The following is a 57671-nucleotide window of genomic DNA, read 5'->3' on the forward strand; positions in this document are numbered from 1 at the left end:
GTCGATACCGACAAACCCGTTTTGACCGCTGCGTGCTTCACGTTCTTGAAGGTTTGCGGGCACATTCATTGTGAGCTTGATGCTGGCGACAGATTGATAACCTTCATGAGTGATGTGGGTCTGGGCTTTGAATTCATCAGAATACAGCAACCATTCTTGGCGAGAAGGTGAGTAATCATATTCATCACCGTCGTCAGAGCCTTCTTCAACACGAAGTGCTTGATCGTATGTCATCAAGGTTTCTTTATCGAAGATGGTTAATGTACCGTTATCGTTGACATTGATTCGGTAATATTCATTTTCAAGTAAGTAATCTTTTTGTACTGCAACCTTGGTTTTGCCTTTTTCATTACCTTGAATATGCAGCGTGGTGTACCCCATCGCTGGCACTGCGTATTTGATCTGAATGTCGTATTCGATAAACGGGTCGTAATTGCCATAATGAACAATTTGACGGTCAATTTTACCCGGGTCAATCACTCGTTGGTCTTGAATGAAGTACTCGACTTGGGTGCCATTTTCATCAAATAGGCTGAATTCGTTGGCACGAATGGTAATCGTGGTATTGATGACTTCTTCACGCTCATAAGGTGACAAGTTAAAAAATGCCAGTTTGTCGCAACCCTCACGGGCTGGCATGTGATCAACAATCTTGCGCTTGTAGAAATGAATAAGGTTTGACGCCATATCGTCAGCGAGGATATAGCGGTTCAAGATCTCAGCGTGAACCTTGTCTGAACAACAACAACCGATGGAATCGTGGGCATGGTTCTTCATGCTTTCCTTCCACATTTTTTCGATCAATCCATGATGATACTCAAACCCTAATGTCCAAGCGATTGACGCGAGTGGTTCTAGAATATTAACAATTTTGTTCTCAACTTGAGCATGAATAAGCTTGATGTCCATGCGTGTCGAAGAAATAGTACGGTGGACGCGCATGTATTTGCCGTCATTGAATTCGCCTTTGATAGTATCAAGTTGGTCGCGTTCTTCCTTAATGCGATCAAATACCTCTTCGAAGCGGCTCATTAGGAACTCACGCTCTGGGTAGATTTCACGAAGCTTATCCATGACCTCAAAAATGTCATTTTGGATTGGCATTTGGTCATGGCCGTTTGGTAACAAAATATCCTTTGTCACTGACGGTTTTTCTAATACAGGGAAGTATTTATCTAGGCGAGCGCGCAGGCCCTCTTCGTCTTGAGGAAGGTATTTACCAATCGCGTACCCGAGAGGGAGTACCTGTGCAGCCACTTCTGAGCCGTCATTGGATTGCCATAAGAACTCAGTTTTGTTGGTGCCATGACGCTCCGAACAGCCACGCCAGAACATCGCGGTATCGATGTCAAAGCCGTTATAGATCATCGGTAGTTGTGAGCTCATTGAGAATGAATCCGGTAGGTAACCAATCTTCATTGGTTCACCGAGTTCAAGGCAATCACGAATACCGTAAAGCATGTTTCGTACAATGGATTCTCCCGCCACTTGCATAGTGTCTGTTTGCGAGTACCAAGGGCCGACAATGAGTTTTCCAGCTTGAACCAGTGCTTTTACGCGCTCTTTGTTCTCTGGTTTAATGGCAAAATAATCTTCCAGTACTGCTGTTTGACCGTCTAAAACGTAGTATTTATAGTCAGGGTCATTTTCTAGACGCTGCATGATTTCATCCATGTTGTTCACCAATAGAATTCGAGATTCTTCTGTAGTGAAATACCATTCACGATCCCAGTGCATGTGTGGAGTGATATGAACGCGTGATGTAGTCATTATTGTGTACCTATAGCCTGTTGAGCAGTAACGAAATTAGTTTTAAATTGGGAGAGCAGATGTTTCGAAAGGGCCACAGCTTTGCTGCGCCCTTCCATTTCCTAATGGTTAGTTCTGGGTCGCTATCTGGGCGTCAAATTTGCCCTTTTTTATAGCATGGGATCTCCATGCTAGCAGCGTGATAGTTGAAATGGCGGTACCGACAAGCGCAGCACCAAACCAGATTGCGGCAGCGGTGAAAGAACCGAGTCCAGCATCGTGGAGTAAGAATATTGAGAAGATACCTGCACCAGGAGTCGATAAGCCTACACCTGCGGCGCCAATCATTGCCCCTGTGACCACAGAGCCAAGTAAGAAGGAACCAATCACACGGATAGGATCTTCTATTGCCATTGGGATGGCACCTTCAGTGATCCCAGCAAGACCTAACAACCAAGTGGACTTGCCGACTTCAATCTCAAAGTCTTTAAATAGGCGAGGCGCAATCATGGTTGAGGCGGTAACCGTAAACGCGGAGACCATTTTCACTGAACCAAAGATGGCGTAAGGGCCGTAAACACCGTTAGCCATCGCCCCAAGACAGAACGCATAAGCTGCTTTGTTGACTGGACCGCCAAGGTCAAAGGAGACAAATAGGCCAATCACAGCACCGAGCAGCAGTGCATTCGTTCCTGACATGCCGTTGAGCCAATCAGTAAGCCCTTGGTTTAACCAAGCGACCGGCTTGCCAATAACGAATAGCATCAATGAGCCGACGACTAACGTGCCAATGACTGGATACAAATAGAATGTTAGGAAGCCGTTGAATGAAGGACTCAAGCGGATGTTTTCTTTCACCCAACGCATGATGTAACCAGCAAGTAAGCCACCGACTACGCCACCAAGGAATCCTGCGCCAATTAAGTTAGCGGCAATACCAGCGGCGAAACCAGGACCCAAGGCCGGTTTGTCAGCAAGCGAATAAGCGGTGTAGGCCGCTAATACCGGCACCATGAGTGTACCAAGTAAGCCACCACCTAGTTTGCGGTACATCCACAGCCACGACCCATCGGTCGCATACAGATCTTGCAAGTCGAAAATTTGGGCAATAAGAACGGCGACTGCGAGAACGGTGCCCCCAGCAACAATCAAGGGTACGGCGTAAGAAATACCAGATAGAAGCGCTTGCTTGAGCTCGGTTTTGAGCGGTAATCGTTTCGGCTTGTCTTCGGTGGCCAATGTACGACCGACCCCGGTGCTGTTTTTTCCCGCGTCGATTGCATCGTTTAGAATGCGTTCTGCATGCTTAATGGGTTCGGCGACCGGCACTTCAATGCGCGGAATACCGTTGAAGCGCTCGACTTCCTTGATGGCCACTTCTGCGGCAAATACGACGGCGGTGGCGTTGTTTAGTTGATCGGCTGTCAGGCGATCCTCAATACCATTCGCCCCTTGTTTTTCAACGTGGACGTTAAAGCCAAGTTTTTTACCGGTTTTTTCTAAGTACTCAGCGGCCATGTAAGTGTGAGCAATACCTGCAGGACAGGCTGTTACACACACAATTGTCGGTGCGTCTGCCGCAATGGTGCTGGTGCTCTCAGGCTTGGTTTCTTCTCGACTAAGCTGCGTGTAAATTTGTTCTATAGTTGTAGCATTGAGTACCGCCTCACGGACATCATCATCCACTAGGGTAGTGGTTAATTCTGTGAGGAGCTGCATGTGAGTAGAGCCGGCTTCGGCATTTGGAATAGCAATAAGGAAGATGAGGTTTACATCCTCGTCTTCGTCTAAACCTTTCCACTTTAGATCCTCTTTCAAAGTAGCCATTGCAAATGCGGCTTCTTTGACAGCATCTGTCTTGCCATGAGGGACGGCAAGTCCTTCTCCAAGAGCCGTTGGTCCTTCATCTTCTCGTGCAAATACAGCACGTAAATATTCGTCTTTATTATGCAGTTTGCCTTGTTGATTTAGTTGTTCGGCAAGTGCTTTTATCGCCTCATCACGACTCGTAAACGTCGTTTGTAGGTTGATTAGCGATGGGTTGGTAAGAGATGTCAAATTCATAATCTTTGTCCCGTTGTCACATTCCAATATTGCTGTGTCATTCAACAATGATTGAATAATACCTTTCAGATACAAATATTCCGTGATCAAGATCGAATTTGAATTAATATATGTATTAATGTTGTATTATTTGTATTGTTTAATTTTAATTTGGTGCAAACAAATACTTGTCATACATAAGACAACTCGTATCATGTAGGTTATGAGGGTACCTTAGTGAGTAAGTGTAGTTCAGCACACAAAGAGACGACCGAGAATCCAGGTGGTTGATTATTTCCTCGGAATTAAAGCCGCGCAGGCTATGCTGCGCTCCTGTGTATTATTTTGAAGAGGTTAAAATGGCTCGTTTGCCAATGTATCGAAAAATAGCCGATGCTATTCGAGAAAAAATTAGTATTGGAGAATACAAAGTTGGTGAAGCTTTGCCAACAGAAGCCCAGTTGCGCGAAGAATTTTCTGTCAGTCGTGTCACCGTTAGGCAAGCATTGAAATTATTGGTAGAAAACGAAGAGTTAGAAAGCGTGCAGGGCAGCGGAACGTACGTGAAAGAAAGCAAAGTGAACTACGATATTTATCAACAAAGCAGTTTTGCAGAGAAATGGGCGCATCTAGAAGGCGTGACACATAGTGATGTATTGGCATTTGAGGTTCAGTCTGCGTCGTTAACGATGGCAGAGCATTTAAATTTGTCTGAGGGTGACCAAGTTTTTTACATTAAACGTGTTCGTTTTCTGGATGAAAACCCTATCACAGTGGAAGAAACCTGGATGCCGACCGAGATGTTCCCAGATCTGACCTACCAAGTGATGCAGGCTTCTAAGTATGATTTCATAGAAAATAAGAAAGGCTTGGTGATTGATCGGAGTGAGCAAGAAATTATTCCAGTTCTTCCACCGAAAGATATTGCTGATTTGTTGGGTATTGAGCTAGGCGAACCTATCATAGAGAAGCGAACGCGTGGTCACCTACATGATGATACGGTCTTTGAATACAGCCGGAATTATTTTAAATCGAGTGATTACAAATTTACACTCGTTGCCAAGCGTCAGAAATCGTAGGTGGTGAGGTTGATTGAACGGTGCTTCCGAGTTATTTAATGTCGCCTGTTGATATGAATATTTGGTTCGAATAATCATTGTTGCGCATCGCTTTCCACCACATCCATTCAAAAAAGGTCTACTCACTATGAGCAGACCTTTTTCATATTAGAAGCACGATTCAATACAGAGTGAGTTACGTGTTTTGTTGCCGTTTTTTATCGTACAAAGTGAGTCCACAATACACTGGCCCAAATGAGTAGGGCGAATCCAATAGCAACAAATACGGCAGCAGAGCCTAGATCTTTGGCTCGACCAGACAACTCATGGCGATCCAAGCCAATTCTGTCCACAACTGCTTCAACCGCTGAATTCATCAACTCCACCGTAATGACAAAGAGTACGCTGCCAATGAGTGCCGCTTTTTCAATGAGAGTGATATCAAGTACAAAGGCTATTGCTACTGCCGCTAAAAGACCGACCATCTCTTGTCGAAACGCTGCTTCGTGTTTCCAAGCCGCCATCAACCCAAACCAAGAGTATTTAGTGGCGAGAAGTATACGTTTGATACCGGTATTTTTTTGCATGTCAGTCATAGCGTTAATTCAACTTCATTGATAATGCGTCATTGCGATTGTTAGTGTGCTTATCATCTTCGACTTTGGCGATGTTAGCGAGCGTTTGAAAATCCTCGAATGTCCATATTTCTTTTGATTTCAAAGCGTCGGGCAGTATATCAAACGATTTGATGTTGTCAGCTTTTACCAATTGAAACTGCCCGAATTCTTCTAAGTGCGCATAAGCACTGAGTGAAGATGGCGTACCGTCACTCACGCCGTTCGGGACTAAATCAAGACTGAAATGATAATCACGTGTTTTCACCACCCATTTGTCAGGTAGGCGTTTGCTACTGTCCCACCAGATACCATCAATCGCCTTAAAGCGGTCAATGGTGGTGTCTTTGTCTTGAGCATCAAGTCGTTTCAAATGTTTACGAAAGTACTGAGGAAAAAGAATGACAAATTTCTTCTGTGTGATGTTCGGATTGATTTTTATCATCTCTAAAGCAATATGCGCGCCCAGCATGTTGGAGTACAAATCTTCTGGGGAAAACGCAGAGGGATATTCTTTGAAACCCCCAACTGAAACGAGCCCGTACCATTGAGCAATCTCGTGCCATTGCGCTAAACGAAAGGCCAATACTGCGGCCAGTTTGGCTTCTTCGTGGTTTTTGGAATCTAATTGGCCCAAGTTGGTCAGTTCAATACGACGCTCGCGAAGCTCTTCGGTTAATTCAATAGACAGTGTATCGCTATCGCGGTTTTTTATTGAATGATAGAGATAGAAGGTGAAGTCAGCAGTGTCACGAACGTGTGCGGTATCGATAAATCCGCCCTTGTTAGAAAAAATCAGACCGTTCGATTCTTTTGATGCGCCGAATAAACTGCCGACGACACTCGAGGAGCCGTCATTAAACTCGTGGGCATCGATATCTTCGATATCAAGCACGTTGTTGATCGAGAAAAAAGGCACTGGGACGCTGCCGAGTTCTGCTTTTAGGCCTGTTCCAAAGGCGCAACATGGTCTTAGCCCTACCGGTACGGTGTCGGTTGAGGCAAAACTGGGTTGCAGTGAAGCAAACAGTAAACTAAAGAACAAAAAAGCAAATTTCATAGAAAACCAAAATGTGAAGGGTAAAAAATAGAGCCAAGCAATATGGAGTTTGCTTCGACTCGTCTTGTCAGGGTGGCGATAAAATATCGCGGCGGCGATCATGCCATTAAATAACGGTCATGTTTACCATTTCACGCCACTTGCCAATAAATGTTTACAAAAAAGCGCATTTTTATTGATCAATTGAAATCTGAATGAAAGGATTTACAGGGTTATTGTTGAGGTCGATGCCTTTAAAGTCGATTTCCGCCCATCGCTTCTCATATAAATCGGTATACAAAGCTGAGGGTTCATCTATCAAATTAAAGAGAGTGAATCTTGTGCGCTGTGGCCACTCAACGCCATTTTTGTGATGATGTATCTTAATGAGTGCTAGCCCAAGGGCGGTAAAATCACCGCCGCCCAATACCGCTATTTGACCTTCTTTTAGCTGACTGAGCACTTTTTCAGAGGTATTGATGGTGCTGATTAACACATCATCTCGACCGGCGATTGTTTCTTCTCTCTCATCTAATGCTCGCTGGATGCCAAAAGCCATCTGATCATTCGCTGTCCATGCATAGCGAATATTAGGGTGCAACGATAAGAGTCGTTTTGCTTCGCCATAAGCGGTGTTTTCGTCCCATTTAGCGTAAGTGTGCTGGACAACGTTTAGGCCATCAACTTGTGTGAAAAAAGAGACCGCCCCAGCTTCTCTCATCGTTGAGGCAGGCGTGGTGTCGCTAGAAAATAGCAATACATCACCACCGCGTTGCTCCCCCTTGTCGTAAAGGGCTTTAGCGGTGAGGTAGCCAATACGAAAATTATTTGCAAACACACCGGGTAACAAGTGTTGTTGCCAGTGAGGCTCCAACTGCACCTCAACTAAATCGGTTGGATTAAGATTGTTGACGACAAACAAAGCGTGTGAAGAAACATCAGTCAACGATTCAAGTAGCTTCCTTCCCGTTTGAGCTTCATTGACTAAGATTATGTAGTCCGGCGTGGCCCCTTGAGATATTTTTTGACTCAGGCGTTGTTGAGCAAGGAGTGGGCTACGGTTTCCATGAACGACCTCAAGATTGATATTGAGGTCCGTCGCTGCCGCTTGTGCGTAATTGATCACGTTATACCAAAAACTGTCGTCTTCGTATCCGGGGTTAACAAACAGGACATAGGGTGTCGAGTTCGACGCTGGGTTCACATCTGCATCCACTGTCGCGGTCCATAGCAAGCAATATATGAAGAATTGTTGCGTCCATTTCATGCTGCTCTCCTTATGCTTTCTTGCAGTATGGGAGCTGTTCGCAATAGTGTCTATGCAAGCAGTTAAGTATCCTTTGTGGTTCACGGCTTGTCTCAGTTCTAACACGTAATCTCTATTGTAAGAGTACTGAAACCGGAGAGATCCGGCTCAAATGTAAGACAGGACACCGGAGACAGCGGTTAAGCAAACAAACAAAGGGACAGTGGACGACTTAGAATGAATATAGTCATGGGTACATGAAGTAATGAAGGAGGCGTTAGGCTTTCGCCTCCTTATTTGAGAGTAAATGGAGCCTGATTTAAATGATAATTGGTGACTCGTTATCCAAACAAAGGTCGTGATTTTTTTATTCGACGAATCCAGGTTCGACTTGGGTGCATGCCGGATAACAAATCAACCGGGAGCGGAAGTGGATCGCCACAGATCTGTGAGATCAACATCTCGGCGACAAGAGGTGCAGAGCTTAAACCGCGAGAGCCTAGTCCTAACATGCAAAACAAATTGTGATGTTCAGGTACGGCTTTTATTGTCTTGGGTGAGTGACCGTGTAGTGTTTCAAGGGCCTCAAAATCCGTGACTTGCCCGACGAATGGTAAGTGGTCACGACTGACGCTTCTTACGCCTTGGCGTGCTTGATTGCCTGAGGTATCAATGTCGTTAACCCAAGCCGTATCGGGAAGGCAGCGTTTTATTTTATCTTGGTTGTCAAACTGAGCACTGGCATCAAAATCGTGATTGACGTTATCTTTATCGTAACTCGCACCAATGCAGTGGGTATTGGTTGCAGGATTACTGGGTGTTAAATAGCCGTCATAGCACAATACGGTTTTCAGTTGTGACAGTGAACTCGTAGTGGGAATATGACTGACTTGTCCTTTTACAGCTGACAGATGTAAGTGCTGAGTTTGCTCTAATTGCGCAAACTCATGGCCATTAGCAATGATAACAAGGTCAAACACGGCATGATTTTGTTCTTGGTGACTGACGGATTTCGAATGCGCTTCTGCCGACGCTGTTGGGGCGGTTTCAATTGACCATTGATGATTGGCTAATGGTTTAACCGCAGTCACATTGGTGGAGAAGTGACAATTGAGTAATTGATTTTCTTCTGCTTGGTTTATGAGACCTTGTGTGAGCTGCGCGGGACATAACCATCCTCCTAGCGGGTAGCTAACGCTCGAAAATGGAGACGCCAAGCCTAATGTCTGGCTGGTTTCGTGCGCACATAACCCATGAACAAGTGGCCTAGGAAACTGCCCTTTGAGCATTTTGTTGAGTTTGATGTCAGATTTCTCATCCCACATCAGTTGCGTGACGCCGCACCAATCATGATCAAATGGAAATAATGCGCTGGCTTGTTCCGCAAATTGCCTTGCATACAAGAAAGAAGGCGCGAAGACTCTCGATACCCCTTTGTGTTCACCATTGAGGAGCGGATACACTGCGCCTTGACGGTTTCCTGATGCACCTTCAGCCGCTTGAGCGTCTTTACAAAATAGGGTTGAGGCGATACCGCGTCTTGAGAGGGCCGTGATTAGGCTGGCGCTGGCAATACCTCCGCCGATAATAGCAATGTTGCCAATTTTTTCTGGTGTCGTGCGTTGATAAAATGGGTCAAAGTTGCTGTAAGGCTGTTTGTGTTCAAGTTTACCTGCAATCATTTCTCGCTTGGTGCCAAACCCTTTTACCTTCTTCATGCTGAAACCAGCCTCATTGAGACCACGACGTACAAACCCTGCAGCAGTAAACGTTGCGCAGGTTGCGTCTTGCTTCGCGAGTTTGACCATGCCGTTAAACAGGGTTTGGTTCCACATTTCTGGATTTTTGCTTGGCGCGAAGCCGTCTAAAAACCAGCAATCGACCACACCTTGTTCCGGTGTTGGCACTAATGGCATGCAATCTTTGATGTCACCAAACCAAAGGTCCAAGGTAATCATACCGTCAGCGAGGACTATTCGATGACATTCAGGCACGGCTATGGGATAGTGCGCTTGCAGCTGTTTGGCAAATGTCTCTAGTTCAGGCCAAGCTTTGTGTGCTTTCGCGAGATCTACTTTGGTGAGCGGGTATTTTTCAAAGCTAATAAAATGCAGTTCTTTTAGTTCGGCATCGGGATGTTGTAGGCGAAATGCCTCAAACTGTTGCCAAGCAGCAAGAAAGTTCAACCCAGTACCAAAACCTGTTTCGGCAATGACAAAGCGTCGATCTTCTATGTCGTGCCAGCGTTGAGGAAGGCCGTTTTTTTCCAAAAAAACATAGCGTGTTTCTTCGAGTCCGTTTACGTTAGAGAAGTAAACGTCGTCAAATTGGTCAGAAACGGGTGTACCAGCTTCGTTCCAATCGAGTTGAGCGTGAGTGATAGAAGTCATAATATTGACACTTAACTTGTGTTATACCCATTGTATAGTCGTTATCACAACTACAGTTATGAGGCATCAGTTGCAGTAATTGATGTGAATTGTACGAATTTATGGGAAAGCTGACCACTTTTATCCCGTAACTTCGTTATTATTTAGCAGTTTTGAAATTTATAGGAATGTCACATGAAACGAGTCGTAATTACCGGTATGGGTATTGTTTCGAGCATCGGTAACAACGTTGAAGAAGTTTTAGCGTCTCTAAAAGCAGGCCGTTCTGGTATTAACGCCTCTGAGCAGTTTAAAGAAATGGGCCTGCGTTCTCAAGTTTGGGGCGATCTGAAAATTAAACCTGCTGAGCACATTGACCGTAAGAAAATGCGTTTTATGGGTGATGCGGCGGCGTACGCGTATCTTTCAATGGAGCAGGCTATTGCCGATTCTGGATTGTCAGACGAACAGGTTTCAAATGATCGCACTGGTATAGTTGCGGGTTCTGGTGGTGCTTCTGCACTTAACCAAACGATCGCAGTTGATACGATTCGTGAGAAAGGCGTTAAGCGCGTTGGCCCTTACATGGTACCTCGTACGATGTCTTCAACGGTTTCAGCTTGTCTGGCTACGCCATTCAAGATTCGTGGCGTTAACTACACCATGAGTTCAGCATGTGCGACATCAGCACACTGTATTGGCCATGCGATGGAGCTGATTCAACTTGGTAAACAAGATATTGTTTTTGCTGGTGGCGGTGAAGAGCTGGATTGGACACAAACGATGATGTTTGACGCCATGGGCGCTTTGTCTACTAAGTACAACGATGACCCAACGAAGGCATCACGTACCTACGATGCAAACCGTGATGGTTTTGTTATCTCTGGTGGCGGCGGTATGGTTGTTGTTGAGGAGCTTGAGCATGCATTGGCTCGCGGCGCAACGATCTACGGTGAAGTCGTCGGTTACGGTGCAACATCGGATGGCTACGACATGGTCGCTCCATCAGGTGAAGGCGCAGTGCGTTGTATGAAGATGGCGATGCAAGACGTCGATGGTGTTGATTACGTGAATACTCACGGTACGTCTACACCGGTCGGTGATGTTAAAGAGCTTGGCGCGATTCAAGAAGTGTTTGCCGGTAACAGCCCTGCGATTTCAGCAACAAAAGCCATGACGGGTCATGCGCTTGGCGCTGCTGGTGTGCACGAAGCGATTTATTCAATGCTGATGCTTAACCATAGCTTTATTGCCCCAAGCATCAACGTCGATACTCTCGATGACGCTGCTGAAGGCCTAGACATTGTGACTGAAACTCGCGAACAAGAGTTGAATACAGTGATGTCAAACAGCTTTGGTTTTGGCGGCACGAATGCAACCTTAGTGATTAAAAAATACCAAGCTTAGTTTCTAGTTTCTAGTTTCTAGTTTCTAGTTTCTAGCTTCGGTATCTGGATGCTCAGTTTAGAAGTTTCCAGAGCTGACTGACTAACCTCAGTCGCAGACGCAAGTTTTGACTCCCTGGAGAGCGGGTCGAAATCCTTTTGTTCTGGATATTGCCCGGCCTTTTTAGGACGGGCATTTTTCTTTGTACAAAAGAAAACTATCCAGAAGTCCACTCAGCAGGTACTTCTCTAGCAACATAAGTAAGGTGTAGATAGTCGCATCACCGAATGCTGTTTGTACCTAATAGGTGAGCCGCACGTTTTCTTCGGTGAAACCTTTCTCGACACCTTGACGTTTATCTTGCACAATTCACCCCTATTAGAAAAGGTACCCATCAGGAACTAAGTAATGAAGATTATTGTCGATGAGGCGATGCCTTATGCTGTTGAATTATTTCAACAGCTTGGTGACGTTGTAGCGATGCCTGGGCGTGAGCTCACAGCGGACGATTTGATTGATGTTGACGCACTAATGATCCGCTCGATCACCAAAGTGAATGCGACGTTGCTTGAAAAAGCGAATCGACTGAAGTTTGTTGGCACCGCAACAGCGGGTATGGACCATGTCGACCAAGCCCTGCTAAGCGAAAAGAATATCTTTTTCACGGCGGCTCCTGGCTGCAACAAAGTTGGGGTGGCGGAATACGTCATGAGCAGCTTAATGGTGATTGGCCAGCAACAAGGTTTCTCTATCTTTGATAAGACGGTGGGTATTGTTGGTTGTGGCCAAGTAGGCAGTTATCTTCAACAATGTCTCGAAGGTATCGGCGTACGTGTATTAATTAATGACCCTATCAAGCAACAAGAAGGGGACACTCGCACTTTTACTGACCTAGATACTTTGCTTGAGCAGGCTGATGTGGTGACAACACACACGCCCATTACGAGAGATGGATCCTTTCCGACGCATCACCTGATTAATGAACAGCGGCTCAATCAGTTTCGCAGTGATCAAATACTGATCAATGCGGCGCGTGGACCGGTGGTCGATAATCAAGCGCTCAAACGTCGTTTGCAAAAAAATGATGGGTTTACCGCAGTTCTCGATGTCTTTGAATTCGAGCCAAAGGTTGATTTTGAGTTACTACCTTTGCTAACGTTTGCGACCCCTCATATCGCAGGCTATGGTCTAGAAGGGAAAGCACGCGGAACGACGATGATTTTTAATCGTTTTTGTGAGTTTATGAAATTAGATGCTCGCGCCAATCCAGATGCATTATTACCAGTAGCGCCGATTCCAGAAGTCTCCCTCAGTAGAGAGTGGAATGAAGCGGTGCTTCATAACTTAACGCAGATTATCTACGACGTTCGTAAGGATGACGCCGTTTTTCGTCGTGAGATCCACAACGACAACGGTTTTGATAATATGCGTAAACATTATTGGGACAGACGCGAATATGGCGCTGTCCGAGTCAAGGGTGATGCTAATTGTAATTTGGCACCTTTGGCACAGTTAGGATTTCAAATAGAGGTAAACCAATGAGCCAACAATTTAATATCGCTGTATTCGGAGCAACAGGTGCTGTAGGTGAAACTATGGTCGAAGTGCTGCAAGAGCGTAAGTTTCCTATGGGCGATGTTTACCTTTTAGCGAGTGAGCGCAGTGAAGGCAAAATCTACCGTATTAACGGTAAAAGCGTTCAAGTTCAAAATGTGGAAGAGTTTGATTGGTCACAGGTTCATATCGCACTCTTTTCTGCAGGTGGCGAACAATCCGAAAAATGGGCACCGATTGCAGCAGAAGAAGGTGTTGTTGTTATCGATAATTCTTCACATTTCCGTTATGACTTTGATGTGCCGCTTGTCGTTCCTGAGGTGAACCCTGAGGCGATTGCTGAATTCCGTAACCGTAATATTATTGCTAACCCTAATTGCTCAACAATTCAAATGTTGGTTGCGTTAAAGCCGATTCACGATGCGGTGGGTATTGAGCGTATTAATGTGTCGACCTATCAATCCGTGTCGGGCGCAGGTAAAGCCGGTATTGACGAGTTAGCGGGTCAAACGGCGGCATTATTAAATGGCCGACCAGCAGAAAACAGTGCTTTCAATCAACAGATTGCTTTTAACTGTATTCCACAAATTGACCAGTTTATGGATAACGGCTACACCAAAGAAGAAATGAAAATGGTGTGGGAAACGCAAAAAATATTCAATGACCCAAGCATTATGGTCAATGCCACATGTGTGCGAGTCCCAGTATTTTATGGTCATGCGGAGTCGCTACATATTGAGACTAGCACGCCGATCGACGCAGAAGAGGCGTCGCGTTTACTTGAACAAACCGACGGTATTGAGGTTTTCCATGGCCAAGAAATGCCGACACCGGTTCGAGATGCGGGTGGAAAAGATCATGTAATGGTCGGTCGTATTCGTAACGATATTAGTCACCACAGTGGTCTTAACATGTGGGTAGTCGCTGATAACGTCCGTAAAGGAGCCGCAACGAACGCGGTTCAAATTGCCGAAGTACTGATTCGAGATTACTTCTAAAACTTGTGTTGTTTTTAATCAAAGGCCTCCTAGTGAGGCCTTTGTTGTATCTTATGGTGTGAACTTGATGCGATTATCATGCTTGATTCGTGTTTTTTCCCAGAGAACCTATAGTTTTGAGAGAAATATCCGATATAGTACAGAGATAAGTTTTGTATTTACAATCGCAGACAGCTGAGCCTTCCATGCATCATTTTTTAAAGCGTCTACTAGTGGCCTTAGCACTAGTTGGAGCGACAACGCCTTCATCTTTCAGCGCTGATACTATTCGCCTTTCTGGCCCGAATGGTGAATTGTTGGACGCCCCACAATATTCAGAACCAGTGCGCCCAGCGGTGGTTCAATTGAACGAGCAGCCTTCTCGCTATTACGGCCCAACAGCCAAGTCCGAAACCTTGTGGTCTATTGCATCAAAGTTTAAACCTGCTGGCGCAACGGTACAGCAAACTATTTATGCTTTTTATGAGCTTAATCCGGGTGTTTTCGAAGATAAGAATATCCATAAGCTGATGCCAGGCAACCGCCTACGTGTTCCGTCGCCAGTACAGATAAATCAGGTTGATCGTCAAGAAGCGTTGTCGGTGTTAGCGGCGCATCAACAAAGGCTCAATTCTGCGGTAACGGCGAAGCCACAAGTTGCTAAGCCAGAAGCTACTAAGCCAGAAGTTGCGAAGCCAGTTAAGGTCACACCTTCATCTACCCCTCCGCAGGTAACCAAACCAGAGAAAAAAGAGTTGAAGCCGGTTTCAGAAGCGTCCCCTTCGACCAGCGAATCAATTATCGATAATAAGGAGGCCGACAAACCGGCATCAACCGATACCGTCGAAGCCAACCTGACGAGTACGCTACAAAAAGAGTTAACACGTTCTGAAGGTGAGCTGGTTTCGTTGGAAGCACGCAACCACCAGTTGCGATTGATGCTTTCTGAAGTTCAGCAGCAGGTGGATACGCTGAAAGATGAGGTCAATAATGAAGGGCGTATTCGTAGTGAAGTAGAACGTCAGTTATTGGAAGAAAAACGCAAACAAGACGAAATGCAACGTTTGGCCCCAACCACAATGGACACATGGCTTGCGAACCCGTGGATTGTTGGTTTACTGGCTATTTTGCCGGCGGCGCTCGTTGGTTTATTAGTGATGTTCTTCATGCGCTCACGAAAGCGAAAAGACCCTGAGGAAGAGGTTCAAACTCAGTCGACGAACGATATGCCTGATATCGCAATGGCCGATGCAGCCGTGTCAGGTGCGGCTGTCGCGGAATCACAAGACGACGATTTATTCTCTGATGAATTGTTTGGTGATTTTGAAAGTAATAACGATGTGGACGACACTGCGCCAGAAAGCAGTGATCCAGTCGAAGACGATATTTTTGGCGACTTAAATGAAGGTGACTTGGACTTCAACCTTGACGATGAGGAAGATCCGTTCGCCAGTATTGGTGATGATGGTGAACTTGATATCGGCTTTGTCGACCTAGATAGCAGTAATAACGGTATCAGTGTTAAAGATGGCGAGAAGGCTCTAGGGCTCGAGGAAATGGAACGAGCACTTAATGATGTTGCCGTTCCAGCTGATGATCTTGAGGATCTGAATCTTAACCTAGATGAAGATGACGCAGACCCTGTTTCCCAGCAAGAACTCGATGACTTGTTTGCCGATATTAGTTTCGAAGAACCAAGCTTGGATGAACCCTTGGAGAAAGAGGGGGCCATCAATCAAGCTGAGATGGATGAGCTATTGTCAGAAGCATTTGATCTTGAAGCTTCGGAAGAGGATGTGCCAGATACAGAAAATCTGAGCCGGTCTGAAGAGCAAGCCGCCTCGCCTGAGTTGTCGGATAACGCGGATGACATAGCGGTTGATAATGCAGATATTGATGATTTGTTTGCTCAGTTCTCGCAAATGGATATGCCGTCAGAGGCGTCTGCAGAGTCAGGCGACGCTGATACCTTCGATGCCAATAGCTTCGATGCCAATAACATCGATGATAGTGCAACGAATGACAGTACTGCCTTACTTGATGAGATGCTGGAAGAGGACTTCGACTTATCGGATATCTCTGATACCGATTTGTTGCTAGAGGAAATCGTTGATAGTGAGGCATCGACAGAGACGGATAGCCTTGATGATGCGATGGGGAGTCGTACAAGTGAATCTCATCTGAATGACGATATCAAGCTAGATGAAAACAGCACCGATCTTCTTGACGAGTTCATGTTTGAGCACTCATTTGACGAATCTTCGGAAGCGAACAATGAGTCACTTGCGTTGGACCCGTTTGAATCAGGCCAACTGCTTACTGAAGATGACGGTGACATCGACTCGGCTACGCTATCCACTGAGGCTGAGCAACTGAAAGAAGCCGAACAAGATGCGTTTGCCGATTTGTTCAGCCGCGATGAAGAATCGATTGCTCCAACTCATCATCAAGATGTGAGTCTCACTGACACTGACACTGACACTGACACTGACACTGAGCTTGATAATATCGACGATATCGATGCTCTGTTAGCTGAACATGGAAAAGAAACGAAAGCTGATGATCCGATCAGCGATGATCCGATCAGTGATGATATTGACGCGTTGCTGGCTTTGCATGGTGATGCAAATGAATCACCACAATCCACCGAGTTTCAACAGCCATTAGATTCACAGCCGTCATTAGATACACAACAAGTTGATGAAGATGCTTCTGACCTCGAAGTAGAAGCCGTGGATAAGGCAGGTACCTCGATTGATGAGGCTGAATTTGACATTGATTCAATACTTGAACAGCACTCGATAGCCGAAACATTAGATGGTGCTGCAACCCAAGAAGCAACGTCACCTGGTGTGAGTAACGAGCAATTGGCAACGGATGCGTTGGCACAAGACGTTGCAGACGCTCATGCTAACAACTCGAATGCAGAGGATTTTAGTTTACCCGAGCATCAAATGGTGCAAGAGGATTCAACAGACGCATCGAACAAGCGTGACCTGCAAGCTTCGAACCTAGATTCCAGTGTGTTATCTCAGCCTGATTCCGAGTTTGACTTTTCCCCTCAAATTGAGGGTAGTAGTGATACCCGTGTGGACGACGTGGATCCGCAAAGAGAGCAAGCTGAGCTTGATACGTTGGTCGAAAATGAGTTTGGTATTCCCCAAGATGATGACTGGCTTGTAGAAGATGCGCCTGAAACGCATTTTGACACTGAAAACGAAGCCGAGCCTGATCATAGCCCTAATCTAGACCCGGGCGCTAAGCAGGCGCAAGCCGATCTCGACGCTGCTTCTGTGGAACACGAGTCTATCGATGTTGCACCGGCAGAAACTATCTTCGAAACACCCGAACAGCAAGCATCAGATGATGATTTCTTAGATTCAGCGTTGAGTAGTGAATACAACGAAGCACAAGCACTAGCTGACTCTGAGGATGAATTCCAGTTTACCGCTGATGAGGAGGCCATCGGAGAGGAAGCCAACTATGCGGTTAGTGATACGGATTTGCCGGAATACAGCGAAGAAGATGCGCTAGCTGACGTGCTTGCGATGGGAACCTTTGAAGACGAGTCAGAATCGTTAGGTAACCAGAATAATGCCGCGCTTGGCGATCTGAACCGTGAAGACGTGCCATCAAATGACAGTATACAAACATCGGCAGAAGATGCGCTTGTGCAAGATGACGCCGTTCCCCTTGAACCAGCTGAAGATAATGTGCTGACTGATCGCTCGTCTGACGAGAAAGCGTTGAATCGTTCGCCAGAAGTGACAGAGGTTGTAAAACCTGAACTCGATCTAAACAAAGAAATGATAGGGGAAACATTAGATCACTCGGAAATCGATGCATTAGCCGATGCATTCTCTATGGTAGATACACATGCCTTAGAACAAGAGGGTCAATTAGGTGAACTGCTCACTGACAATCAGCGTACCTTCAGTAACATCAATCCTGTTGACCAGACAACCGCTGACAGTGCTGGGCTGGACCTTGCCGCAATGCTAGAAGAGAGCGGATCGGCGGATGATGGTGAGGACTGGAATGGATTTTCGCTGACCGACGACCAAAAAAATGCGATTGATGAAACCATTCCTGCTGAAGAGCAAGCGATATGGAATCAGGATGCCGGTTCACTGAAAGCGGCCAAGAATGAAGATTGGTCATCTCAAGACCCGCTAGAAAATTTTGCCGACAAGCAAGCGCAGTTCATGACCATTGATGAATTGATGGCACAAGTTAATGAAGAGCCGATGCCAGAAGAAGAGGAAGAATTGCAGCTTGACGTCGGTCTGGATGAATTCCCAGACGTTATCGGTAATGTGACCGAAATTGATGTGGATGACGATTCTGAAGCAGCAGGTAATCTAGATTTAGCGAAGATTTATATTGAGATGAATGATTTTGATGGCGCGAAAAAGCTGCTTGAGAAAGTGTTAGATGATGGATCTGATGTATTGAAGCAAGAAGCCCAAAACGTTCTCGATAAAATGTCAGCGTATTGATAAGAAAAAGCGACGAAGACGTCGCTCTTTCTTGTCAATAAGATATTGCTTTCCCTTCAGTGAGCCAGCTAAAAGGGTTTGTTAGTGTGTCGTTAAACTTGAGTTGACTGGCCGGGTCCAATTGGTAATCTAGGTATTTATGTATATACTTTGCCACCCGGTAAGAATGACGAGTGTTCAGAGATAAGTATGAGAGTTGCATTAGGTATCGAATATAACGGTGCTAATTACTATGGTTGGCAAAGACAGCGTGACGTGAATAGCGTTCAAGCTGAGTTGGAAAAAGCCCTATCTGTTGTGGCCAATCAACCGATCGACGTGATGTGTGCAGGGCGAACAGACGCTGGCGTTCATGGCACAGGGCAAGTCGTACATTTTGATTCGCCAGTGGTACGCAAGTCAGCGGCATGGACAATGGGTGTGAATGCTAATCTGCCTAAAGATATCACGGTCCGTTGGGCGACAGAGGTCTCTGATACATTCCATGCGCGTTTCTCGGCTACCGCTCGTCGTTATCGATATGTGATCTTCAACCACACATTGCGACCTGGTATTTTATCTAATGGTGTTAGCCACTATCATGGCCAGCTAGACGTTGAAAAAATGCAGCAAGCTGGACAGTTTTTGTTGGGCGAAAACGATTTCACCTCGTTTAGAGCGATTCATTGCCAATCACGAAGCCCGTGGCGCAATATTATGCACCTTAATGTTAGTCGCCATGGACCTTATGTGGTTATCGACATTAAAGCGAATGCATTTGTTCACCATATGGTACGAAACATTACCGGTAGCCTCATTGTTGTTGGGCGTGGTGAGCAGTCGCCCGATTGGATTAAATGGCTTTTGGAACAAAAAGATAGAAAGCTTGCCGGGGCAACCGCAAAAGCGGAAGGCTTGTATCTAGTCGACGTAGACTATCCTGATGAGTACGCGCTCCCAAATGTACCCATTGGGCCTTTGTTTTTTCCAGATGATTTGAACTCTGGTTGGTAAATTGACTCAAATGAAAGAGTTAAGCTGGATCCGTCTAGAAGGTACTACCAGTAAGGTACAACCAGTTTTTTATCTACAGTGGCGTTGTAATGTGGTTTAATCCTCATGCATATTTGAATTCAATACTCGCGCTATGACAGCGGGGGTCACAAAAGAAAAGGTCTTCCATGAGTTGGCTTGAAAAGATATTAGAAAAAAGCAACATAGTTACCTCACGTAAAGCATCGATTCCTGAAGGTGTATGGACGAAATGTTCATCTTGTGAGCAAGTCCTGTATCACGCAGAGCTAGAGCGTAACCTCGAAGTCTGTCCTAAGTGCGACCATCATATGCGTATGAAATCACGTCGCCGCTTAGAAACCTTTCTCGACAAAGAGAATCGCGTTGAACTCGCGACTGAGTTTGAGCCGCAAGACAAGCTGAAATTTAAAGATTCAAAGCGTTACAAAGAACGTATTTCTACTGCGCAGAAGAACAGTGGTGAGAAAGACGCACTTGTTGTTATGCAGGGCGAATTACTTGGTATGCCTGTTGTGGCTTGTGCTTTTGAATTCTCCTTTATGGGCGGGTCTATGGGCTCGGTAGTCGGTGCTCGCTTTGTGAAAGCGGTCGATGCAGCGATTGAAAACAACTGTGGTTTAGTTTGTTTCTCAGCAAGTGGCGGTGCGCGTATGCAAGAGGCATTAATGTCTTTGATGCAAATGGCTAAAACCAGTGCTGCGCTTGAACGCCTATCGCAAAAAGGGTTACCGTATATCTCAGTGATGACTGACCCAACAATGGGTGGGGTTTCTGCAAGTTTAGCGATGCTAGGCGATATCAATATCGGTGAGCCTAAAGCGCTGATTGGTTTTGCAGGTCGCCGCGTTATCGAACAAACCGTGCGAGAAGACTTACCTGAAGGCTTCCAGCGCAGTGAGTTCTTGCTCGAGCACGGCGCCATCGATATGATCATCGATCGTCGTGAAATGCGTCAACGTGTCGGTAGCATGTTAGCCAAAATGACACGCACAGCTTCTCCTTTGGTTGTTTCTGTTGAAGATTCTCCAGAAGAAGCAACATATGAAGTACCCGAAGCGGACGAAAAAGGGTAAAGTACTCATTAAGTTATCATTGTAGATATTGACTGCTAAATGAGTTCACAATCCATTCCACAAGCCACATCTTCATTACAGGTGTGGCTTGATTATTTGCAAAGCATTCACACTAGTGCCATTGACCTTGGTCTGGAACGTGTGGCTGTTGTTGCTGAAAAGGGCAAGTTAACTAAACCTGCTCCTGTTGTTATTACTGTCGCTGGAACCAATGGCAAAGGCTCGACCTGTGCATTGATGGAGGCGATTTTACTAGACGCTGGTTATTCTGTTGGCGTTTATAGTTCTCCTCATCTTATTCGCTACAACGAACGTGTTCGTATCAATGGCAATGAACTTCCCGATGCCTCCCATGTTGCCGCTTTTGATTATATTGAGACACTTCGTGGTGATGTGAGCTTGAGCTTTTTTGAGTACGCGACACTAGGCGCCTTAAAGCAATTCAAGGACCAAGGTGTTGAAGTGCTCCTCCTAGAAGTCGGCCTTGGTGGCCGCTTGGACGCCACGAATGTTGTGGACCATGACGTATCGGTGATTACCAGTCTTGCTGTCGACCATGTCGATTGGCTCGGTGATGACATTAATGTTATTGGTTATGAAAAGGCCGGCATTTTCCGCTCAGGTAAGCCTGCTATTTGTGGTCAACCCAAACCGCCTGCAACGGTTCCCGCTCATGCTGATGATATTGGTGCAAATTTTTATCAAACTGGAATTCAGTTTAACTATAAAGAGACGTCTGACACCACCTGGTCTTGGCAACATGGTACGTTCTCACTCGAAGACCTACCAATACCAGCTTTGCCGTTGATGAATGCTAATACCGCTATAATGGCTTTGGGCGCAGCGGAACTTAATATTTCGGATGTTAACATTGTCAATGGGCTTAACTCTGCCACGTTACCTGGACGTATGCAGGTATTAGCAGGCAATCCGACTACGATTTTAGATGTTGCACATAATCCACATTCAGCCGAATACCTCGTTGAGCAATTAACTAAGCAGCACCCATCTCAGACTTTCCGAGTTGTGATTGGTATGCTGCATGACAAAGATGTTCAAGAAACAATGCATGTACTTAAGCCATTAGCTAAAAAATGGTATTTAGCATCATTGTCAGGGCCTCGTGCGGCGAGTGCACAAGAGCTTAGAGACTGCTTGGATGACTCGGTTGTGTCATCACAATTTGAGAACCCTAAAGCGGCATATCGTTGTGCGTTCAATGACGCTAATCCAGATGATATCGTCTTGGTATTAGGTTCTTTCCATACGGTCGGAGAAATCCTTGAGGATTGCGAAAATTTGGACCAAGCGCATCACCGCTAAATCATAAGGAGTAGAGATGGCCAGTAAATTTCAAAGTCGCTTGATTGGAACCATTGTGTTGGTTGCGGTTGGGGTCATTATTTTACCAGATCTGTTAGATGGTAAAAAACTGCATTACAAAGAAGAATTCGCCAGCATTCCATTAAAGCCTGAATTAAACTCAGACGTAGAAAGTTTTGAAATTCTTGAACCTGAGGATGCATCAGCTGTCTTGCCAGACTCACCGGTAATGGCGACAGTAGATGAGGCTTTTGATGAAAAAAATGACACTGAGTCGGTTGTCGATGTGGTCGTCAAAGACATACCAGAGCGTAACGACTATGCGGATAGCGCATGGATTATTCAGTTGATGGCCCTTAAAAATGCGGAAAATGCACGTGGTCTTGTGGCCGATTTACAAAAACGTGGCTACCAAGCGCATGTAAAACAAGAATCGAATTTTACTCGAGTGATCATCGGTCCCGATGTTTCTAAAAGTAAATTGGAGACGCAATTGGTTGAATTGGAGAAAATTACTGGTTCGAAAGGTCAATTGCTTAAATTTAAACCACTAAATCCATAAGAAAACGTTTGCGTCGCGTTTTTTTCTGTTAAAATGCGCGCCAACTTGAGATGAAGAATTCATGAATTGGTTAGATTTTGTCATTTTGGGTGTGATTGGGCTTTCTGCTCTAATCAGCTTAGTTCGCGGTTTCGCTAAAGAAGCCATGTCGTTAGTTATTTGGTTTGGCGCATTTTTTATCGCCAGTCAGTATCACGCTAAACTTGCGGTGTACTTTACCAACATTGAAGACGATATGATTCGGAGCGGTGCCGCAATTGCTGCTCTGTTTGTCGCAACACTGGTTGTTGGGGCGTTAATTAATTATGTACTAGGGCAGTTGGTTCAGAAAACGGGTTTGTCGGGTACAGACCGAGTATTGGGTGTGGTATTTGGTGCGTTGCGAGGCGTGCTAATCGTATCAGCAGTGCTGTTTTTTGTGGATACCTTTACCGCATTGAACAACAGCGAGTGGTGGGAAAGTTCACAACTTGTACCGCACTTTGAACTGGTCATCCAACCGTTTTTTGAACACATCGAAGCAACTTCTAGTTTCCTGTCTGGCGCATAATTGCGCCAGCTAATGTCGCAAATCGAGGATTAGGACATGTGTGGTATTGTTGGAATCGTTGGCTCTACGCCTGTGAATCAGTCTATCTATGACGCTTTGACCGTTTTACAGCATCGTGGCCAAGATGCCGCTGGTATTGTTACCATAGAAAGCAATCGTTTTCGTCTGCGTAAGGCGAATGGTCTCGTAAAAGATGTTTTTGAAGCGAAACACATGCAACGCCTGCAAGGTTGTGTGGGAATCGGTCACGTACGCTACCCAACAGCAGGTAGTTCAAGTGCATCGGAGGCTCAGCCTTTCTACGTAAACTCTCCTTTTGGTATCACTCTGGCGCACAATGGTAACTTGACGAATGCCCATGAGGTACGCGAAAAGTTGTTTGAGAAAGACCGCCGCCATGTCAATACTACCTCTGACTCAGAAGTTCTATTAAACGTGTTGGCACATGAGATCGACACCGTTAAAGGGAATGTAACCTCTGATGATGTATTCCGTGCCGTAACGAACGTTCATCGTTCAATTAAAGGCGCGTATGCGGTAGCGGCAATGATCATCGGCCACGGTATGGTTGCATTTCGTGACCCACATGGCATTCGCCCGCTATGCCTAGGCAAGCGTGAGATTGATGGTAAAACCGAGTATATGGTGGCTTCAGAATCCGTTGCACTTGATGCAGTCGGTTTTGATTTTATTCGTGATGTTGCGCCGGGTGAGGCGATATATGCCACATTTGATGGTGAGTTGCATACTCGTCAATGTGCGGACAGCCCTGCGCTTAATCCTTGTATTTTCGAATTTGTCTACTTTGCACGTCCTGACTCATTCATCGATAAAGTATCGGTTTACAGTGCTCGTGTAGAAATGGGTAAAAAGCTGGGTGAGCGCATTAAACAAGAATATGCCGACCTTGATATCGATGTTGTCATTCCAATCCCAGAAACGTCGTGTGATATTGCACTGCAAATCGCACAGGCGATTGATAAGCCGTATCGCCAAGGGTTTGTTAAAAACCGTTATGTTGGCCGTACCTTTATCATGCCTGGTCAGCAGCAGCGCAAGAAGTCAGTGCGTCGTAAACTCAATGCCATTCGCTCTGAGTTCAAAGGTAAAAACGTGTTGCTTGTCGATGATTCAATTGTTCGTGGGACGACATCTGAGCAGATTATCGAAATGGCCCGCGACTCAGGTGCGAATAAAGTATTTATGGTGTCAGCGGCGCCTGAAGTTCGTTTCCCTAATGTTTATGGTATTGACATGCCGAGTGCCAATGAGTTGATTGCACACGGTCGTGACAATGACGCAATTTGCCAAGCAATTGGTGCTGACGCGCTTATCTTCCAAACGTTACCAGATTTGATAGAAGCGGTTGGCCTAGGTAACCCAGATATTAAGCGATTCGATACCTCAGTATTTAACGGCGAATACGTCACGGGTGATATTGACCAAGAGTACCTAGAATTCTTAGATTCACTGCGTAATGATGACTCTAAGGTGCAAAGAGAGATTCAACAAGACTTAGCGAACTTGGAGCTACATAACGAAGGCGCGTAACGCAACTTCAATATGATAAATCAAAAAAAACCAGAGTTAAACTCTGGTTTTTTTATTTAATGAATTGAGTAATCGATGACAAAGTCGATGAACAATCGCACTTTTTCAGGTAGATGATCTTTGTGGTTATAAAGCATATAGATGTCACGTGGGTTGGCGCTCCAATCTGGTAAGACACGCACCAATTCGCCGTTATCAATATACTCTTGAATCATCACGTCTGGCATTAACGTAATGCCTAGGCCAGCGGAACACGCTCTTCTGACTACATTAAGGCTGTTTGCTTCAAAGCGGCCCTTCGCGTTATTGATCACTGACTCGCCACTGCTGTTTATTAACTGCCACTTAATGAGCGGTGCACCCTTCAAAAGTCGATGAGCGCTCAACTCTTCTGCGTGAGCCGGTTCACCATTTTTTGTCAAATAACCAGGTGTGGCAATCAAGATATCTTTCACTGTGCTAAGTTTGCGTGCAATGAGGCTTGAATCGCGTTGTGGACCGACGCGAAAGATGACATCCCATTCGGTAGGATCAAGTTGGTCGGCATGATTACTTGTTGTTAGTTCTAAGCTGATGTCTGGATACTGCTGCATAAAATCGTTAAACATCGGCATAATCATACGTTTGGTCAAGTTCGACGGCGATGAAATCTTAAGCTTGCCTGACGCTCCCTTACACTCATCGGCAATTTCTTCTGTCGTCGAGGTCAATCGATGTAACAACGGCGAGCATTCATTGTAAAAGCGCTCACCTGCTTCTGTTAATGATAGTTTGCGAGCGTGACGATTGAGTAATCGTAGGTTGAGAGATTCCTCTAATGCTTGAATACGTCGAGTTATAGTCGCAACAGGGATCATGGTTTTTCGTGAAGTTGCAGTATAACTTCCATTTTCAACAACAAGTCGGAATAGGTTTAAATCATCAAGTTTCATATTGTCAACTATTTGTATTAATTAGTTTTATTATTGCTCAGCCTAACAGGCTTAACTTAGAGACAGTCGCACATCAAAGGCTATCAATAGCGCAACGAGCGGCTGAGAATGACGTAATATCAACGAGTTGGTTAATTCACAGACACCTAGCTATTGTATTAGATATTTAGACAAAGGGGTACATTTGTATAAAAGACTATTTTTGCCTACAGTTAAGATACTCAGAAGCCTAAGGGCTTGGAGGGCAGTAATCAACTAAATGCATTATTATAGCGTTTCTTTGCGATATGAAGTTTGGTGCAAACTAATAAAAACTATAACTAACGCTCAATGAAAATTTGTGAGGCGTAATTTTATGTCTAAAACGAACAGTCAAGTGGCAGAAGTCTGCACCCACCAGCAGAGCCATGCGCATATCATGGTGGTCGATGATGATCCTGTCTTTCGTCGTGTGACTCGAAATTATTTGGAAGCCATTGGACATGGAGTCAGTGAGGCGCAAGATGGCTTAGAGGCATTAAAACTTCTCAATTCGTCACGCCCTGATTTAGTGTTATGTGACCTGTCTATGCCATTACTTACGGGGATGGAGTTTGCAGAAGAAGTGCGTATGGAGTATCCGTCTCTTCCAGTAATCGTCATCTCTGCCACGGGAGACATGGCCGACGTAGCGAAAGCATTGCGCTTTGGTGTGAAGGATTTTTTGACTAAACCTATCGTCGACTATCATCACCTCAATGATGCCATTGATAACGTGTTGCAAGATAACTCCACTGTTGATGAGCAGGGCGATTTTTTGAGTCGCTGGTTTCGCTTAGAAGAGGGAGAGAAGCCTAACTCGCAAGATGAGCAAGAGTTACATTGGCATCTACAGTTTTTGCAAGAAAACCCTAACGCAGCCCGTGAATTACTGACGGCTTTGTTACCAGAAAAAGATTGCTCTTTGGGGGCATGGCGCAGTAGCTATAGAATGTTGCAGTCAGCTAACACATTGCCATTGGTGTTTGATTTTTCTTGGCTAATGAGTGGTCAGTTGGCGTTTTACTTGGTGGATGCCTCTTCGAGCGAGGAAGGTGGAATCGCCAGTACTTTGCTTGTTAGAGCATTGTTTGATGACTACATCAGGCGTGTTCAGCATAATAGTGTCGATCTAAAAGACTTAGCGACTAACATTGAAAACGGACTGGAATGCTCAGCAGGGGCTTTTCCGGTGGATGCGCTGTTTGGTGTGATTAGTTTGTCGGAAAGAACCTTGTCAATCTTACCTGCAGGCTTAGATTGTCGATGGCAAAATGAAGAGGCGCATTTTCAAGTGGCGGGTGGACAACGATTAGGTGAAAACTGCGTAAGGAACTTTATGACCAAAGATCTTCCAGTCCATACCTCAAGTAAACTTTCAATGAACCAAGTTGGTACATCAAGCTTTAGTTGGGATATTCGCTTATCTCAAACTGATTGAAATTATTTCTACGAATAACCGTACAGTTAGTCTGTTTTTGAAGGATTGTAATTAATATATAGTGCGTATGTTAATGAAATGGAGGTATTGTCTTCCAGTTTCATTGCTTTTTAAACGCGCGGTGACCGCGTGTTACGCCATATTAAGAACCAATTCATTAAGAGCAAAGTTATGTCTGATACAGAATTCAAAGAGCCTTACAATCTCTACTATTTTTTAGGCTTTATTGCCGTATTGCTTATCCCTACGCTTCCCGCTACTCTAACATGGCTTCGTATCATGAATGGGTATGCCACCTTTTGAAAATAGAATTATTATGACTCTGCGACAACTCTTATGGAGTGTCGCAGGAGTATTGTCGGTCATTCTTGGGGTAATAGGAATTATCCTTCCATTACTACCCACCACGCCCTTTTTACTATTAGCCAGTGCTTGTTTTTTGAAAGGAAGCCCTGAGCTCCATCGTCGATTGCTCGCTCACCCCAAGCTTGGCGCGGTCATATTGATGTGGGAGCATGAGCGCGCGGTGACGCTCGCGACACGTAAAAAAGCCGTTGTTTTCATTTTAATCAGCTTCCTGCTGTCGATTACCTTAGTGCCACTTTTTTGGTTAAAGGTTATGCTCTTTTTCCTTTGTGTGATTGTTTTAGGCTTCTTTTTGCAGATTCCTGTGAAAGAGTCGGTTGCTGATAACAGTGAAAGTCACTAAAATTAGGGGATTGTACGCTCGCTTTTGGCGAGTGTTTGTTTTTAGGCCAACAGCATTAAGGTGTGTTTTGCTGCAAGCAATTGACACTTAAATCATTGGGCACTGATTGACTTCTCCAGAGAACGAATTATGACCACCGACAAAATTTCACAGATCAAATCCAGCATTAAAAGCATCCCAGATTACCCAAAGCCAGGAATCCTTTTTCGTGACGTGACGAGTTTGATGGAAGACCCTGAAGCCTATCGAGCTACCATTGCATTGTTGGTTGAAAAATACCAGGGACAAGGCTTTACAAAGATCGTTGGTACGGAAGCTCGTGGCTTCTTGTTTGGTGCTCCGTTGGCATTAGAGCTTGGTGTTGGGTTTGTGCCCGTGCGTAAGCCAGGGAAATTACCGCGCGAGACGGTGTCACAATCGTACGAGTTGGAGTATGGCACTGACACATTAGAAATCCACACCGATGCGATTACTGAAGGTGATAAGGTCCTAATGGTCGACGATTTACTGGCGACTGGTGGGACAATTGAAGCGACCACTAAATTGATTCGTCGTCTTGGTGGTTCGGTTTCGGATGCGGCGTTTGTGATCAATTTACCTGAAATCGGCGGTGAAAAACGTCTTAAAGCTTTAGATTTAGATGTCTATAGCATTTGTGAATTTGAAGGCCACTAATCGGGATGTTTGAATGAGTTATTTGGCTTTAGCCCGAAAATGGCGCCCTAAGAAATTTTCTGAAGTTGTCGGCCAGCGCCATGTTCTTACCGCACTCGAGAATGCATTGAGCCAAAATCGATTGCACCATGCTTACTTGTTCAGTGGCACACGTGGTGTTGGAAAGACTTCGATAGGACGTCTTTTTGCTAAAGGGTTGAATTGCGAAACTGGTATCACATCCACACCTTGCGGGAAATGCGCAACCTGCGTCGAAATAGACGAAGGGCGAAGTGTTGATCTGCTGGAAATTGATGCGGCATCGCGGACTAAGGTCGAGGATACTCGAGAGCTTCTGGATAACGTCCAATACAAGCCTGCTCGTAATCGCTTCAAGGTTTATTTGATTGATGAAGTTCATATGTTGTCGCGGCACAGCTTTAATGCGTTACTTAAAACGCTAGAAGAGCCACCCGAATATGTGAAGTTTTTGTTGGCGACGACGGATCCTCAAAAACTGCCAGTGACGATTTTATCCCGCTGTTTACAGTTCCATTTGAAGCCGATCACGGTTGATACAATTCAACAGCAACTGGTTGATATATTGGGTCATGAGCAAGTCGATGCAGAGCAGCAGGCCCTTGCTTTAATATCTCATGCCGCGGATGGCAGTATGAGGGATGCACTGAGCCTGACAGACCAAGCTATCGCGCTTGGTAGCGGTCATATCACTAAGCAAACAGTGAGTCTAATGTTAGGGACATTGGATACCTCTCTTGCGGTCAAGATCATCCATGCGATATGCAGTGGCGATGCCGAGCAGGTTATGCAGACCGTCAATCAACTTGCTGAAAATGGCGTAGATTGGGATTCATTACTGTCGGAAATTGCATCTCAGTTACACCGTATTGCTATGTATCAGGCATTGCCTGGAAGCGTTGACACGACAATTCCTGATAACGAAAAAATTGCGACACTTGGTAAAATATTACCCGCCACCGATGTACAACTGTACTACCAAATCGCGCTAAAAGGTCGTCAAGATCTTGTGGCTTCGCCATCTCAACGCGTCGCTGTAGAGATGACGTTATTGAGAATGTTGGCGTTTAGACCCACCGCGCAACTCGGTAGCAATGACATTATTGTAGGAACGTCGGCGCTTAACCCTTTGACACCAGCAGTCAATCAAGGCGTCACATCGGCACAGAATCAGGTAGCAGCAGCGGCGACTTCGCAAGTACAGGCTCAGCCTAGCGGTAACGAGGTACCAGCCTCTCAAGAAATGGCAAGGCCTTATGACTCGGCACCGCCAGCGTATTACGCTGAGCCTATGTCCACCCCTATGCCTGTACCACCAAGTTCAGCTGGATTACCTTATGAAGGCCAACCGGCGGCTCAGCAACCGGTGGTTCAGCAGCCGCCTATGCAACGGCAAGCTGTAGAACCGTTGCCTGCGCATCAAGTTGGCCAATCGTCACATGATGCGACCCAACCTAAGGCTTCTCCTGTTGCTGGCCTGCGTCATCAACTTCGCTCCAAAAGACAAAATGCAGCTTCCACGAGCCCAAAACCTGGAACGTCACCAGCAAAAAAGGTTGACGCGTCACCCGAGCCTAAATCAGTAATGGAGAGGGTCGCTCAGCGAACTGCGGCTCAACCCGCGATGCCTTCTGGTGCTGGTGACGCGAATCGCTCTCATGCTGCTCAACATGTTGATGAAAATGAACCTTACCGATGGCGCGCGACTAAAGAAGTGGTGGTTGATAAGAAAGCATCAACATCGATTAAACCCTCAACGTTAAGAAAAGCGCTTGAGCATGTAAAAACACCAGAAATGGCACAACGACTTACCGTTGAGGCTGCTCAGCAAGATACATGGGCGGCATTGATTGAGACCCTCGATACGAGTAAGTTAGTTCAACAGCTTGCGTTAAATTCGACCTACACGAAAGATGGTGCATCTGTTGTACTTGGTCTTCGCGCAACCCATGCGCACCTAAATACAGATAGGAATCAGTCTGAACTGCTGGCTGGCTTAAATATGGCGTTGGGTGAGCAATGCCACCTTTCTGTCGAAGTCTCAGAGCAGGGTGTGACACCGCTAGAGCGAAGAGAAAGTATCTATCAAAATAAGCTTGCAGAAGCAGCCAAAAGTTTACAATCTGATGCCAACGTGCAGTTTATTGTTACAAGATTTTCTGCAGAGCTAGACGAAGAGAGCATTCGTCCGTTATAACTCTAGAATGCAAAGTATGTTCGGGGGTTGCATTTTTTGCACTTGCCCCCATGTTATTAATAATCTGAATCAACCGAGAGAAAGCTATGTTTGGTAAAGGCGGAATGGGCAATATGATGAAGCAAGCCCAGCAAATGCAAGAGCGTATGCAAAAGCTTCAAGAAGAAATTGCAAACATGGAAGTAACTGGTGAATCTGGTGCGGGTCTTGTTAAAGTCACCATCACTGGCAGCCACAGCACACGTCGTGTTGAGATCGACGAGAGCTTAATGGAAGACGACAAAGAAATGCTAGAAGACTTGATTGCCGCTGCGTTTAACGATGCTGCTCGTCGAGTTGAAGAAACACAGAAAGAAAAAATGGCATCAGTCACTGGCGGTATGCAACTACCACCAGGTATGAAAATGCCGTTCTAATTGTAAAATTAGAGAACAATAAATGCGAACTAGCCAAATGCTGGAGCATTTGATGGAGGCCTTGCGATGTCTACCTGGGGTTGGCCCCAAGTCAGCACAACGCATGGCCTTTCATTTGTTACAGCGAGACAGAAAAGGTGGGCTACAGCTTGCTGAACTTCTGGCTCAAGCCATGACCGATATCGGTCATTGTCAGGAATGTCGGACGTTTACGGAAGAAGAAACCTGCCATATTTGTACCAACCCGAAGCGCAAAGAAAACGGCCAATTGTGTGTTGTGGAAAGCCCTGCAGATATTGCAGCGGTGGAGGCAACAGGGCAGTATTCTGGTCGTTATTTTGTATTAATGGGTCATCTATCACCATTAGACGGTATTGGGCCTAGTGACATTGGCCTTGATACTTTAGATTATCGTTTACGGCGTGGTGATGTTAGTGAAGTGATTCTCGCGACAAACCCAACGGTCGAAGGGGAGGCAACCGCTCACTATATTGCTGAGCTTTGTCATGAGCATGAAGTCACCGCAAGTAGGATCGCCCATGGGGTTCCTGTTGGTGGGGAACTGGAGCTTGTTGATGGTACGACCTTGTCTCATTCATTACTTGGACGACACAAGATATAAAAAAGGCGCGATGCTATCGCGCCTTTTTTGATCCTGAAGAAATTGTCTTAGCTGTCTTAGTGGCTATTACTACCAAGGAGTGAACGGTATATCCAGGCGCCGATCACGGCTCCAACGATAGGCGCTAGCCAAAATAGCCACAGCTGTGAGGTTGCCCAGTCACCGACATATAAAGCGACACCCGTACTTCGAGCCGGATTCACCGATGTATTAGTGACTGGAATACTGACAAGGTGGATAAGTGTCAAACACAGCCCAATTGCAATGGGTGCAAATCCTTGGGGGGCTCTTGAATCGGTGGCGCCCATAATGACGATTAAGAACATCGCTGTCATCACGATCTCGCACACTAGCGCAGAGGTTAGGGAGTATTGGCCAGGAGAATGCTCGCCATATCCGTTGGCTGCAAACCCAGAAGCAACAGCATCAAATCCGGGCTGACCAGAGGCAATAATATAAAGGATGCCGCCGGCAAGGACACCACCGATCACCTGCGCAATAATATAAGGCAATAAATCTTTGGCATCAAAACGACCTCCGGCCCAAAGCCCAATACTGACGGCAGGGTTGAGGTGACAGCCTGAGATATGTCCAATGGCAAATGCCATCGTGAGCACTGTGAGACCAAAGGCAAGAGCTACGCCGAGTAATCCAATTCCAACATCAGGGAATGCGGCAGCAATAACGGCGGATCCACATCCTCCTAGCACTAGCCAAAATGTACCAAATACCTCTGCTAAATAACGATTCATAAGAAATCCCACTCCTATTATTGTGGCTCTTTTGAAACATAGCTGATTTTGCTGAGACTGCCAGTAAGTAATCGAATGTATTGAATAACTAAGTTAGACGATCGAGTTCGAGTAGATTGTTGAGTGCCTGTTGATTGGTGGTACTGCATACGTCTGGGCAGGGTTTAAAATCATGGCAGACTTTAGGGCGCTCTGGTTTGCCAAAGAGCTTGCAAAGATTGTCTTCATTGAGCTGAATACAGCGCACACCCGACGGCTTGCCATCTGGCATACCTGGAATAGCAGAAGAAATACTTGGTGCAATACAGCAGGCGCCGCAGCCTAATCGACAATCCATCTTAATAACCTAAAAGTAATGGGGCGCAGAGTGTACCAAAACATCGTCACTTGTACACAATTGAATCATTAAGGTGATCGAGAATGACTTGATGTTTGTCTTAACTAACGGTATAAAACGCCTCCACAGAACGATAAGGTAGTAAGCATGAGCAAACCATTTTGGGAAACAATACCGCTGGAGAACATGTCCGAAGAGCAATGGGAATCGCTTTGTGACGGATGCGGAAAATGTTGTCTCCATAAGCTCATGGATGAAGACTCTGACGATGTCTATTACACTAACGTGGCGTGCAGTTGGTTAAACAGTGATACCTGTTCTTGCAAAGATTACATGAATCGTTTTGAATCTGGTGAAGAGTGTCTTAAGTTAACTCGCGATAAGATTTCGGAGTTTAACTGGTTACCTGAGACGTGTGCTTATCGCCTTTTATCACAAGGTGACAATCTGCCACAATGGCATCCGCTTATTACGGGTTCCAAAACAGCAATGCACGCTGCAGGCGAAAGTGTGAGAAATAAAGTCGTGTATGAAATTGATGTTATTGATTGGGAAGATCACATTCTCAACCATCCAAATCGTTAATTACTACGCTCGATTCTTAGCACCACAAAGTTGATTTGAATTTAAAAGCCCACAGACTTACTAGCCTGTGGGCTTTACTATTTGGGATTACCCCACTCATAGATGAGATTAGTTAGCGGAGCAGGCTTCGCTAAATTGTACGCGAGCTTCTTGTGCCGATTGAGAAGACTGTGCTTTCAACGAAGTCGCATCAGATAATGCTTTTAGTTTAAGCTCTAGCTCATCGAGAAGCTCTTGAGGGATGGCATGTTCATCGGCGGCATCCGCTGCATGCTCTAATGCGTAGGCTCGAATAGTTTTCTTGACTTTGAATAAGTCTTGCATCGCAACACGTTCCTCATCAGCCGCGTTTTGTGCAAGATCGCGGCATTTCTCAAAATGCGCCAGGGCAACGCCTTCGGTCGACCAAGGATCAAACTCTGGCAGTTCTTCTATGTTGATGGTTGGTTCGACGTAGTCTTCTTGATGACGAATATCCAATGTTGCGGCTTTAACCGCCGACATCATTAGCATTACTGCGATAACCAACAGCGGTAAACCACCAACAATAGCCGCGGTTTGTAGTGTATCCAAGCCACCTAAAAACATGAGTACGGCAGGCATAAAGCTCAGTGTAAATGCCCAAAATAAGCGGTTCCATCGCATTGGCTCCTGGGTGACATCTTTCTGCACGACGGACGCTAGGATATAGGAAATGGAATCAAACGTAGTTGCGGTAAAGATAATGCACAGCAAGGTAAATAATAAGATGATAAACCACGAAAATGGCAGCTCTGAAAGCATTGAGAAGATCGCTTTTGTCGGGCCATAGGTGTTTAAAATGCTGACAATATCAAGCTGTCCAGATAGTTGCAGAGACAATCCGTAATTACCGAGGATAATAAAGAATAAGAAGCAACCGCACGAGCCGAAAAATAAAGCGCCAGCTACCATTTGCTTGATGGTTCGCCCTTTAGAAATCCTCGCGACAAACAGGCCCATACTTGGGGCGAATACTAACCACCATGCCCAATAAAAAATGGTCCAGTCTTGTGGGAAGTGCGTATCGTCGAATGTGCCATATCCACCAAATGGCTCTGCCCATGTTGCCATTACAAAGAAGTTGGACATCATGCGACCGATGGAATCTAACCCCGTTTCGAGTATGAATATCGTCGGGCCTAAAATGAGTACAAGGGCGAGCAGTAGCATGGCACCCCAGAAATTAATATTGCTGAGGATTTTGATGCCTTTTTCCATACCGGCAAAAGAAGAATAGGCGAAAATAGCCGTACACACTGCCAGCACGCCGATCTGAGAGTAGGTATTTTGCGGTAAACCAAAGAGAACATTTAACCCTTCGCTAATCAGCGGGGCGGCCAAACCGAGGGTGGTGGCGGCACCACCAAGTAGTCCAAAGATAAACAAGACGTCTATCAGTTTACCTAATGCACCATCGCTGTGTTTTTCACCGAGAACAGGAATGAGAGCGCTGGATACTTTTAGGGCCGGCTTTTTACGAACATAGAAAAAATACGCAATGGGAATCGCAGGGATAAGGTAAATGGACCACGCTATCGGTCCCCAATGAAATATGCCGTAAGTGGCGGCCCAGCGCACGGCTTCTTCACTGCCTGACTCTAACTGGAAAGGAGGGGATTGGTAGTAATAAGCCCATTCAATACAGCCCCAGTATAAAATACTAGCGCCGATACCACCGCAAAATAACATCGCGGCCCACGACGATGTTTTAAACTCAGGCTGTTCATCAGTATCGCCAAGTTTGATTTGGCCAATATCGCTAAAAATGATGAAAATCATGAAGAAAAGGGCGGCGAGACCAAGTGATAAGTATAAGAACCCAAATTTGTCAGTCATCACAAGTTTGGCTTGCGAAATGATTTCAGCGCCTTGTTGTGGGAAGAGTATTAAAGGAATAATAACGGAGAAAAGCAGTGCAATAGCACCAAAAAAGGTTGGCTTATCAATAAGCCTAAAATAGCGGTCCATAATCAACAGTCATGTAAGTAAATGACTGTTGATTATCTAGTCGAACACACCGTGACGACAAACACGATTGTTTGTCGTGATGATAAGTAGGAGACGTGAAGCTGTTTGCGAGACGTTAGACGTTAGACGTTAGACGTTAGACGATAGCGAGCAGTAATGCGCCAACCGTAACGGCTGCAGAGACGTATTGACCGGCGGAATAAGATTCGTCTTTTTGTTCTTCCAAGTCGTCAGGGTGATCCATGCCTAATGCGCCATGAGCGAATGATTGCATTGTGCTACCCATGGTCTCTTCTTTGTCTTTGCTGGATTTGTTGTCTTCTTCTAAAGCGAGCTTTGCCTGCGAAGAAAAGTGGACGGTTTCCGATTCTGATGTCGGCAAAGGTTTGCCGTTTTCAATAGGACCTGATAGTAATGCCGATTTATTGACGTTGGAGCTTGGAATATGTGTCGTTTGATTCAGATTAGAATTGATGCCTTGCATGCTGGTACTCCCTCACCGCTATCAATTACTGTATCGCCATTGATAGGAAAAACTTTAATCTTTTCCATCAATGGCGTGAATGGTTCATCCTGAATTAAACGCAAGCAAATTTTAAGCCATTTATTCAACCATTTTGACGACCTAACTACTTAACTATAATAGTTATTTAATGGTGTCCGTTTGGCACTGCAAGTCGTCATTTCTTACTTTTAGGTTTTTGTACGCATTCATTCTATTCTCTTTTTTTACATATCTGACGGGAGGAGAAAGGACTAATAGCTGCATATCGGACTTATTGGCATTGGCATCTGCCGTCATTAATTCGGAAGCAGGGCTAATGACAGCGATAGTTAAGTTAGGGTTCAGCTTGCGTATCTGATCGGCGGTACCGAGTCCATTTTCAATGTGAAACTTCCCAGCGATATGCATTACCTGAGAATTTGGATGGCTCTCTAAGTAATCGACAATACTTTCCGCCATAGTCGCATCCCAAGTAAGCTGAGCGGCATACTGTTTATTGGTTTGCTCAGCGCTGCCATGATGCATTGAGCGCATAAACTTATCTTTATATGGCGTATCAGAAGTATCGATGCTTTTTGCAATATAGCTACGCTCGTTAGCATCGAGCTTGTTAAGGTAGTCTAAACCCTCGCGACCGATACAGCGTACCGTGGGTTTTGGTGCGTTGCTTGCGATAATATCCAATTGATTATGCTTAGCTAACTCGACAAGCGGTCGATAATCACTTTCGTAATTAGGCCATGCGTTCGCTTGGGACATTAAGGTTTGTTCACCGATTTCATTGGCCAAATACTCGTTGATGATGGTTTGTGATGGTCTTGAAAATTGCTCCATTGATAACGCTACACTGCGATTGGATTTCGATAACGCACCTAGTAGGTCTGTTTGAAAGCGGTGGATACCTGGGTGCGTGTGCCATTCCCCAACTAATATAACATCAGCATTCGCTAATGCTATTGGGAGCGCGTTTACTGAGATAGGGTCACCATGCTCGGTGTAAAGTTGGTAGTCGTAGAATGTCTCAATTGATGTTGCTTCTACTGGTACGGCTCCCATTGGCGTTGTAGCGATGGTCGACGTCACCGGCGTCTTTGCTGATGTCGCACAACCTGTAAGGAGTGAAGCTATGATAGCAAGAGATAATAGTTTCATAATATTAGCGAATTCCTAAACAAAAATAGCCAACGATATCGCCGGCTATTAGGGAAGAAAGATGATAATCGAGATAGAGACTTGATTCAATCTAATTGATAACTATTTGCATTATGCTTTTTTGAATACCCTGACGATGAAGTCCGCTTGGCATGCAAACTGACTAGTATCTTTTAATGTCGCTCGAAGTTCGTCTGTGGCTTTCCAAGCAAATGGCGTCATTTGGAGTAAATCATAGGCTTGTTCACCGGAAAGGCCCATTACGTAGTTTAGCTTATCTTCGGAAATAAGGTTGAACTGAGAAAGGTCCTCGACTTCTTCATCATGCAGGCGGACATCGGTATAAATCAGTTCTCGTAATTCATACAGGTGATGGGCGCCTGGTGTCACTGTGACCACGATGCCATTATCTTTAAGGCAACGTGCCAGTTCTTCTTGCTTACATGGCGCGTAGATTCGAATAATGGCAGAGAGAGTCTCATCGGCAAACGGTAAACGATGGCTTGAAGCGACAGAAAAGTCCACATTAGAATATCGCTTTGCGGCGTACCGGATTGCTATTTTGGAGATATCTAAGCCGTAGACATTTACTTCAGTGGATTGCTCAGCGATTCCTCGTCCTGTGACTAGATGATCGGTGAGATATTGAGCAAAATAATGGGTGTAATACCCTTCTCCACATCCAATATCGAGGACATTTAATGGACCTGATGGAGTGTGAGTTAGCAAAGATTGCGCGACGGCATCACGCATTGGCGCATAAAAACCATGAGCGAGAAAAGTGCGTCTTGCTTGCATCATCTCTTTGTTGTCACCGGGATCTTTTGATTGCTTGTGCTGAACGGGCATCAAGTTCACGTAACCTTCTTTTGCCATATCAAATTGATGACGGTTTTCACAAGCGAAATAGCGCTCGTGCTGTAACAATGGAAGATGACAAAGAGGGCATTGGTAAGACATACGGTTAGACTCATGAAAAATTTTGCTAAGTCTAACCATATCGTTAATGGTTCGCAATTATGCGTGTGTGATTTTATTGCTTTCCGATCACCGTGGATAGCTGGTAAGTTTCACCGGGAGCAACTTGTTGGCCTTGTTGTAGTGAAGGGGCGTGCAATGTTGACTCAACACATAAGAACGACTGATAACCATCATCATTCATGTCGCCCATCGCTTGAGCTCCTGCCGCCCATGGGTTCCATAGTACGGCTGAATTGTGACCTCGGTTCTCCACTGACAGGCATCGTTTCAATGCGCGATCATTAACCAGTATTTCAGTTTCAGGGCTGGTGTATACACGGTCGATAGTATCAGTAAGCATTAAGGAAGCGCCGCCTTCACAGCGTTTTCCCTCAAGCAGGCTGTCAATATAATCTAGTCCCATACCAGTGACTTCCGTTGCAGTAATATCACCAACGTTCAGGTAAGTATGAAGTGCTCCGGAGAAAACCCATGGCGCATTATCAGTATTTGTCGCGCTGAGTGTTACTCGTAATTCATCGTTAATCTCGACATTTAATACCAACGAGAACTGGTGAGGCCAAATGTTTCGTGTGGCTTCAGAGTCGCTAAGACCTAGGCTAATAATCACACCGTCATCATTTTCACGGTGCTCAAGTAGCGCCCATTCAGTCGTGCGAGCAAAACCATGAGCAGGGGCCGCGATACGTCCAAACCAAGGCCAACATATCGGAATACCACCACGTAATGCGGTTGTATTGTCGTAGATAGCGTCTTTGCTCATCCAGATTAAGTCGTCTTGACCTGTTGGTTGATAAGAAAGAACGTGTCCGCCATGAAGGGAGATAGCAGCCGACGCTTTAGGGTGAATAACGCGAACAATTTTATTGTCGCCGTATTGGGTGATAGTCACGAAATCGGAAAGTACTGTTGATGCGGGTAGGGCATTAAAGTCCATATTTTGACACCTCAGAATAGGAATACACACTTTTTGGGTACAAAAAAGGCGACCCTAAGAGTCGCCTTTTTTAAAGTTGGAGCTAGATGCTTACATTACTTAGAGATGTGAGCTACTAGGTCTAGAACTTTGTTTGAGTAACCGATTTCGTTGTCGTACCAAGATACAACTTTAACGAATTTGTCAGTTAGAGCAACACCAGCTTTAGCATCGAATACTGAAGTTTGAACTTCACCGATGAAATCTTGTGATACTACTTGGTCTTCAGTGTAACCTAGAACACCTTTAAGCTCGCCTTCAGATGCTTCTTTCATCGCAGCACAGATTGCTTCGTAAGATGCAGCAGTCTTAAGGTTAACAGTTAGGTCAACTACAGATACGTTAGCAGTTGGTACACGGAAAGCCATACCAGTTAGAAGGCCGTTTAGTTCTGGAAGAACAACGCCTACTGCTTTAGCTGCACCAGTTGAAGATGGGATGATGTTTTGAGAAGCACCACGGCCACCGCGCCAGTCTTTCGCTGAAGGACCATCTACAGTTTTTTGAGTTGCTGTAGTTGCGTGAACTGTTGTCATAAGACCAGATTCGATACCGAACTTGTCGTTAAGAACTTTAGCAACAGGTGCTAGACAGTTAGTAGTACAAGAAGCGTTAGAAACGATGTCTTGACCAGCGTAAGTTGAATCGTTCACACCCATAACGAACATTGGAGTTGCGTCTTTAGAAGGGCCAGTTAGAACAACTTTCTTAGCACCAGCAGTGATGTGCTTACGTGCAGTCTCATCAGTTAGGAAAAGACCAGTTGCTTCAGCAACTACGTCAACATCGATTGCATCCCATTTAAGATCTTCTGGGTTGCGCTCTGCTGTAACACGTACAGTTTTACCGTTAACGATAAGGTTTCCACCTTCAACTTCAACAGTACCGTTGAAACGGCCGTGTGTTGAATCGTACTTAAGCATGTATGCCATGTACTCAACGTCGATTAGATCGTTAATACCTACTACTTCGATATCGTTGCGCTCTTGCGCTGCACGAAATACGAAACGACCGATACGGCCAAAACCGTTAATACCTACTTTGATAGTCATTATGTTGCTCCACAACTTAATTTCTGTTTTAAGATAACTGGTAGTAAAATTACAGAATCCAGTCACTAACTTCAATAGATAATCGAAATTAATTTGTTTAAAGTCAAAAAAAAGTGTCGGATTTCTTAACGTTTAGTAATAAGTGACTGTTTTTTGAACTTTAGTTGTATTTCTGTAATGTTAAAATTATGTGTTTAACCTTTGTGGTTAGCTGGGTTAACATATTTGAAACAGACGGCGTCATATAGTTAAACAGCGTGCTACAGCAAAGTTTACTCTTTGAACAATCTCAGAGTGAGTAAAATGTAGTCAATAAAAAAGGGAGTGTAAAGGTCATGAGTGATGAAAAAAAAACGGTGACTAAGACTGATGCAGACTGGCGTGATGAGCTGACGGAAGAACAGTATAGAGTCTGTCGACAACAGGGCACTGAAGCACCATTCAGTGGTACCTTGTTACACAATAAAGATAGCGGCCTTTATCGCTGTACTTGTTGTGGTGTTGCACTGTTTGAATCAAACAACAAGTATGACTCTGGCTGTGGTTGGCCGAGTTTTGATGCGCCGCTACGCAGCGATGCTATTCGTTATATTGATGATACGAGTCACGGTATGGTGAGAGTAGAAATACGTTGTAGCACATGTGATAGTCATTTAGGGCATGTATTTGAAGACGGTCCAAAAACAACAGGGGAACGTTATTGCGTTAACTCTGTGTCGTTAATTTTCAACAAAAGTGAAAGTTAAAACAGATTTTAATCGGCCGATTGTATCATTATTACAAATCAGTATTGACTAAGAAAACGCGCAGGCGCGCGTTTTTCGTTTTAGAGGCTAATGATTATAAAGGGTAGTGATCCCTAAGGTGAGTGGATTTAATGTGAAAAAGTAATGAGTGATTGGTTGCGATTAAACGCTCCTGATTCCAGAGACGACACAATCGCCTCAGCTTGTTCATCAAGTTGACGATATTCGTCATGATTTAGAGCAAACAACCGCTTTAATTCATTGTTAGAAACAATAGGGATATTGAATTGCTTGCCGACCATGGTCCAAAGATAGGATTCGCGTGGACGTGATAACGTGTAATTAACACTCGCCAAAGATTTAAGTGCATCAGTATTGATATTTCCATCGGAAGATAGCTCCAATGAATGGACTAATAATTCGTGTGTTTTCAACTTGTCTCGTGAGATGTAGTAAGTGGCTAATGCGTACTGCATTGCTGCTGTTTCCAATGCAGCATCGCCTTCCATTGCAAGAAAGCGCCTCTTTGCCATGGTATTGCCCGTCTCACTCCATAAAAAATATAATGTCTCGGGCTTAGTCGATGACATCAGTTTGGTTTGTATTCGCATTTGCTCATCTATGGCGTAAACAAGAGCATTAAAGCGCTTTTCTTTTAATGCGGCTTGCTCAATAGGCTGTATTTGCGACGCAAGCTCTAAGCATTTCCGATATTCTCGAAGTAAATAAAATTCTTCGATCTGAGAGGGCTCAGTAAAAGTATCTAATGTCTCGTAACGATGCCAGATCAAGTCGGTGCGCGCGATTCGACATTGTCCATCGTTGACATTAAGTGATGAACATTCAAGCCCAGGTTCTGACGAACATACTTGGTCGGTGTTTTTTCTAGATTCAAAGCAACCTGTTAAAAGAGAAGAGGAAGCGAGTAAGAGTACGGCGTAATGTATTTTCATTGATTTACTTGTGATCAGAAACACTGAATGATGGAGCTCAACTTGACTCAGTGTATCATCAGGTTATGGTTCCAGTAAGGAATTAACCTCGCAGAACTCAGTTTTTGCGCCACTGTAATTTTGAGAAAAAGAAGGTTCAGAATGGATGTAGAGCAACTCTTAAACGCAATGACACCTGATGTCTATGACCGCCTTATTTATGCATGTGAGACTGGCAGATGGCCAGAGGGTGCAGCTTTGTCACAAGAACAGAAAGATTCCTGTATGCAGGCAGTGATGTTGTATCAGTCGAAGCATAATGTTGACCCGCAGCACATGTCAGTGGCGGCAGGAGGGGAAATATCCTTCAAATCTAAATCAGAATTGAAAAAACAATTTTCAGCGGATCAAGCTGATATTGTAAGAATGAAGGTTGCGGATAGTTAAGCGCTTGATGGTTTGCTTCCAAAGAATCTAACTATGTAGCCATCAAATAATAAGGGACCTCGTGGTCCCTTATTATTTTTGTATTACACGAGATTCTTAATCCTCGCTAACCGCCGTTCATTAACCTGCAAGAATGTCCGTAGCCACTTTGTAGCTTGGGTCTTCTTTAACGTTAATCTCAACTAGGCTTCCTGCTTTTTGCAACAGCGCACGGCAATCAGGGCTAAGGTGCCTTAGGTGTAAGGTTTTACCTACCGCATTATAACGCTCTGCCAAGGTCTCAATAGCTTCAATAGCTGAGTGGTCAGCGACGCGTGATTGAGCGAAATCAACAATTACATCTTGCGGGTCGTTAGGCGCATCAAACAACTCTAGGAAGTTAGCGGCAGAACCGAAAAAGATAGGGCCATTCACCTTATATTCTTTTGAGCCTTCCTCATTGGTGTGGCTACTTGCATAGATATGCTTCGCGTGTTGCCAAGCAAACATCAACGCAGAGACAACAACGCCAATCGCAACGGCAACAGCGAGGTCTGTTAGAACGGTAACAACCGTGACTAGGACGATGACGAAGAAATCTTGTTTTGGTACACGACGAGCAAGCTTGAACGTCGCCCATTCGAATGTACCGATAACCACCATAAACATGACACCAACCAGTGCAGCTAGAGGGATCATTTCAATCATTGCGGAAGCAAATAAAATGAAGAACAGTAGAGCACCAGCGGCAACAATTCCAGATAAACGACCACGACCACCGGAGTTGACGTTAATCATTGACTGTCCAATCATCGCGCAACCACCCATAGCACCGAATACGGAGCAGGTAACATTCGCAAGACCTTGACCAACACACTCACGGTTTGATTGGCCACGAGTATTAGTCATCTCGTCAAGTACCGTTAGAGTCAGCAATGATTCAATCAAACCGATAGCGGCTAAGATGATGGCGTATGGAAGAATGATGTTAAAGGTTTCAAGCGTGAACGGAACCGCTGGGATGGAGAAAGTCGGCAGCGAGCCTGCTAGCGTGGCTGAGACGTCACCAGACATCGTTCTAAGGAAATCAACGACCGTACGGGTTTCTAACCCTAACAAGTGCACTAGAGCAGTAACACCGACTATTGCAACAAGTGATGAAGGGACGGCAGTGGTAAGTTTTGGTAAGAAATGAATGATAGCCATAGTTAAAGCGACTAGGCCTAACATGATGATCATCTGCCCTTGTGGCAACCAGGTCATAACACCATTGATATCTGGGGCTTTAAATTGTCCCATTTGAGCAAGGAAAATAACAATCGCTAGGCCGTTAACAAAACCAATCATGACGGGGTGTGGCACCATGCGAATGAATTTACCCAGCTTAAATAAACCGGCGGTAATCTGCAAAAAGCCAGCGAACATAACAGCCGCAAATAGATATTGCACCCCATGGGTGGCCACTAAGCTCACCATTACTACCGCCATTGCACCCGTTGCACCAGATATCATTCCCGGGCGACCACCAAAAATAGAGGTGATTAGGCCCACGATAAAGGCCGCATAAAGGCCTACCATCGGGTCAACCCCTGCGACGAAAGCAAAAGCTACCGCTTCGGGTACTAACGCTAAGGCTACGGTTAGCCCTGATAACACATCGTTTTTAACGGAGTGCTTCGAAAATTGTGGAAACTCAAACATAGGATTCAATTCAATAGTTGTGTTGGATAAAAATCCATTCCAAACAGCGCAAGCGACGACATTATTAAAAAGGGGTGTTGCTGCAAAATTTGCGGCAATTCAAAGCTAATTACTGTCATTATCTACTTATCATGTGACAAAGATATGGCGTATTGGTAATGAAAAGGACAAGGTTGCGCATGCTACAGAAATGTGAGGAGAAGTTCAATAATGAAACGAAATGTGTCGAATTAAATTAGCATAAAAAAAGGGCTGCCCAAAGGCAGCCCATCTTACATTGTTAATGACTTAACTTAATTAATAGTTAGGTTTAGTCATTCCTGCACCAGCACTACTTCGTGCAACCTGGCTACCTGCACCTTTTGGTGTGTAGCGTTCGGTTTTAAGAGCTGCAGCTTTAATTTCAATTTGACCTAGCTCAGCTTGACCTGGAGCCTTCGCCATTCCTGCACTTGCGTGCCCTTTGGCTGTGATCTTTGTTGGTTTCGCTTTCGCTACCGCTTTTTTAACCGGCTCAGCTTTCGCTTCTACAGCTGGGGTGACGGTTTCAGCAACTGGCGCTTCAACAGTTGGTTCTTCAACGATGTGCTTTTCAACAACCGGAACGTCAACAACAGGCACTTCAGTTACTGGGGTTTCAACGATAGCGGTTTCAACACTCGGCGCTTCGACAGCTGGTGTTTCGACAACCTGAGCTGTCTCAACTGCTTTCACTTCGACAACTGCCGCTTCTGTAACCTTAGGCTCAACCACAGCGGCTTGTACCGCTGCTGCTTTAGCAACGTTCGCTTCAGCGATAACTGCAGAGCTTAGGATGATCACCTTACCCATTGCCATTTCAGGGCGAGATACACCTGAAGTGATCATTGGAATGGTTACGTCATTCACTTGCTCTTTTTGTGCTTTGGCTTTTGGTGCTGGTTTGATAATACCGTAGCTTGGCATTACTTTACCCATTGCCATCTCAGGAGAGGCAACGCCACCTTTTCTTAGTCTAAACGGATTTGGACGACGGTCACGACCACGACGACGACGTTGTCCGCTTGCTCGCAAATGACGAGGTGAACGGCGGTTTCGGCGCTGTTTGCCTTCCTCTTTTGCAGGTGCATCTGTTTGAGCAGCATCAACAACGGCTTCAACAGCCTGAGTCGTCTGTACTACTTTATCGTCTTGTGCTTTTGCGCTCTCAACGGCTTGAACTGCAGGTTCAACTTCTTGCTGAGCGTTTTGACCTTTGGTGCGAATTTGCTTGGTCAACTTACGACGTTGACGGCGCTCTTTGATCTTCGCAGTCTTCTCTTCGGTACGAGGTGCTTTCTCTTCCGCGCGAGGGGCGGCTTTTTCAGCTTGAACCTCGGCTGCGATTTGCTGACCTTGCTCTTCGACCTTTGACTTATTCGCTACATCTTCGCGTTGTGACTTATTGCGACGATTTTGTGGCTTATTGCGGCGATTTTGTGGCTTGCGAGGCTCTTGAGCCGTATCCGCTTGCTCTTTCGCAGTGTCATTTTCTTGAGTCGGCTTACGACGATTCCTGTTGCGGTCATTGTCACGAGAATCACGGTTATTACGACGGCGTTGGTCGTTACGGTTGTTACGACGTGGCTTGTCGTTACGTTGAGTGTCTTTTTTCTCTGGTTCTTCGGTTTCTTTCTTCGGTTCTTCAGTCGAAGAGAAGAAAGCACTGATAGCCGAGAACAAACGCGACACTAAGCCAGGTTCATTGCTGTCTTTTGCCACTTCCGCTTTTGCTTTAGGGGCAGGCTTTGGTGCCGTTGGTGTTGGTGCCGGCGTTGCAAAACCTTGAACAGCAGGTTGCTCGATCTTACGTGGCTTGATTTCAGTTTCAGGAACTTCTTTGCTCTCGGCTTCTTTAAGCGCGTCGATCTTCTTAGGAAGTAGGTAAGAAAGAAGGTCATGCTCTTCGCCATCACGGACACGAATTACCTCGAAATGAGGCGTTTCCATATCAGAGTCTGGAACAATAGTAATCTTAACTTCTTGCACGCGTTCGATGTGATTGACAGAACGGCGTTTTTCATTAAGAAGGTAAGAGGCAATTGGTACCGGTACAATCGCTAGGACTTGGCACGTATTGTCTTTTAGCGCTTCTTCTTCGATTAAGCGAAGGACAGAAAGTGCTAGGGATTCGTTGTCACGAACCACACCGGTACCCGTACAGCGAGGACAAATGTGGTGACTCGCTTCAGCCAATGATGGGCTTAAACGTTGGCGAGACATCTCAAGTAAACCAAAGCGTGAGATACGACCGATTTGAACGCGAGCACGATCGATACGGACGGCTTCACGCAGGCGGTTCTCTACTTCTCTTTGGTGACGCACTGGTGTCATATCGATAAAGTCGATAACCACCAAACCACCTAGGTCACGTAGACGAAGTTGACGAGCAATTTCGTCAGCAGCTTCTAGGTTGGTGTTAAGTGCTGTTTCTTCGATATCGCTGCCCTTTGTTGCACGAGCTGAGTTAATATCGATAGAGGTCAATGCTTCTGTTGGGTCGATAACAATTGAACCACCAGATGGGAGTCGAACTTCACGCTGGAACGCAGACTCGATTTGGCTTTCGATTTGATAATGACTAAACAGTGGCACTTCACCGTCGTATTTTTTAACGCGGCTGACAAAATCTGGACGAACGTGCTCAATGTGTTGTTTTGCACGTTCGTAGATTGTGTTGCTATCAATTAGGATCTCACCAATATCGCGACGTAGGTAGTCACGTAAAGCACGGACAATGACGTTACTTTCTTGGTGAATGAGGAAAGGTGCAGGGTTAGCGTCTGAAGCATTTTTAATGTTGCCCCAGTTATTGAGAAGGAATTTTAAATCCCACTCTAGCTCTTCGGCACTTTTGCCTACACCTGCAGTACGGACAATTAACCCCATACCTTGTGGTAGTTCAAGCGTGCTTAGTGCTGCCTTAAGTTCTGTGCGTTCATCACCTTCGATGCGACGAGAAATTCCGCCAGCTCTTGGGTTATTTGGCATCAATACTAGGTAGCTACCTGCGAGTGAAATAAAGGTTGTGAGTGCCGCGCCTTTGCTACCACGCTCTTCTTTTTCAACTTGCACGATAACTTCTTGGCCTTCCTTCAAGACATCTTTGATGCTTGGGCGACCCTGGTAGGTATAACCAGCTGGGAAGTATTCGCGTGCAATTTCTTTAAGAGGAAGGAAGCCGTGGCGGTCAGCGCCATAGTCAACGAATGCGGCCTCTAAGCTAGGCTCAACTCGTGTGATACGACCTTTATAGATATTTGCTTTTTTTGATTCGTGACCAGGACTTTCAATATCAAGGTCAAATAGTCGCTGGCCATCAACCAGAGCGACACGCAACTCTTCTTTTTGAGTTGCGTTGATTAACATTCTTTTCATTACGGTAATTCTCGTTTTATTTTCTTTGTTTTCATCGTTGCTCTTGTCACAGAGGTCGTACCTCGTGGTGCCTGATCCCATGGCTAATAAATGCAGCCTCCCGGCTGGAGGGGATGCTCTGGGGCACTACAGTCATCACACAAGTTCTACTTGGGTGATCCGCATATGGCGGTAATACTCAAAACACGAATACGTGAGTAGATGACAAGGCTGCCTTAATTATCAACGTCTTATGCCGTACGCAGCGTCTCAATATTAAGGGCTCTACTCATGGTGTAGATTACGTATGGATAATGCTGATAAATAGTAAAATACAATCTAATCATCCTACGCAGCTGTGAACTATAGCAGTGCAAGGATTTATCGGCAATCAGCTTTACGACAAACCACAGAAAAAAACAGCTTTAAAGTGTTTCAAAGTCGACTAATTGCCTGAATTTTCGTCTTATTTTGCTAATGCTCATTTTTCTTTGTGCAAATTGGATGAAATTTATCCACAGCTTGTCCATGCTACGTTAAACGAGCTTGCGATGAATTGGTGCGTGGGTAATCAGGCGGGGTTAGGTAGAAGAAAGCGTTATTTTCTTGACGCTTTGGGTGTTATAATCGCCAAATGAGTGAAATAAGAACTAAAGTCCAATTTGTCGATATAGACGACGATATGGCTGGTCAGCGCATTGATAACTTTTTGCGCAACCAATTAAAAAGTGTACCGAAAAGTGTGGTGTATCGAATTGTCCGCAAGGGAGAAGTTCGCGTTAACAAAAAAAGAGTTAAAGCGGAATACAAGCTTCAAGCGGGGGATATCGTTCGAATTCCACCTGTGACGATTGAGGAAAAAGACGACGAGGCGCCAGTGAGCACTAAGTTGAATAAAGTCGCAGAATTGGAATCGTTTATTATCCATGAAGACGATCATCTATTGATTCTAAACAAGCCATCCGGTACGGCAGTCCACGGCGGCAGTGGTTTGAAGTTTGGGGCCATTGAGGCGCTTAGGGCGTTGCGTCCTCAAGCTCGCTTTCTTGAATTAGTTCATCGTATTGACCGGGATACTTCCGGTATTCTTTTGGTGGCAAAAAAACGGTCTGCATTGAGACATTTGCAAGCGCAGTTTAGAGAGAAAACCGTACAGAAATATTATTTTGCACTTGTCATGGGAAATTGGAAGCCAAGCTGCAAAGTGGTGAAAGCGCCGCTGTTGAAAAACGAAGTAAACAGCATTGTCCGAGTCAACCCGAATGGCAAAGCGTCAGAAACTCGTTTTAAAGTGCTTCAAGCATTTGAAGACGCGACGCTGGTTCAGGCGAGTCCGATTACCGGACGCACTCACCAAATTCGTGTGCACGCTCAATATACGGGTCATCCGATTGCTTGGGATGATCGTTACGGTGATCGCCGTTTTGATGCTTACACCGCGAAGGTGGGTCTTAATCGTCTGTTCTTGCATGCCGCAAATATTATATTTGTGCACCCTGCGACTGAAGAGCGTATGGAGATACATGCAGAGATGGAGCCTAAACTAACCCAAGCTCTTTCTCGTTTAAAATAACACTTTGATGATTTGAGCAATATGACATGATTCGAGCAATATGACCTTAATGGTATTGCTCGCATCGTTAAGACCGTCAATTGCTGACACGCTTTAGCGTTGTCAGTTCGAACCCTGTCGGCTTGTCTAACTGACAGTGACTATTGTCAATGTTTAGCCTAATCAATGGTTGCGCGTAATCGAACGATACGGCTAACTTAATGGCGATACTCCATGTTTTTCTAGCATCGAGACAAGCTCAATTAGTGGTAAACCAACGAGTGTGTTGGGATCTTTACCATTCATGGATGCGAACAAACTGATGCCTAAACCTTCACTCATAAAACTGCCAGCGCATTGCAGTGGTTGTTCTATATCCACATATCGGGTGATCTGCTGCAGGTTCAATTGCCTGAATGTGACATCAAACGTGTCGACGCATACTTGAGATTTATGATTAACGGTATCGTAGAGTGCTAAGCCGGTATAGAAACGGATGGTTTTCCCACTTTGTGCTGAGAGTTGTTTAATCGCATTTTCGCGAGTTAACGGCTTACCTATTATGCTGCCATCAATCACACATACTTGGTCGCTACCAATGACGAGTGAGTTAGGTTCATGTGATAGCGCTTCGGCTTTTCCTAGTGCTAATCGCTTCACCAAGTCGTGTGGTGACTCACTAGGGTGCGCAGTTTCATCAAAGTGGGGTGACTTTGCAATAAACGGCAGCCCTAACTTGGCAAGTAACTCAGCTCGATAAGGCGATGTTGAGGCGAGGATCAATTGAATTGGTTCCATTTTTGCTATCATTTTTTTATCATTTAAGTGGTTTTTAGAGTAATCTGGAGATTCTTAAACGTAAGGTGAAAAAAGTACAACTTTTTTGCCTTTTTCTTTGACTAAATTTGATTTGGAAGATAATATTCGCGCCCTATGCAGAAGGTAAAAATACCGCGAACGGTTGATCCGTCCAAGACAGCACAGAAAAGACTCGATTTAGATGGCATCATCCAAGTGAGTTTATTCAAGCGTCTTCACGAGTCAGTTGAAAGCGTAAAACGCGATGCGAACGTATCATTGTCCTTTGGGCATGATGAACAGCGATTAGTTGTTATCTCTGGTAAAGCTAACATCGAAGTCGACTTAGAGTGTCAACGTTGTAACGAATCTTTCGCACATGAGTGCGAAGTCCAATTTACTTATACTCCTTATTTTAGTGAGAAAAGTGAAGAGGAAGCACCTGAAGATTATGATTTGGTAGATCTTAATGAATACGGTGAAGTAGATTTGATACGACTAGTTGAAGACGAGTTCATCTTAAACCTGCCTCAAATAGCAATGCATGACGACGCAGATTGTAGCGTTAACTCAAATAACATGGTGTTTGGTGAACTTCCAGAAGAAGCTATTGTGGAAGAGAAACCGAATCCATTCGATGTTTTGAAAAGCTTAAAGAAATAATTTTTAAGCATTTACATAGGAGTAGGGTCAATGGCCGTACAAAAAAGCAAAAAGTCACGTTCAATGCGTGGCATGCGTCGTTCACATGATGCGCTAACTACTAGTGCTCTATCTGTAGACGCAACTTCAGGTGAAACTCACCTACGTCACAATGTGACTGCTGACGGTTACTACCGTGGCAAAAAGGTTATCAACAAGTAAGGTTGACCTTTGCATAATATAACCGTTGCACTTGATGCAATGGGCGGGGACTTCGGTCCTTCCGTAACAGTGCCTGCCGCCGTGCAGGCATTGTCGCATTTCCCAGAGCTGAAAGTTATTATCGTCGGCGATCAAGTGGCGATACAAAACCAACTTACCGAACTCGGTTACCAATGTCACAACCGTCTTACGGTCGTGCACAGTGACCGTGTCATATCGAATTCAGAAAAACCTTCTTTAGCCCTTCGTCATAGCCACGATACGTCAATGCGCGTCACGATTGATCTCGTTGAATCAGAACAAGCTGATGCCTGTGTGAGCAGCGGTAATACGGGCGCATTGATGGCGCTTTCACGTTTTCGTCTCAAGCTTCTACCTGGCATTGATAGGCCAGCATTAGTTTCTGCTCTTCCTACTGCACTGGGTAATAAAACATGGATGCTGGACCTCGGTGCAAACGCATCTGTTGACGCCGATTCATTGTTTCAGTTTGCGGTGATGGGCAGTGCACTTGCGGAGCAGCACTTGGGGAGAAAACCAAGAGTCGCGATACTCAATATTGGCGCTGAAGAGATTAAAGGCAATGATTTAGTAAAACGTTGCTCTGAAATGTTGTCGCAAACACATTCTATCCATTATATTGGTTATATTGAAGGTAATGAGTTACTTCATGATGCAGCGGATGTGGTTGTGTGTGATGGTTTTGTAGGAAATACAGTACTAAAGGCATGTGAGGGTACAGCTCAACTTTTTGTTGATAAGCTGAAAGCTCGTTTGTCCGCCTCAACACTTAAAGGATGGATAGCGCGAATATTGTTTTCTGATCTTATAAGTGAGGTGAAAACACTGAACCCCGACCAGTATAATGGGGCAAGTTTGTTAGGATTGCGCGGCATTGTCATTAAAAGCCATGGAAGTGCTGATATTCCAGCACTTGTTAATGCTATAGGCGAAGCAGTCCACGAGGTTAGGCGTCAAGTGCCTAACCAAATAAGTGATCGTCTAGAAGCAGTGTTACTCGAGAGGCAATAATAGTCTTCATGTATAGCAAAATATTAGGTACAGGCAGCTACTTGCCGTCTCAGGTGCGTTCAAACGCAGACTTAGAGAAAATGGTAGAGACTACGGATGAATGGATCGTGACGCGTACTGGCATTAAAGAACGCCGTATCGCCGCTGAAGATGAAACCGTTGCTGATATGGGGTATCACGCCTCTGTAAATGCCATTGAGATGGCCGGTATCGATAAAAATGATATCGATATGATCATTGTTGCCACCACGAGCAGCAGTCACGCCTTTCCTTCATCGGCCTGTCAAATTCAAGCTAAGCTAGGTATTCAAGGCTGTCCCGCCTTTGACATGGCAGCAGCATGTACTGGGTTTGTCTACGCTTTATCTGTTGCTGATCAACATATTAAAACGGGTATGTGTAAAAACGTTCTAGTGATTGGCTCTGATTGCTTATCAAAGACAATTGAAGAAATTGATCGTTCAACGGTCATTTTGTTTGGTGATGCCGCTGGAGCGGTTGTTCTTAGCGCCAGTGAAGAGCCCGGCATTCTATCAACACATACCTATGCGGATGGTCGATTTGGCGATCTACTTAGTCTTGAGATGCCAGTTCGAGGCGGAGAGCTTGATAAGTGGCTCAGTATGTCAGGTAACGAAGTCTTTAAGGTGGCGGTGACGCAGTTGTCTAAGTTAGTGAAAGATACACTGGCAGCAAACGACATGGATAAATCCGAACTGGATTGGTTAGTACCACATCAAGCCAACTATCGTATTATCTCCGCCACAGCGAAAAAGTTAGGTATGCCAATGGATCAGGTGGTTATCACTCTGGATCGTCACGGTAATACCTCTGCCGCTACCGTACCAACTGCCCTTGATGAAGCGGTGCGTGATGGACGAATTAAACGTGGCCAAAATTTATTGCTCGAAGCCTTTGGCGGCGGATTTACTTGGGGTGCGGCTTTGGTCCGTTTCTAACTCCGAGTATTGAGTTATCCCTATTTATATTGATTGCGTTGTTTAAGGAAATATCAATGAGTAATTTTGCAATCGTGTTCCCTGGTCAGGGTTCACAAACAGTTGGTATGCTTGCTGAACTTGGTGAGCAGTTTGACATTGTTAAGGAAACCTTCGCTGAGGCGTCCGCCGCTTTAGGTTATGATTTGTGGGCACTTGTCCAAAATGGCCCAGCAGAAGACCTTAATCAAACGCACCGAACTCAACCGGCATTGCTAGCGTCTTCTGTCGCTATTTGGCGTGTTTGGCAGCAACAAGGTCTTGAGCAACCAAGTATGATTGCGGGACATAGCCTTGGTGAATACTCTGCGCTAGTGTGTGCAGGCGTTATTGATTTCAAAGAAGCGATCAAATTGGTTCAATTGCGTGGACAATTAATGCAAGAAGCCGTCCCAGCAGGCGTTGGAGCAATGTATGCCATCATCGGTTTAGATGACGCAGCCATTGCCAATGCTTGTGAAGAAGCCTCGCAAGGTGAAGTCGTTTCGCCTGTCAATTTCAACTCACCAGGTCAAGTCGTTATTGCGGGTAATAAAGCAGCGGTTGAGCGAGCGGGTGTACTGTGTAAAGAAGCGGGTGCCAAACGTGCGCTGCCATTACCGGTATCGGTACCATCTCACTGTGCTTTGATGAAGCCTGCAGCTGATAAGCTTGCTGTCGCGTTACAAGACATTGAATTCAGTGCTCCAACATTGCCTGTCATCAACAATGTTGCTGTGATTGCAGAAACGGATCCTGAGAAGATTAAAGCCGCGTTAGTTGCGCAGCTGCATAGCCCGGTTCGTTGGACCGAAGGCGTGCAAAAAATGAGTGAAGAGGGCGTTGAGAAGTTATTTGAACTCGGTCCTGGCAAAGTACTAACAGGTTTAACGAAACGCATTGTTAAAACGCTAAGTGCGGCAGCAGTTAATGACTCTGCATCACTTGAAGCAGCGAAATAATAAGGAAAAGTAAAATGATGAACCTAGAAGGCAAGATTGCCTTAGTAACGGGTGCAAGTCGCGGTATTGGCCGTTCTATAGCAGAACTGCTTGTAGAACGCGGCGCAACGGTTATTGGTACTGCTACCACGGACAATGGCGCTGCTGCTATTAGTGAATATCTTGGTGAGAACGGTAAAGGCTTTGCGTTGAACGTAACTGATACTGCATCGATCGAAGCGTCGCTAAAGCAAATGACCAGCGAATTTGGTCCTATTGATATTCTGGTGAACAACGCAGGTATTACCCGCGATAATTTGTTAATGCGTATGAAAGATGACGAATGGACAGATATCATGGACACCAACTTGACTTCGATCTTCCGTCTTTCTAAGGCAGTGATGCGTGGCATGATGAAAAAACGTCAAGGCCGTATCATTAATGTAGGTTCTGTTGTTGGCACGATGGGCAACGCAGGTCAAGCGAACTATGCAGCTGCGAAGGCGGGTGTCATTGGGTTTACTAAGTCTTTGGCACGTGAAGTGGCTTCTCGTGGTGTGACGGTGAACACAGTTGCACCAGGTTTTATTGAAACTGATATGACAAAAGCGCTGAATGATGAGCAACGAGCTGCTACACTAGCGAACGTACCTGCAGGTCGTTTAGGTGACCCTCGTGAGATTGCTTCAGCAGTTGTATTTCTTGCATCTCCAGAAGCGGCTTATATCACGGGTGAGACTCTTCACGTGAACGGCGGCATGTATATGGTTTGATCTGCGCAACTTTTGTGCATGATTTAAGTCAAAAATGTACTGAATTTCGGTTAAATTCGCGAAAATTGTGGTTTGACCAGCAAGGACCCCCTTGCAACTTTCAACAGTTCGAATAAACTACGGAAACATCGCATTGAGCGAAATCTGTAAAGGAAAAGAAAAATGAGCAACATTGAAGAACGCGTAAGAAAAATCATTGTAGAACAGCTAGGTGTAGACGAAGCAGAAGTTAAAAACGAAGCTTCATTTGTTGACGATCTAGGTGCAGACTCTCTAGACACAGTTGAGCTAGTAATGGCTCTAGAAGAGGAATTCGATACTGAGATTCCTGACGAAGAAGCAGAGAAAATCACTACTGTTCAAGCGGCTATCGACTACGTAAATAGCGCTCAGTAATATCTCTCCCAGGCGGCCTTCTGGCCGCCTGTGTTTTTTTAACCATCTTCTATCCTTTCAAATAGAATCATTTCAATCCCCCGGAGAATAAAATCATGTCCAAGCGTCGTGTTGTTGTCACTGGCATGGGTATGTTGTCACCGGTAGGCAACACCGTAGAATCTTCATGGAAAGCCCTATTAGAAGGTCAAAGTGGTATCGTTAATATCGAGCACTTTGATGCAACTGAATACTCCACTCGCTTCGCTGGCTTAGTCAAAGACTTTGATTACAGTGAATACCTGACTAAAAAAGATGCACGTAAAATGGATTTATTTATCCAATATGGCATCGTGGCAGGCATGCAAGCTATTAAAGACTCAGGCCTTGAAGTTAATCCAGACAATGCTCACCGTTACGGTGTGGCAATCGGCTCTGGTATTGGCGGTCTAGACTTAATCGAAGCGGGATATAATGCGTTGGTAGGTAAAGGCCCTCGTCGTGTAAGTCCTTTCTTTGTACCATCAACCATCGTTAACATGGTTGCTGGACAGCTATCTATCTTCGCAGGCTTACGTGGCCCTAACATAGCTATTTCTACAGCGTGTACCACTGGTTTGCACAATATCGGCCACGCCGCTCGTATGATCGCTTATGGCGATGCTGATGCGATGGTTGCTGGTGGTTCTGAAAAAGCGTCTACGCCTTTAGGCATGGCGGGTTTCGGTGCTGCTAAAGCCTTGTCGACTCGTAATGACGAGCCTCAAAAAGCTTCACGTCCTTGGGATGTTGATCGCGATGGCTTTGTATTAGGAGACGGCGCAGGCGTAATGGTTGTTGAAGAATACGAACATGCGAAAGCTCGTGGCGCTAAAATTTATGCTGAAATCGTTGGTTTCGGAATGAGTGGCGATGCCTACCACATGACATCGCCAAGCGCAGATGGTTCAGGTGGTGCGTTAGCAATGGAAGCGGCGATGCGTGATGCGGGCGTAACTGGTGAACAGATCGGTTATGTTAATGCTCACGGAACATCAACACCAGCGGGTGACGTTGCAGAAATCAACGGTATCAAGCGCGCACTAGGTGAAGCCGGTTCTAAGCAAGTTTTAGTGTCTTCTACTAAGTCAATGACGGGGCACCTTTTAGGTGCTGCTGGTTCGGCTGAAGCAATTATTACGGTGATGTCTCTTGTTGATCAAATTGTCCCGCCGACAATCAACCTAGACAACCCAGATCCAGAAATCGATATCGACTTAGTGCCTCACACGGCTCGTAAAGTTGATATGGAATATGCACTATGTAACTCTTTTGGCTTTGGTGGTACAAACGGATCGCTTATCTTTAAGAAGATCTAATCACCGCGTTAAAAAGTCACTTGTATTCAAACGGCTTGATGCTTTAGCATTAAGCCGTTTGTTTATTTAAGGAAGAAACATGTTCTGGCGAGATGGACAGCTCATCGACAACGTATCAGTACGGGACAGAAGTTTTCAGTACGGTGACGGTTGCTTTACAACGATACTGACAAAATGTGGCAATCTAGAATTGTGGCCTCAACATATTGCTAGAATGAACACGGCGCTCGACACATTACAAATACCGCACCCTGATTGGTCTGCTGTTCATGACAATTTGTCATCTATTGCACTCAAGACACCACTTGCTGGACTGAAAGTTCATGTGAGTCGAGGTGAAGGCGGACGAGGGTATAGTACATTGGTGGGTGATGGACCGATTACCACTATAAGTCGATTCGATTACCCTTCCCATTATGGTTTGCTTAAATCACGCGGACTATCGTTGATGTTATGTGATACTCGACTCGGACTTAATCCATTGTTAGCCGGGATTAAACACAACAATCGATTGGAGCAGGTGCTGGTCAAAGCGGAAATAGAGAAAACAAATTTTGATGATGGCCTTGCTCTTGATCTCAATGGCAATGTTATAGAAACGAGCATGGCAAATGTATTCTGGGTCCACCGCGGTGCGGTTTATACACCTTCACTCGTTTATTCTGGCGTAGCCGGTGTCATGAGAGAGCAGATAATTAAAGCACTCGAGGTCTTAGGGATCACGCTGCACATTGGAGAGTTTCCTGTGACTTCGATAATGACAGCAGAAGAAATATTTGTGTCGAATTGTATTCTAGGGGTTGCACCTGTGAACAGAATTCAGGAAGCTTCGTTGCCAATAGGCAGCATTACAAGACGTATTCAGGAGAATCTAGGTCAGTGTTAAAAAAGCTATTAATGTTAATTATTGTGTTAAGTGCAGTGGCACTTGGTGCTCTATTTTACGCTCAGAAAGGTGTTGATGCTTTTCTCGGTCAGACGCTTCGTATTGAATCACCTCAGTTGGTCACGGTTAAACGTGGAAACAACCTCAATACAGTATTTTCTCAATTTGAGGATAATGGTTGGATAGAAGCAAGCCCATTTACCCAATTAGTTCGTCGTTTTCATCCTGAGCTGTCTCAACTTAAAGTCGGAACTTTCCAGCTCAAGCCCGGTATTGATCTCACTCAGGCCATTGACGTGTTAAACGAAGGTACGGAATTTCAGCTTGCGATTACCTTTATTGAAGGCTCTACGTTTAAAGAATGGCGTGAGCAGCTCATTGAAGCGGACCATTTAAACAAAATTACCAGCGAAATGTCTGAGGCTGACATTGCGAAAGCGCTTGATATTTCGCAACATAAACTTGAAGGCTTATTTCTAGCGGAAACTTACCATTATTCTGTTGGCGATACTGACCTTGATATTCTTCGCCGCGCTCATACTAAATTGAATCGAGTGTTAAATAAAAACTGGGATGAGAAGCAGGAAAACCTGCCGCTAAATAATCAATATGAAGCACTCATCCTGGCGTCGATTATTGAGAAAGAGACGGCGGTTGCTTCTGAACGAGAGCGTGTGGCGTCTGTGTTTGTCAATCGCTTGAATCGACCAATGCGCTTACAAACTGATCCTACGGTTATTTACGGCATGGGTGATAGATATGACGGTAATATTCGTAAGAAAGACCTGCGTGAGAAAACGCCTTACAATACCTATGTGATTGATGGCTTGCCGCCAACACCGATCGCTATGCCTGGAGAAGCCTCTATTCATGCTGCGCTCAATCCAGAGAAAAGTAACTATCTCTATTTTGTGGCGAGTGGTAAAGGAGGGCACGTGTTCTCCAAGAACCTCAGAGATCACAATCGCGCC

General features: G+C 45.2%; 51 protein-coding genes (2 of these 51 only partly in view). 32 read left to right on the forward strand and 19 right to left on the reverse strand.

The window, feature by feature from the left end; all coding sequences use genetic code 11:
• Together mngB and mngA are read right to left on the reverse strand one after the other, a co-directional pair.
• Nucleotides 1-1770, reverse strand: partial view of a mannosylglycerate hydrolase gene (gene mngB, locus ACE1OE_RS04235; protein ID WP_449210258.1) — the 5' portion only. Its footprint begins 879 nt before the window's first position; the window shows 1770 of its 2649 coding nt (coding positions 1-1770); the start codon lies at nucleotides 1768-1770; the stop codon falls past the left edge of the window.
• 108 nt (nucleotides 1771-1878) lie between these two features.
• On the reverse strand, nucleotides 1879-3813 hold the full coding sequence (mngA, locus tag ACE1OE_RS04240) for a PTS 2-O-a-mannosyl-D-glycerate transporter subunit IIABC (protein WP_449210259.1): 1935 nt from the start codon (nucleotides 3811-3813) through the stop codon (nucleotides 1879-1881).
• A gap of 338 nt (nucleotides 3814-4151) precedes the next feature.
• Between mngA and ACE1OE_RS04245 the strand changes: the two genes are divergently transcribed.
• The gene (locus ACE1OE_RS04245) at nucleotides 4152-4871 is read left to right on the forward strand and encodes a GntR family transcriptional regulator (RefSeq protein WP_198593107.1); all 720 of its coding nucleotides are present in this window, start codon (nucleotides 4152-4154) and stop codon (nucleotides 4869-4871) included.
• 197 nt (nucleotides 4872-5068) lie between these two features.
• Here ACE1OE_RS04245 and ACE1OE_RS04250 read toward each other — a convergent pair whose 3' ends face one another.
• From ACE1OE_RS04250 to mnmC, 4 genes are all read right to left on the reverse strand, one after another.
• Nucleotides 5069-5446, reverse strand: a complete 378-nt coding sequence (locus ACE1OE_RS04250) for a diacylglycerol kinase (protein ID WP_372060598.1) — start codon at nucleotides 5444-5446, stop codon at nucleotides 5069-5071.
• A gap of 4 nt (nucleotides 5447-5450) precedes the next feature.
• Entirely contained in the window at nucleotides 5451-6524 is a 1074-nt protein-coding gene (locus tag ACE1OE_RS04255; protein ID WP_449210260.1) for a DUF4056 domain-containing protein, read from the reverse strand.
• Nucleotides 6525-6696: 172 nt separating this feature from the next.
• On the reverse strand, nucleotides 6697-7770 hold the full coding sequence (locus ACE1OE_RS04260; RefSeq protein WP_449210261.1) for an ABC transporter substrate-binding protein: 1074 nt from the start codon (nucleotides 7768-7770) through the stop codon (nucleotides 6697-6699).
• A gap of 320 nt (nucleotides 7771-8090) precedes the next feature.
• Nucleotides 8091-10139 carry a bifunctional tRNA (5-methylaminomethyl-2-thiouridine)(34)-methyltransferase MnmD/FAD-dependent 5-carboxymethylaminomethyl-2-thiouridine(34) oxidoreductase MnmC gene (gene mnmC / locus ACE1OE_RS04265; RefSeq protein ID WP_449210262.1) on the reverse strand — a complete coding sequence of 683 codons (2049 nt, stop codon included), beginning with the start codon at nucleotides 10137-10139 and terminating at the stop codon, nucleotides 8091-8093.
• Nucleotides 10140-10313: 174 nt separating this feature from the next.
• Here mnmC and fabB point away from each other — a divergent pair, with 174 nt between their 5' ends.
• The 10 genes from fabB (at nucleotide 10314) to purF (ending at nucleotide 24607) form a co-directional block, all read left to right on the forward strand.
• Nucleotides 10314-11525, forward strand: coding sequence for a beta-ketoacyl-ACP synthase I (gene fabB / locus ACE1OE_RS04270; RefSeq protein WP_102471727.1), 1212 nt, complete (start codon nucleotides 10314-10316; stop codon nucleotides 11523-11525).
• Nucleotides 11526-11912: 387 nt separating this feature from the next.
• The gene (locus ACE1OE_RS04275; protein ID WP_449210263.1) at nucleotides 11913-13046 is read left to right on the forward strand and encodes a 4-phosphoerythronate dehydrogenase; all 1134 of its coding nucleotides are present in this window, start codon (nucleotides 11913-11915) and stop codon (nucleotides 13044-13046) included.
• On the forward strand, nucleotides 13043-14056 hold the full coding sequence (locus tag ACE1OE_RS04280) for an aspartate-semialdehyde dehydrogenase (protein ID WP_102471724.1): 1014 nt from the start codon (nucleotides 13043-13045) through the stop codon (nucleotides 14054-14056). The genes ACE1OE_RS04275 and ACE1OE_RS04280 overlap by 4 nt, the downstream gene beginning before the upstream one ends.
• 185 nt (nucleotides 14057-14241) lie before the next feature.
• A complete protein-coding gene (locus tag ACE1OE_RS04285) occupies nucleotides 14242-18534 on the forward strand; it encodes a FimV/HubP family polar landmark protein (protein ID WP_449210264.1) in 4293 nt (1430 codons plus the stop codon).
• A gap of 189 nt (nucleotides 18535-18723) precedes the next feature.
• Nucleotides 18724-19527 carry a tRNA pseudouridine(38-40) synthase TruA gene (gene truA / locus ACE1OE_RS04290; protein WP_102471722.1) on the forward strand — a complete coding sequence of 268 codons (804 nt, stop codon included), beginning with the start codon at nucleotides 18724-18726 and terminating at the stop codon, nucleotides 19525-19527.
• Nucleotides 19528-19694: 167 nt separating this feature from the next.
• On the forward strand, nucleotides 19695-20621 hold the full coding sequence (accD, locus tag ACE1OE_RS04295) for an acetyl-CoA carboxylase, carboxyltransferase subunit beta (protein ID WP_102471721.1): 927 nt from the start codon (nucleotides 19695-19697) through the stop codon (nucleotides 20619-20621).
• A gap of 39 nt (nucleotides 20622-20660) precedes the next feature.
• Nucleotides 20661-21944 (forward strand): bifunctional tetrahydrofolate synthase/dihydrofolate synthase, encoded by a 1284-nt coding sequence (gene folC, locus ACE1OE_RS04300; protein ID WP_102471720.1) that lies wholly within the window; start codon nucleotides 20661-20663, stop codon nucleotides 21942-21944.
• A gap of 16 nt (nucleotides 21945-21960) precedes the next feature.
• Nucleotides 21961-22506, forward strand: coding sequence for an SPOR domain-containing protein (locus tag ACE1OE_RS04305; protein WP_102471719.1), 546 nt, complete (start codon nucleotides 21961-21963; stop codon nucleotides 22504-22506).
• Between the two features lie 61 nt (nucleotides 22507-22567).
• Nucleotides 22568-23056, forward strand: a complete 489-nt coding sequence (locus ACE1OE_RS04310; protein WP_102471718.1) for a CvpA family protein — start codon at nucleotides 22568-22570, stop codon at nucleotides 23054-23056.
• A 36-nt stretch (nucleotides 23057-23092) separates the two neighbouring features.
• Nucleotides 23093-24607 carry an amidophosphoribosyltransferase gene (purF, locus tag ACE1OE_RS04315; RefSeq protein ID WP_449210265.1) on the forward strand — a complete coding sequence of 505 codons (1515 nt, stop codon included), beginning with the start codon at nucleotides 23093-23095 and terminating at the stop codon, nucleotides 24605-24607.
• A gap of 56 nt (nucleotides 24608-24663) precedes the next feature.
• On the opposite strand, the gene ACE1OE_RS04320 is transcribed toward purF, so the two are convergent.
• On the reverse strand, nucleotides 24664-25539 hold the full coding sequence (locus ACE1OE_RS04320; RefSeq protein WP_102471716.1) for a LysR family transcriptional regulator: 876 nt from the start codon (nucleotides 25537-25539) through the stop codon (nucleotides 24664-24666).
• A gap of 355 nt (nucleotides 25540-25894) precedes the next feature.
• On the opposite strand from ACE1OE_RS04320, the gene ACE1OE_RS04325 reads away from it, so the two are divergent.
• From ACE1OE_RS04325 to recR, 7 genes are all read left to right on the forward strand, one after another.
• On the forward strand, nucleotides 25895-26998 hold the full coding sequence (locus ACE1OE_RS04325; RefSeq protein WP_449210266.1) for a response regulator: 1104 nt from the start codon (nucleotides 25895-25897) through the stop codon (nucleotides 26996-26998).
• 171 nt (nucleotides 26999-27169) lie between these two features.
• Entirely contained in the window at nucleotides 27170-27301 is a 132-nt protein-coding gene (locus ACE1OE_RS04330; RefSeq protein ID WP_372060585.1) for a hypothetical protein, read from the forward strand.
• A gap of 13 nt (nucleotides 27302-27314) precedes the next feature.
• Nucleotides 27315-27707, forward strand: coding sequence for a YbaN family protein (locus ACE1OE_RS04335; RefSeq protein ID WP_449210267.1), 393 nt, complete (start codon nucleotides 27315-27317; stop codon nucleotides 27705-27707).
• Nucleotides 27708-27836: 129 nt separating this feature from the next.
• Nucleotides 27837-28382, forward strand: a complete 546-nt coding sequence (apt, locus tag ACE1OE_RS04340) for an adenine phosphoribosyltransferase (RefSeq protein ID WP_102471713.1) — start codon at nucleotides 27837-27839, stop codon at nucleotides 28380-28382.
• 13 nt (nucleotides 28383-28395) lie between these two features.
• Complete coding sequence (gene dnaX, locus ACE1OE_RS04345; protein ID WP_449210268.1) at nucleotides 28396-30597, forward strand: DNA polymerase III subunit gamma/tau; 2202 nt, start codon at nucleotides 28396-28398, stop codon at nucleotides 30595-30597.
• A gap of 86 nt (nucleotides 30598-30683) precedes the next feature.
• Nucleotides 30684-31013 carry a YbaB/EbfC family nucleoid-associated protein gene (locus tag ACE1OE_RS04350; protein WP_102471711.1) on the forward strand — a complete coding sequence of 110 codons (330 nt, stop codon included), beginning with the start codon at nucleotides 30684-30686 and terminating at the stop codon, nucleotides 31011-31013.
• A 22-nt stretch (nucleotides 31014-31035) separates the two neighbouring features.
• A complete protein-coding gene (recR, locus tag ACE1OE_RS04355) occupies nucleotides 31036-31635 on the forward strand; it encodes a recombination mediator RecR (RefSeq protein ID WP_449210269.1) in 600 nt (199 codons plus the stop codon).
• Between the two features lie 56 nt (nucleotides 31636-31691).
• Here recR and aqpZ read toward each other — a convergent pair whose 3' ends face one another.
• Entirely contained in the window at nucleotides 31692-32387 is a 696-nt protein-coding gene (aqpZ, locus tag ACE1OE_RS04360) for an aquaporin Z (RefSeq protein ID WP_372060582.1), read from the reverse strand.
• A gap of 88 nt (nucleotides 32388-32475) precedes the next feature.
• Nucleotides 32476-32724 (reverse strand): YkgJ family cysteine cluster protein, encoded by a 249-nt coding sequence (locus ACE1OE_RS04365; RefSeq protein WP_449210270.1) that lies wholly within the window; start codon nucleotides 32722-32724, stop codon nucleotides 32476-32478.
• 147 nt (nucleotides 32725-32871) lie between these two features.
• Between ACE1OE_RS04365 and ACE1OE_RS04370 the strand changes: the two genes are divergently transcribed.
• Entirely contained in the window at nucleotides 32872-33309 is a 438-nt protein-coding gene (locus ACE1OE_RS04370) for a YcgN family cysteine cluster protein (protein ID WP_449210271.1), read from the forward strand.
• 108 nt (nucleotides 33310-33417) lie between these two features.
• Here the strand turns inward: ACE1OE_RS04370 and ACE1OE_RS04375 are convergent, their stop codons facing one another.
• From ACE1OE_RS04375 to gap, 6 genes are all read right to left on the reverse strand, one after another.
• On the reverse strand, nucleotides 33418-35298 hold the full coding sequence (locus tag ACE1OE_RS04375) for a BCCT family transporter (protein WP_449210272.1): 1881 nt from the start codon (nucleotides 35296-35298) through the stop codon (nucleotides 33418-33420).
• Nucleotides 35299-35434: 136 nt separating this feature from the next.
• Nucleotides 35435-35782: a hypothetical protein gene (locus tag ACE1OE_RS04380; protein WP_449210273.1), complete on the reverse strand. Its 348-nt coding sequence runs from the start codon at nucleotides 35780-35782 to the stop codon at nucleotides 35435-35437.
• A 162-nt stretch (nucleotides 35783-35944) separates the two neighbouring features.
• Nucleotides 35945-36955: a ChaN family lipoprotein gene (locus tag ACE1OE_RS04385; RefSeq protein ID WP_449210274.1), complete on the reverse strand. Its 1011-nt coding sequence runs from the start codon at nucleotides 36953-36955 to the stop codon at nucleotides 35945-35947.
• A gap of 111 nt (nucleotides 36956-37066) precedes the next feature.
• Entirely contained in the window at nucleotides 37067-37915 is an 849-nt protein-coding gene (gene rlmA, locus ACE1OE_RS04390) for a 23S rRNA (guanine(745)-N(1))-methyltransferase (RefSeq protein ID WP_449210275.1), read from the reverse strand.
• Between the two features lie 73 nt (nucleotides 37916-37988).
• Nucleotides 37989-38873, reverse strand: coding sequence for a D-hexose-6-phosphate mutarotase (locus tag ACE1OE_RS04395; protein WP_449210276.1), 885 nt, complete (start codon nucleotides 38871-38873; stop codon nucleotides 37989-37991).
• Between the two features lie 95 nt (nucleotides 38874-38968).
• The gene (gene gap / locus ACE1OE_RS04400) at nucleotides 38969-39964 is read right to left on the reverse strand and encodes a type I glyceraldehyde-3-phosphate dehydrogenase (protein WP_102471696.1); all 996 of its coding nucleotides are present in this window, start codon (nucleotides 39962-39964) and stop codon (nucleotides 38969-38971) included.
• 335 nt (nucleotides 39965-40299) lie between these two features.
• On the opposite strand from gap, the gene msrB reads away from it, so the two are divergent.
• Nucleotides 40300-40710 carry a peptide-methionine (R)-S-oxide reductase MsrB gene (gene msrB, locus ACE1OE_RS04405; RefSeq protein ID WP_102471695.1) on the forward strand — a complete coding sequence of 137 codons (411 nt, stop codon included), beginning with the start codon at nucleotides 40300-40302 and terminating at the stop codon, nucleotides 40708-40710.
• Between the two features lie 128 nt (nucleotides 40711-40838).
• Here msrB and ACE1OE_RS04410 read toward each other — a convergent pair whose 3' ends face one another.
• A complete protein-coding gene (locus ACE1OE_RS04410; RefSeq protein WP_449210277.1) occupies nucleotides 40839-41663 on the reverse strand; it encodes a DUF2989 domain-containing protein in 825 nt (274 codons plus the stop codon).
• A 141-nt stretch (nucleotides 41664-41804) separates the two neighbouring features.
• Between ACE1OE_RS04410 and ACE1OE_RS04415 the strand changes: the two genes are divergently transcribed.
• The gene (locus ACE1OE_RS04415; protein WP_372060568.1) at nucleotides 41805-42089 is read left to right on the forward strand and encodes a YeaC family protein; all 285 of its coding nucleotides are present in this window, start codon (nucleotides 41805-41807) and stop codon (nucleotides 42087-42089) included.
• A 120-nt stretch (nucleotides 42090-42209) separates the two neighbouring features.
• On the opposite strand, the gene ACE1OE_RS04420 is transcribed toward ACE1OE_RS04415, so the two are convergent.
• Both ACE1OE_RS04420 and rne read right to left on the reverse strand, forming a co-directional pair.
• Nucleotides 42210-43769: a SulP family inorganic anion transporter gene (locus ACE1OE_RS04420; protein ID WP_102471692.1), complete on the reverse strand. Its 1560-nt coding sequence runs from the start codon at nucleotides 43767-43769 to the stop codon at nucleotides 42210-42212.
• A 297-nt stretch (nucleotides 43770-44066) separates the two neighbouring features.
• On the reverse strand, nucleotides 44067-47165 hold the full coding sequence (gene rne / locus ACE1OE_RS04425; RefSeq protein WP_449210278.1) for a ribonuclease E: 3099 nt from the start codon (nucleotides 47163-47165) through the stop codon (nucleotides 44067-44069).
• A 613-nt stretch (nucleotides 47166-47778) separates the two neighbouring features.
• On the opposite strand from rne, the gene rluC reads away from it, so the two are divergent.
• On the forward strand, nucleotides 47779-48717 hold the full coding sequence (rluC, locus tag ACE1OE_RS04430) for a 23S rRNA pseudouridine(955/2504/2580) synthase RluC (protein ID WP_102471690.1): 939 nt from the start codon (nucleotides 47779-47781) through the stop codon (nucleotides 48715-48717).
• Nucleotides 48718-48909: 192 nt separating this feature from the next.
• Here the strand turns inward: rluC and ACE1OE_RS04435 are convergent, their stop codons facing one another.
• On the reverse strand, nucleotides 48910-49494 hold the full coding sequence (locus ACE1OE_RS04435; protein WP_449210279.1) for a Maf family protein: 585 nt from the start codon (nucleotides 49492-49494) through the stop codon (nucleotides 48910-48912).
• 135 nt (nucleotides 49495-49629) lie between these two features.
• On the opposite strand from ACE1OE_RS04435, the gene yceD reads away from it, so the two are divergent.
• From yceD to mltG, 10 genes are all read left to right on the forward strand, one after another.
• The gene (gene yceD, locus ACE1OE_RS04440) at nucleotides 49630-50157 is read left to right on the forward strand and encodes a 23S rRNA accumulation protein YceD (RefSeq protein WP_102471688.1); all 528 of its coding nucleotides are present in this window, start codon (nucleotides 49630-49632) and stop codon (nucleotides 50155-50157) included.
• Nucleotides 50158-50187: 30 nt separating this feature from the next.
• Nucleotides 50188-50358 carry a 50S ribosomal protein L32 gene (rpmF, locus tag ACE1OE_RS04445; RefSeq protein ID WP_017025198.1) on the forward strand — a complete coding sequence of 57 codons (171 nt, stop codon included), beginning with the start codon at nucleotides 50188-50190 and terminating at the stop codon, nucleotides 50356-50358.
• A gap of 9 nt (nucleotides 50359-50367) precedes the next feature.
• The gene (plsX, locus tag ACE1OE_RS04450) at nucleotides 50368-51390 is read left to right on the forward strand and encodes a phosphate acyltransferase PlsX (RefSeq protein ID WP_449210280.1); all 1023 of its coding nucleotides are present in this window, start codon (nucleotides 50368-50370) and stop codon (nucleotides 51388-51390) included.
• A gap of 8 nt (nucleotides 51391-51398) precedes the next feature.
• The gene (locus tag ACE1OE_RS04455; RefSeq protein WP_449210281.1) at nucleotides 51399-52349 is read left to right on the forward strand and encodes a beta-ketoacyl-ACP synthase III; all 951 of its coding nucleotides are present in this window, start codon (nucleotides 51399-51401) and stop codon (nucleotides 52347-52349) included.
• Nucleotides 52350-52405: 56 nt separating this feature from the next.
• Nucleotides 52406-53329, forward strand: a complete 924-nt coding sequence (gene fabD, locus ACE1OE_RS04460) for an ACP S-malonyltransferase (RefSeq protein WP_102471685.1) — start codon at nucleotides 52406-52408, stop codon at nucleotides 53327-53329.
• Nucleotides 53330-53346: 17 nt separating this feature from the next.
• Nucleotides 53347-54081, forward strand: a complete 735-nt coding sequence (gene fabG, locus ACE1OE_RS04465; protein ID WP_372060698.1) for a 3-oxoacyl-ACP reductase FabG — start codon at nucleotides 53347-53349, stop codon at nucleotides 54079-54081.
• Nucleotides 54082-54243: 162 nt separating this feature from the next.
• Nucleotides 54244-54477: an acyl carrier protein gene (gene acpP, locus ACE1OE_RS04470; protein WP_027697107.1), complete on the forward strand. Its 234-nt coding sequence runs from the start codon at nucleotides 54244-54246 to the stop codon at nucleotides 54475-54477.
• A gap of 95 nt (nucleotides 54478-54572) precedes the next feature.
• On the forward strand, nucleotides 54573-55814 hold the full coding sequence (gene fabF / locus ACE1OE_RS04475; RefSeq protein ID WP_102471683.1) for a beta-ketoacyl-ACP synthase II: 1242 nt from the start codon (nucleotides 54573-54575) through the stop codon (nucleotides 55812-55814).
• A 79-nt stretch (nucleotides 55815-55893) separates the two neighbouring features.
• Nucleotides 55894-56700, forward strand: coding sequence for an aminodeoxychorismate lyase (gene pabC, locus ACE1OE_RS04480; RefSeq protein WP_449210282.1), 807 nt, complete (start codon nucleotides 55894-55896; stop codon nucleotides 56698-56700).
• On the forward strand, nucleotides 56694-57671 hold the 5' portion of the coding sequence (gene mltG / locus ACE1OE_RS04485; RefSeq protein WP_449210283.1) for an endolytic transglycosylase MltG. The gene runs 39 nt beyond the window's last position; the window shows 978 of its 1017 coding nt (coding positions 1-978); the start codon lies at nucleotides 56694-56696; the stop codon falls past the right edge of the window. Before pabC ends, mltG begins: the two co-directional genes overlap by 7 nt.

It is taken from the genome of Vibrio sp. E150_011, from assembly GCF_053544015.1.

Excerpts from the sequence above, each read along its gene's own strand:
- mngA (WP_449210259.1), bottom strand. The coding sequence starts at position 3,813 with ATGAATTTGACATCTCTTACCAACCCATCGCTAATCAACCTACAAACG.
- ACE1OE_RS04245 (WP_198593107.1), top strand. The coding sequence starts at position 4,152 with ATGGCTCGTTTGCCAATGTATCGAAAAATAGCCGATGCTATTCGAGAA.
- ACE1OE_RS04250 (WP_372060598.1), bottom strand. The coding sequence starts at position 5,446 with ATGACTGACATGCAAAAAAATACCGGTATCAAACGTATACTTCTCGCC.
- ACE1OE_RS04255 (WP_449210260.1), bottom strand. The coding sequence starts at position 6,524 with ATGAAATTTGCTTTTTTGTTCTTTAGTTTACTGTTTGCTTCACTGCAA.
- ACE1OE_RS04260 (WP_449210261.1), bottom strand. The coding sequence starts at position 7,770 with ATGAAATGGACGCAACAATTCTTCATATATTGCTTGCTATGGACCGCG.
- mnmC (WP_449210262.1), bottom strand. The coding sequence starts at position 10,139 with ATGACTTCTATCACTCACGCTCAACTCGATTGGAACGAAGCTGGTACA.
- fabB (WP_102471727.1), top strand. The coding sequence starts at position 10,314 with ATGAAACGAGTCGTAATTACCGGTATGGGTATTGTTTCGAGCATCGGT.
- ACE1OE_RS04275 (WP_449210263.1), top strand. The coding sequence starts at position 11,913 with ATGAAGATTATTGTCGATGAGGCGATGCCTTATGCTGTTGAATTATTT.
- ACE1OE_RS04280 (WP_102471724.1), top strand. The coding sequence starts at position 13,043 with ATGAGCCAACAATTTAATATCGCTGTATTCGGAGCAACAGGTGCTGTA.
- ACE1OE_RS04285 (WP_449210264.1), top strand. The coding sequence starts at position 14,242 with ATGCATCATTTTTTAAAGCGTCTACTAGTGGCCTTAGCACTAGTTGGA.
- truA (WP_102471722.1), top strand. The coding sequence starts at position 18,724 with ATGAGAGTTGCATTAGGTATCGAATATAACGGTGCTAATTACTATGGT.
- accD (WP_102471721.1), top strand. The coding sequence starts at position 19,695 with ATGAGTTGGCTTGAAAAGATATTAGAAAAAAGCAACATAGTTACCTCA.
- folC (WP_102471720.1), top strand. The coding sequence starts at position 20,661 with ATGAGTTCACAATCCATTCCACAAGCCACATCTTCATTACAGGTGTGG.
- ACE1OE_RS04305 (WP_102471719.1), top strand. The coding sequence starts at position 21,961 with ATGGCCAGTAAATTTCAAAGTCGCTTGATTGGAACCATTGTGTTGGTT.
- ACE1OE_RS04310 (WP_102471718.1), top strand. The coding sequence starts at position 22,568 with ATGAATTGGTTAGATTTTGTCATTTTGGGTGTGATTGGGCTTTCTGCT.
- purF (WP_449210265.1), top strand. The coding sequence starts at position 23,093 with ATGTGTGGTATTGTTGGAATCGTTGGCTCTACGCCTGTGAATCAGTCT.
- ACE1OE_RS04320 (WP_102471716.1), bottom strand. The coding sequence starts at position 25,539 with ATGAAACTTGATGATTTAAACCTATTCCGACTTGTTGTTGAAAATGGA.
- ACE1OE_RS04325 (WP_449210266.1), top strand. The coding sequence starts at position 25,895 with ATGTCTAAAACGAACAGTCAAGTGGCAGAAGTCTGCACCCACCAGCAG.
- ACE1OE_RS04330 (WP_372060585.1), top strand. The coding sequence starts at position 27,170 with ATGTCTGATACAGAATTCAAAGAGCCTTACAATCTCTACTATTTTTTA.
- ACE1OE_RS04335 (WP_449210267.1), top strand. The coding sequence starts at position 27,315 with ATGACTCTGCGACAACTCTTATGGAGTGTCGCAGGAGTATTGTCGGTC.
- apt (WP_102471713.1), top strand. The coding sequence starts at position 27,837 with ATGACCACCGACAAAATTTCACAGATCAAATCCAGCATTAAAAGCATC.
- dnaX (WP_449210268.1), top strand. The coding sequence starts at position 28,396 with ATGAGTTATTTGGCTTTAGCCCGAAAATGGCGCCCTAAGAAATTTTCT.
- ACE1OE_RS04350 (WP_102471711.1), top strand. The coding sequence starts at position 30,684 with ATGTTTGGTAAAGGCGGAATGGGCAATATGATGAAGCAAGCCCAGCAA.
- recR (WP_449210269.1), top strand. The coding sequence starts at position 31,036 with ATGCGAACTAGCCAAATGCTGGAGCATTTGATGGAGGCCTTGCGATGT.
- aqpZ (WP_372060582.1), bottom strand. The coding sequence starts at position 32,387 with ATGAATCGTTATTTAGCAGAGGTATTTGGTACATTTTGGCTAGTGCTA.
- ACE1OE_RS04365 (WP_449210270.1), bottom strand. The coding sequence starts at position 32,724 with ATGGATTGTCGATTAGGCTGCGGCGCCTGCTGTATTGCACCAAGTATT.
- ACE1OE_RS04370 (WP_449210271.1), top strand. The coding sequence starts at position 32,872 with ATGAGCAAACCATTTTGGGAAACAATACCGCTGGAGAACATGTCCGAA.
- ACE1OE_RS04375 (WP_449210272.1), bottom strand. The coding sequence starts at position 35,298 with ATGGACCGCTATTTTAGGCTTATTGATAAGCCAACCTTTTTTGGTGCT.
- ACE1OE_RS04380 (WP_449210273.1), bottom strand. The coding sequence starts at position 35,782 with ATGCAAGGCATCAATTCTAATCTGAATCAAACGACACATATTCCAAGC.
- ACE1OE_RS04385 (WP_449210274.1), bottom strand. The coding sequence starts at position 36,955 with ATGAAACTATTATCTCTTGCTATCATAGCTTCACTCCTTACAGGTTGT.
- rlmA (WP_449210275.1), bottom strand. The coding sequence starts at position 37,915 with ATGTCTTACCAATGCCCTCTTTGTCATCTTCCATTGTTACAGCACGAG.
- ACE1OE_RS04395 (WP_449210276.1), bottom strand. The coding sequence starts at position 38,873 with ATGGACTTTAATGCCCTACCCGCATCAACAGTACTTTCCGATTTCGTG.
- gap (WP_102471696.1), bottom strand. The coding sequence starts at position 39,964 with ATGACTATCAAAGTAGGTATTAACGGTTTTGGCCGTATCGGTCGTTTC.
- msrB (WP_102471695.1), top strand. The coding sequence starts at position 40,300 with ATGAGTGATGAAAAAAAAACGGTGACTAAGACTGATGCAGACTGGCGT.
- ACE1OE_RS04410 (WP_449210277.1), bottom strand. The coding sequence starts at position 41,663 with ATGAAAATACATTACGCCGTACTCTTACTCGCTTCCTCTTCTCTTTTA.
- ACE1OE_RS04415 (WP_372060568.1), top strand. The coding sequence starts at position 41,805 with ATGGATGTAGAGCAACTCTTAAACGCAATGACACCTGATGTCTATGAC.
- ACE1OE_RS04420 (WP_102471692.1), bottom strand. The coding sequence starts at position 43,769 with ATGTTTGAGTTTCCACAATTTTCGAAGCACTCCGTTAAAAACGATGTG.
- rne (WP_449210278.1), bottom strand. The coding sequence starts at position 47,165 with ATGAAAAGAATGTTAATCAACGCAACTCAAAAAGAAGAGTTGCGTGTC.
- rluC (WP_102471690.1), top strand. The coding sequence starts at position 47,779 with ATGAGTGAAATAAGAACTAAAGTCCAATTTGTCGATATAGACGACGAT.
- ACE1OE_RS04435 (WP_449210279.1), bottom strand. The coding sequence starts at position 49,494 with ATGGAACCAATTCAATTGATCCTCGCCTCAACATCGCCTTATCGAGCT.
- yceD (WP_102471688.1), top strand. The coding sequence starts at position 49,630 with ATGCAGAAGGTAAAAATACCGCGAACGGTTGATCCGTCCAAGACAGCA.
- rpmF (WP_017025198.1), top strand. The coding sequence starts at position 50,188 with ATGGCCGTACAAAAAAGCAAAAAGTCACGTTCAATGCGTGGCATGCGT.
- ACE1OE_RS04455 (WP_449210281.1), top strand. The coding sequence starts at position 51,399 with ATGTATAGCAAAATATTAGGTACAGGCAGCTACTTGCCGTCTCAGGTG.
- fabD (WP_102471685.1), top strand. The coding sequence starts at position 52,406 with ATGAGTAATTTTGCAATCGTGTTCCCTGGTCAGGGTTCACAAACAGTT.
- fabG (WP_372060698.1), top strand. The coding sequence starts at position 53,347 with ATGAACCTAGAAGGCAAGATTGCCTTAGTAACGGGTGCAAGTCGCGGT.
- acpP (WP_027697107.1), top strand. The coding sequence starts at position 54,244 with ATGAGCAACATTGAAGAACGCGTAAGAAAAATCATTGTAGAACAGCTA.
- fabF (WP_102471683.1), top strand. The coding sequence starts at position 54,573 with ATGTCCAAGCGTCGTGTTGTTGTCACTGGCATGGGTATGTTGTCACCG.
- pabC (WP_449210282.1), top strand. The coding sequence starts at position 55,894 with ATGTTCTGGCGAGATGGACAGCTCATCGACAACGTATCAGTACGGGAC.